At 51.0% G+C, this 56,690-nt stretch carries 55 protein-coding genes (1 of these 55 cut by a window edge); 26 read left to right on the top strand and 29 right to left on the bottom strand.

The window, feature by feature from the left end; translation table 11 throughout:
• Positions 1–145: 145 nt before the first annotated feature.
• Entirely contained in the window at positions 146–994 is an 849-nt protein-coding gene (locus ACXYMU_RS13410) for a hypothetical protein (RefSeq protein ID WP_458986917.1), read from the bottom strand.
• A gap of 131 nt (positions 995–1,125) precedes the next feature.
• On the opposite strand from ACXYMU_RS13410, the gene ACXYMU_RS13405 reads away from it, so the two are divergent.
• The 3 genes from ACXYMU_RS13405 (at position 1,126) to ACXYMU_RS13395 (ending at position 3,108) form a co-directional block, all read left to right on the top strand.
• The gene (locus ACXYMU_RS13405) at positions 1,126–1,521 is read left to right on the top strand and encodes a VOC family protein (RefSeq protein ID WP_458986916.1); all 396 of its coding nucleotides are present in this window, start codon (positions 1,126–1,128) and stop codon (positions 1,519–1,521) included.
• Between the two features lie 341 nt (positions 1,522–1,862).
• A complete protein-coding gene (locus ACXYMU_RS13400) occupies positions 1,863–2,519 on the top strand; it encodes a hypothetical protein (RefSeq protein WP_458986915.1) in 657 nt (218 codons plus the stop codon).
• Positions 2,520–2,613: 94 nt separating this feature from the next.
• Positions 2,614–3,108 (top strand): DUF4265 domain-containing protein, encoded by a 495-nt coding sequence (locus ACXYMU_RS13395; RefSeq protein WP_458986914.1) that lies wholly within the window; start codon positions 2,614–2,616, stop codon positions 3,106–3,108.
• Between the two features lie 74 nt (positions 3,109–3,182).
• Here ACXYMU_RS13395 and ACXYMU_RS13390 read toward each other — a convergent pair whose 3' ends face one another.
• The 9 genes from ACXYMU_RS13390 to cdd form a co-directional block, all read right to left on the bottom strand.
• Entirely contained in the window at positions 3,183–3,473 is a 291-nt protein-coding gene (locus ACXYMU_RS13390; protein ID WP_458986913.1) for a hypothetical protein, read from the bottom strand.
• Positions 3,474–3,522: 49 nt separating this feature from the next.
• Positions 3,523–4,767, bottom strand: coding sequence for a hypothetical protein (locus ACXYMU_RS13385; RefSeq protein ID WP_458986912.1), 1,245 nt, complete (start codon positions 4,765–4,767; stop codon positions 3,523–3,525).
• A 48-nt stretch (positions 4,768–4,815) separates the two neighbouring features.
• The gene (locus ACXYMU_RS13380; protein ID WP_458986911.1) at positions 4,816–5,124 is read right to left on the bottom strand and encodes a winged helix-turn-helix domain-containing protein; all 309 of its coding nucleotides are present in this window, start codon (positions 5,122–5,124) and stop codon (positions 4,816–4,818) included.
• Between the two features lie 7 nt (positions 5,125–5,131).
• Positions 5,132–5,752, bottom strand: a complete 621-nt coding sequence (locus tag ACXYMU_RS13375) for a hypothetical protein (RefSeq protein ID WP_458986910.1) — start codon at positions 5,750–5,752, stop codon at positions 5,132–5,134.
• 254 nt (positions 5,753–6,006) lie between these two features.
• Positions 6,007–6,318: a putative quinol monooxygenase gene (locus ACXYMU_RS13370; RefSeq protein ID WP_458986909.1), complete on the bottom strand. Its 312-nt coding sequence runs from the start codon at positions 6,316–6,318 to the stop codon at positions 6,007–6,009.
• 116 nt (positions 6,319–6,434) lie between these two features.
• Positions 6,435–7,430, bottom strand: a complete 996-nt coding sequence (locus ACXYMU_RS13365; RefSeq protein WP_458986908.1) for an SRPBCC family protein — start codon at positions 7,428–7,430, stop codon at positions 6,435–6,437.
• A 42-nt stretch (positions 7,431–7,472) separates the two neighbouring features.
• Positions 7,473–8,114: a hypothetical protein gene (locus ACXYMU_RS13360; protein ID WP_458986907.1), complete on the bottom strand. Its 642-nt coding sequence runs from the start codon at positions 8,112–8,114 to the stop codon at positions 7,473–7,475.
• Between the two features lie 130 nt (positions 8,115–8,244).
• Positions 8,245–8,892: an alpha/beta hydrolase gene (locus tag ACXYMU_RS13355; protein ID WP_458986906.1), complete on the bottom strand. Its 648-nt coding sequence runs from the start codon at positions 8,890–8,892 to the stop codon at positions 8,245–8,247.
• Positions 8,893–8,940: 48 nt separating this feature from the next.
• Complete coding sequence (gene cdd / locus ACXYMU_RS13350) at positions 8,941–9,423, bottom strand: cytidine deaminase (protein WP_458986905.1); 483 nt, start codon at positions 9,421–9,423, stop codon at positions 8,941–8,943.
• A 128-nt stretch (positions 9,424–9,551) separates the two neighbouring features.
• Here cdd and ACXYMU_RS13345 point away from each other — a divergent pair, with 128 nt between their 5' ends.
• Positions 9,552–10,898 carry a saccharopine dehydrogenase family protein gene (locus tag ACXYMU_RS13345; protein WP_458986904.1) on the top strand — a complete coding sequence of 449 codons (1,347 nt, stop codon included), beginning with the start codon at positions 9,552–9,554 and terminating at the stop codon, positions 10,896–10,898.
• Between the two features lie 337 nt (positions 10,899–11,235).
• On the opposite strand, the gene ACXYMU_RS13340 is transcribed toward ACXYMU_RS13345, so the two are convergent.
• The 5 genes from ACXYMU_RS13340 to ACXYMU_RS13320 all read right to left on the bottom strand — a co-directional run bounded on the left by ACXYMU_RS13340 (position 11,236) and on the right by ACXYMU_RS13320 (position 15,119).
• Positions 11,236–11,952 (bottom strand): tRNA1(Val) (adenine(37)-N6)-methyltransferase, encoded by a 717-nt coding sequence (locus ACXYMU_RS13340; RefSeq protein WP_458986903.1) that lies wholly within the window; start codon positions 11,950–11,952, stop codon positions 11,236–11,238.
• 326 nt (positions 11,953–12,278) lie between these two features.
• Positions 12,279–12,743, bottom strand: a complete 465-nt coding sequence (gene rnhA / locus ACXYMU_RS13335; RefSeq protein ID WP_458986902.1) for a ribonuclease HI — start codon at positions 12,741–12,743, stop codon at positions 12,279–12,281.
• Positions 12,744–12,855: 112 nt separating this feature from the next.
• Positions 12,856–13,416 (bottom strand): MarC family protein, encoded by a 561-nt coding sequence (locus tag ACXYMU_RS13330; protein WP_458986901.1) that lies wholly within the window; start codon positions 13,414–13,416, stop codon positions 12,856–12,858.
• A 104-nt stretch (positions 13,417–13,520) separates the two neighbouring features.
• Entirely contained in the window at positions 13,521–14,582 is a 1,062-nt protein-coding gene (locus ACXYMU_RS13325) for an aminotransferase class V-fold PLP-dependent enzyme (protein ID WP_458986900.1), read from the bottom strand.
• Positions 14,583–14,663: 81 nt separating this feature from the next.
• Complete coding sequence (locus ACXYMU_RS13320; protein ID WP_458986899.1) at positions 14,664–15,119, bottom strand: type II 3-dehydroquinate dehydratase; 456 nt, start codon at positions 15,117–15,119, stop codon at positions 14,664–14,666.
• A gap of 568 nt (positions 15,120–15,687) precedes the next feature.
• On the opposite strand from ACXYMU_RS13320, the gene xerD reads away from it, so the two are divergent.
• Positions 15,688–16,587 (top strand): site-specific tyrosine recombinase XerD, encoded by a 900-nt coding sequence (xerD, locus tag ACXYMU_RS13315; RefSeq protein ID WP_458986898.1) that lies wholly within the window; start codon positions 15,688–15,690, stop codon positions 16,585–16,587.
• A gap of 139 nt (positions 16,588–16,726) precedes the next feature.
• Here xerD and ACXYMU_RS13310 read toward each other — a convergent pair whose 3' ends face one another.
• Complete coding sequence (locus tag ACXYMU_RS13310) at positions 16,727–17,860, bottom strand: DEAD/DEAH box helicase (RefSeq protein WP_458986897.1); 1,134 nt, start codon at positions 17,858–17,860, stop codon at positions 16,727–16,729.
• 225 nt (positions 17,861–18,085) lie between these two features.
• On the opposite strand from ACXYMU_RS13310, the gene ACXYMU_RS13305 reads away from it, so the two are divergent.
• Complete coding sequence (locus ACXYMU_RS13305; protein WP_458986896.1) at positions 18,086–18,421, top strand: DUF6984 family protein; 336 nt, start codon at positions 18,086–18,088, stop codon at positions 18,419–18,421.
• A gap of 294 nt (positions 18,422–18,715) precedes the next feature.
• On the opposite strand, the gene ACXYMU_RS13300 is transcribed toward ACXYMU_RS13305, so the two are convergent.
• Entirely contained in the window at positions 18,716–19,651 is a 936-nt protein-coding gene (locus tag ACXYMU_RS13300) for a DUF302 domain-containing protein (RefSeq protein WP_458986895.1), read from the bottom strand.
• A gap of 144 nt (positions 19,652–19,795) precedes the next feature.
• On the opposite strand from ACXYMU_RS13300, the gene ACXYMU_RS13295 reads away from it, so the two are divergent.
• The 5 genes from ACXYMU_RS13295 to ACXYMU_RS13275 all read left to right on the top strand — a co-directional run bounded on the left by ACXYMU_RS13295 (position 19,796) and on the right by ACXYMU_RS13275 (position 26,428).
• Positions 19,796–20,566 carry a VIT1/CCC1 transporter family protein gene (locus ACXYMU_RS13295; RefSeq protein WP_458986894.1) on the top strand — a complete coding sequence of 257 codons (771 nt, stop codon included), beginning with the start codon at positions 19,796–19,798 and terminating at the stop codon, positions 20,564–20,566.
• A 75-nt stretch (positions 20,567–20,641) separates the two neighbouring features.
• Positions 20,642–21,673 (top strand): quinone-dependent dihydroorotate dehydrogenase, encoded by a 1,032-nt coding sequence (locus ACXYMU_RS13290; RefSeq protein WP_458986893.1) that lies wholly within the window; start codon positions 20,642–20,644, stop codon positions 21,671–21,673.
• A 305-nt stretch (positions 21,674–21,978) separates the two neighbouring features.
• Complete coding sequence (locus ACXYMU_RS13285; RefSeq protein WP_458986892.1) at positions 21,979–24,594, top strand: FtsK/SpoIIIE family DNA translocase; 2,616 nt, start codon at positions 21,979–21,981, stop codon at positions 24,592–24,594.
• A gap of 24 nt (positions 24,595–24,618) precedes the next feature.
• A complete protein-coding gene (locus ACXYMU_RS13280) occupies positions 24,619–25,263 on the top strand; it encodes a LolA family protein (protein WP_458986891.1) in 645 nt (214 codons plus the stop codon).
• A gap of 88 nt (positions 25,264–25,351) precedes the next feature.
• A complete protein-coding gene (locus tag ACXYMU_RS13275; protein WP_458986890.1) occupies positions 25,352–26,428 on the top strand; it encodes a J domain-containing protein in 1,077 nt (358 codons plus the stop codon).
• 18 nt (positions 26,429–26,446) lie between these two features.
• On the opposite strand, the gene ACXYMU_RS13270 is transcribed toward ACXYMU_RS13275, so the two are convergent.
• Entirely contained in the window at positions 26,447–26,857 is a 411-nt protein-coding gene (locus tag ACXYMU_RS13270) for a hypothetical protein (protein ID WP_458986889.1), read from the bottom strand.
• Between the two features lie 147 nt (positions 26,858–27,004).
• Between ACXYMU_RS13270 and pyrF the strand changes: the two genes are divergently transcribed.
• The 10 genes from pyrF to ACXYMU_RS13220 all read left to right on the top strand — a co-directional run bounded on the left by pyrF (position 27,005) and on the right by ACXYMU_RS13220 (position 36,859).
• Positions 27,005–27,832, top strand: a complete 828-nt coding sequence (gene pyrF / locus ACXYMU_RS13265; protein ID WP_458986888.1) for an orotidine-5'-phosphate decarboxylase — start codon at positions 27,005–27,007, stop codon at positions 27,830–27,832.
• An 87-nt stretch (positions 27,833–27,919) separates the two neighbouring features.
• Positions 27,920–28,447: a hypothetical protein gene (locus ACXYMU_RS13260; protein ID WP_458986887.1), complete on the top strand. Its 528-nt coding sequence runs from the start codon at positions 27,920–27,922 to the stop codon at positions 28,445–28,447.
• A gap of 54 nt (positions 28,448–28,501) precedes the next feature.
• On the top strand, positions 28,502–29,077 hold the full coding sequence (locus ACXYMU_RS13255; RefSeq protein WP_458986886.1) for a hypothetical protein: 576 nt from the start codon (positions 28,502–28,504) through the stop codon (positions 29,075–29,077).
• A gap of 287 nt (positions 29,078–29,364) precedes the next feature.
• A complete protein-coding gene (locus ACXYMU_RS13250) occupies positions 29,365–30,144 on the top strand; it encodes a hypothetical protein (protein WP_458986885.1) in 780 nt (259 codons plus the stop codon).
• 721 nt (positions 30,145–30,865) lie between these two features.
• A complete protein-coding gene (locus tag ACXYMU_RS13245; protein ID WP_458986884.1) occupies positions 30,866–31,324 on the top strand; it encodes a YehS family protein in 459 nt (152 codons plus the stop codon).
• A gap of 118 nt (positions 31,325–31,442) precedes the next feature.
• Positions 31,443–32,726, top strand: coding sequence for a DUF2851 family protein (locus ACXYMU_RS13240; protein WP_458986883.1), 1,284 nt, complete (start codon positions 31,443–31,445; stop codon positions 32,724–32,726).
• Entirely contained in the window at positions 32,723–34,012 is a 1,290-nt protein-coding gene (locus ACXYMU_RS13235; protein ID WP_458986882.1) for a hypothetical protein, read from the top strand. The genes ACXYMU_RS13240 and ACXYMU_RS13235 overlap by 4 nt, the downstream gene beginning before the upstream one ends.
• A 59-nt stretch (positions 34,013–34,071) precedes the next feature.
• Complete coding sequence (locus tag ACXYMU_RS13230) at positions 34,072–34,707, top strand: NeuD/PglB/VioB family sugar acetyltransferase (protein WP_458986881.1); 636 nt, start codon at positions 34,072–34,074, stop codon at positions 34,705–34,707.
• Positions 34,708–34,887: 180 nt separating this feature from the next.
• Positions 34,888–35,850, top strand: coding sequence for an oxygen-dependent tRNA uridine(34) hydroxylase TrhO (gene trhO / locus ACXYMU_RS13225; RefSeq protein WP_458986880.1), 963 nt, complete (start codon positions 34,888–34,890; stop codon positions 35,848–35,850).
• 151 nt (positions 35,851–36,001) lie between these two features.
• Entirely contained in the window at positions 36,002–36,859 is an 858-nt protein-coding gene (locus ACXYMU_RS13220; RefSeq protein ID WP_458986879.1) for a nucleoside phosphorylase, read from the top strand.
• A 94-nt stretch (positions 36,860–36,953) separates the two neighbouring features.
• On the opposite strand, the gene ACXYMU_RS13215 is transcribed toward ACXYMU_RS13220, so the two are convergent.
• A complete protein-coding gene (locus ACXYMU_RS13215) occupies positions 36,954–37,253 on the bottom strand; it encodes a hypothetical protein (RefSeq protein ID WP_458986878.1) in 300 nt (99 codons plus the stop codon).
• An 86-nt stretch (positions 37,254–37,339) separates the two neighbouring features.
• Positions 37,340–38,350, bottom strand: coding sequence for an acyl-CoA reductase (locus ACXYMU_RS13210; protein WP_458986877.1), 1,011 nt, complete (start codon positions 38,348–38,350; stop codon positions 37,340–37,342).
• 112 nt (positions 38,351–38,462) lie between these two features.
• Here ACXYMU_RS13210 and ACXYMU_RS13205 point away from each other — a divergent pair, with 112 nt between their 5' ends.
• The gene (locus ACXYMU_RS13205) at positions 38,463–38,813 is read left to right on the top strand and encodes a 4Fe-4S dicluster domain-containing protein (protein WP_458986876.1); all 351 of its coding nucleotides are present in this window, start codon (positions 38,463–38,465) and stop codon (positions 38,811–38,813) included.
• 48 nt (positions 38,814–38,861) lie between these two features.
• Here ACXYMU_RS13205 and ACXYMU_RS13200 read toward each other — a convergent pair whose 3' ends face one another.
• Entirely contained in the window at positions 38,862–39,473 is a 612-nt protein-coding gene (locus tag ACXYMU_RS13200; RefSeq protein WP_458986875.1) for a hypothetical protein, read from the bottom strand.
• Positions 39,474–39,735: 262 nt separating this feature from the next.
• Here ACXYMU_RS13200 and ACXYMU_RS13195 point away from each other — a divergent pair, with 262 nt between their 5' ends.
• A complete protein-coding gene (locus ACXYMU_RS13195; RefSeq protein ID WP_458986874.1) occupies positions 39,736–42,372 on the top strand; it encodes a valine--tRNA ligase in 2,637 nt (878 codons plus the stop codon).
• A 76-nt stretch (positions 42,373–42,448) separates the two neighbouring features.
• On the opposite strand, the gene ACXYMU_RS13190 is transcribed toward ACXYMU_RS13195, so the two are convergent.
• The 5 genes from ACXYMU_RS13190 to ACXYMU_RS13170 form a co-directional block, all read right to left on the bottom strand.
• A complete protein-coding gene (locus ACXYMU_RS13190) occupies positions 42,449–43,045 on the bottom strand; it encodes a hypothetical protein (RefSeq protein ID WP_458986873.1) in 597 nt (198 codons plus the stop codon).
• Positions 43,046–43,092: 47 nt separating this feature from the next.
• Positions 43,093–43,791, bottom strand: a complete 699-nt coding sequence (locus ACXYMU_RS13185; protein WP_458986872.1) for an SIMPL domain-containing protein — start codon at positions 43,789–43,791, stop codon at positions 43,093–43,095.
• 30 nt (positions 43,792–43,821) lie between these two features.
• On the bottom strand, positions 43,822–44,337 hold the full coding sequence (locus tag ACXYMU_RS13180; RefSeq protein ID WP_458986871.1) for a hypothetical protein: 516 nt from the start codon (positions 44,335–44,337) through the stop codon (positions 43,822–43,824).
• Between the two features lie 161 nt (positions 44,338–44,498).
• Positions 44,499–45,854: a dihydrolipoamide acetyltransferase family protein gene (locus tag ACXYMU_RS13175; RefSeq protein WP_458986870.1), complete on the bottom strand. Its 1,356-nt coding sequence runs from the start codon at positions 45,852–45,854 to the stop codon at positions 44,499–44,501.
• 149 nt (positions 45,855–46,003) lie between these two features.
• Positions 46,004–47,263 carry a competence/damage-inducible protein A gene (locus tag ACXYMU_RS13170; RefSeq protein WP_458986869.1) on the bottom strand — a complete coding sequence of 420 codons (1,260 nt, stop codon included), beginning with the start codon at positions 47,261–47,263 and terminating at the stop codon, positions 46,004–46,006.
• A gap of 66 nt (positions 47,264–47,329) precedes the next feature.
• Between ACXYMU_RS13170 and ACXYMU_RS13165 the strand changes: the two genes are divergently transcribed.
• The 3 genes from ACXYMU_RS13165 to ACXYMU_RS13155 all read left to right on the top strand — a co-directional run bounded on the left by ACXYMU_RS13165 (position 47,330) and on the right by ACXYMU_RS13155 (position 52,882).
• Complete coding sequence (locus tag ACXYMU_RS13165; RefSeq protein ID WP_458986868.1) at positions 47,330–48,061, top strand: DUF4197 domain-containing protein; 732 nt, start codon at positions 47,330–47,332, stop codon at positions 48,059–48,061.
• A gap of 148 nt (positions 48,062–48,209) precedes the next feature.
• The gene (locus ACXYMU_RS13160; RefSeq protein ID WP_458986867.1) at positions 48,210–49,490 is read left to right on the top strand and encodes an erythromycin esterase family protein; all 1,281 of its coding nucleotides are present in this window, start codon (positions 48,210–48,212) and stop codon (positions 49,488–49,490) included.
• 458 nt (positions 49,491–49,948) lie between these two features.
• Positions 49,949–52,882, top strand: coding sequence for a ligand-binding sensor domain-containing protein (locus ACXYMU_RS13155; protein ID WP_458986866.1), 2,934 nt, complete (start codon positions 49,949–49,951; stop codon positions 52,880–52,882).
• Between the two features lie 226 nt (positions 52,883–53,108).
• On the opposite strand, the gene ACXYMU_RS13150 is transcribed toward ACXYMU_RS13155, so the two are convergent.
• The 3 genes from ACXYMU_RS13150 to ACXYMU_RS13140 all read right to left on the bottom strand — a co-directional run.
• Complete coding sequence (locus ACXYMU_RS13150) at positions 53,109–55,472, bottom strand: glycoside hydrolase family 3 N-terminal domain-containing protein (RefSeq protein WP_458986865.1); 2,364 nt, start codon at positions 55,470–55,472, stop codon at positions 53,109–53,111.
• Positions 55,473–55,514: 42 nt separating this feature from the next.
• Positions 55,515–56,387 (bottom strand): glycoside hydrolase family 16 protein, encoded by an 873-nt coding sequence (locus ACXYMU_RS13145; protein WP_458986864.1) that lies wholly within the window; start codon positions 56,385–56,387, stop codon positions 55,515–55,517.
• A gap of 105 nt (positions 56,388–56,492) precedes the next feature.
• On the bottom strand, positions 56,493–56,690 hold the 3' portion of the coding sequence (locus ACXYMU_RS13140; protein ID WP_458986863.1) for a PKD domain-containing protein. Its footprint extends 1,239 nt past the window's final position; only the last 198 of its 1,437 coding nucleotides appear in the window; the start codon falls outside the window, past its right edge; its stop codon occupies positions 56,493–56,495.

Raw genomic sequence — 56,690 nt, 5'->3', positions numbered from 1 at the left:
CCTCTTTTTGTTGATGGGGGTAATGGATGACACAAATTTCTATCCCATGCAGCATGTTTAGAGCAATACCCCTCTCCGTAAGGGTGGGTTAAGAACTAATCGGTAATACCCGAAGTCAAGAAGGGGGTGTAATTACGTGCATTAACTACAGGCTATAGCGATACAAATTCCCGCCTTCGCTCGTGATCATCAGCGTTTCGTTGTCCTCGAATGCCACACCCTCTGTTTGGCCGGCATCTTTCAGGCGCAGTTCTTTGTACTTGCCCTCATAAAAGCTGGCTGGCGACGAAAAGTCTGTGAAAAGGTGAAGCTTGCCTTCGCTAAGCAGTGCCACTTTGAGCTCGTCCGGGCTAATGTCAGCCCCGGTAATCTGTGCGCTTATGTCGCGGGTACCAATCAATTTGGCAGTATAGGTGCCCGCTTCGGCCGGAACCTGGTATACCTTTGCCGTTTTCTGCCTGCCTCGGTCTTTGGAGATTAGGTAGATATTGCCCCGGCTGTAAAAGATAGCCTCTACATCAAAGTTGCGGTCCTTTTTGGAAGGCGGGAACATCTTTTGGTCCTCGTACGTGAAGCTGATTGTCGCTACCTGTTGTGGTTTGTCGAGGTTTAGTTTGTAGATGCTGAGTTCCCGGCGGTTGTTATGGTTGTTGCCGGTCTCAGCGATGTATATGTTCCCTTGGTCGTCGCGGGCCAGGTCCTCCCAATCTACATTCCGGAGGTCTAGTTTGATGGTTTCCTTAAGTTCGCCTTTTGCATCTATCACATAGAGGTATGGCTTGTTACCAGCATCGTTATGGGTAAGGTATAACCCATTTTTGGGAAGGGCAATCAGGCCGGAACTCTCCTGCACAGCCCCCGGCAATTTGGCCAGTTTCTCGAAAGCGGCACGAGGGGCTGCTTCGGTATTGGTGGTAGGAGCGGAGGGCATATCGCGGGTGAAATAGAACAGCAGGCCAATGAGGGCCACGAAAACAGCTGTTACTTTTATCATAAGCTTCATTTATTGGTAATTTATAAGCGTAATAAGCTTAACGGCAAGCGCCTCTCCGGCGTTAGCTATATCATGATAAAAATATCAGGACACGTGCACTCAAGCAGCTGTCCTGATGGCATGTACTGCAAATGGAAGTTAAAAAGATAAAGGAAACCTGCCTTTACGTATCTGATCTAGAGGCCACCAAAGCGTTTTATACCCAAAAACTAGGTTTTCCGCTGATAGGGGAAGTGAAGGGCCGGCATGTGTTTTTCAGGGCCGGAGCTTCGGTGTTGCTCTGCTTTCTGGCAGAGGTGTCGAAAGAGAGCACCACACTGCCGCCGCATTTCGGCTCCGGGCAACTGCACCTGGCCTTTGAGGTAGCGAAGGACCGCTATACGCCGTGGAAGGAAAAAATTAAGGAGAGAAACATCCCGATAGAGCAGGAACACGATTGGGGCGGGGGCTACTTTTCTTTCTATTTCCGCGACCCCGACCAACACCTATTGGAGATTGTAATGGAAGGGATGTGGGAGAGGGGGTGAGCCGGGCGCTGTCGAAAGCTGGTGTATGGGTATCCGTAGATTTATTGAACTACTGTCTGAGTTGCCAGAAGCACTCCGTTTACTGACTACAGGAATGTCTTAGCAGAAGAGCCAACCATACCATTTTTCCTGTTCCAGCCTGCAATTGAGAAGATAAATATTCTCAGCGGCATTATGCGACTAAATAAATATTCCTATCTTAATATGAATGCAAAAGCGACTTGGTATACTATGCAAACACTGCAACGGAGTTGGCGAAGTTCGCCAAGTTGCTTCCACACATAGTGCAGCTAGTGGGAGTAGGTACTCCTGCTATACAGATGTTAGGCAATATTATAAAAATGATGAGTAAAATAACAAAGGTCTATATATTAGTCATATCAGGAATATTAATGGCTTGCTCTAACATTAGCACAAAAACTAAGGAAGAAAAATTCTGGGATTGGTTTTCAAAAAATGAACAGACTTACTATCAGCTAGAGCAGAACCAAGAAACTGAATTTGATAGACTTTCTCAAGAACTCAAGCAAATCGATGAAAATTTAGTGTTTGAATTTAGTCCAATTCATGAGGACGGAACAAAGGAGTTCACCATATCAGCAGAGGGGATTGTTGAATCCTTTCCGATTGTTACAAAATTAGTTGGGATAGCTCCAAAGATTGAGAAATGGAAAATAAATGCGTTCAGACAAAGGATACCTGGCGACGACATAGTTATTAAGCTAGGTGATTCTCTCAAACTTGGCTATGAGGATATTTATTTCCGCTATGGGTACGACAAGGGAAAAATAGGTTTAGAATTAAACATCAGAAATTATAAAGATGAACCACAATTGAATCAGGCCATTTATATTCTTTTGGACGGACTAATCGGCGAATATGATATGGAGACAAAAATCAGCTGGATTGAAAGGAAAAATCTTATTGAAAGTGAAGCAGATTCGCTTTACAAAATTGTTGAGCTACGGCAAATCGTTGATAAAGAAATGCCAAAGTAAAAAAATAACATTGCCTAACGGTCTCGTGTAAAAGTCATGCTTCGACCGACGGCCTCGCCCGTCTTTTACACGAGACCGTTAGGCATAATTTCAGATGAACGAAGAAGGATTAGTAAAAATACATATTGATTTGCCGAACCACTGGGGAATCGGAGGCGAGTCACTTTGGGCTGAGCCACTGGGGAATAACTTATATAAAATCGAGAATGTCCCCTTTTATGCTTATGGTCTCAACTTCCAAGATGTTGTTCGCGCAACACCTGATTCCGAAGATTACATACCTGAAATTAGAGAACTTATAACGCCAAGTGGTCACAGGACTTTTCGGGTCTTTTTCAAGGAACATATAGACAGAGACCAACAAGAAGCTATTTTGGACTCTATAGGAAGTCTTAGTGTTACTTACGAACGGGCTAACAATATTTATGTAGCTCTTGATATGAAACCTGAAGGAGATTACCAAGCTGTGTTTGACCAACTTGAAGAATACTTGGAACAAGAAATTTTAGGCTTTGAAACTTGTGAGGCAAGAATAGAAGGAAGCTTCGACGACTCGCCTGAAGAAGAGGAAGAAGAAAATAAAACTTGAGCCTAACAAGGTTTATACCCAATGCTTCGGCTGATAGCCTCGCCTTCCGCTATACCAGCACGTTAAACCTGCACCTAACTGCCAGCGAATGGGGTTCCGAAAACACCGACGGCGAGTTCTGCCCATACCAGGAGCAGGGCGAGCAGCAGCATAGCACATAGGATCAACCGGAGGGCAGGCTTGTGTATCATTCTCAGCACCAACTCACACACTAATCCGGTGCCTAACAGCAGGATACCTGCAATTATAAAGTCCGACGTGCTCCAGTTTACCGCTGGTGTAAACTGCATGGCGATGAATGGGAGGAGTAACAGAAACGCTGCGACGAGCACAATGCCCAAGAGTCTTTTGTTTTGAGTTGCCATAAGGTATGTTTTAAAGTAAATGGATGAAGTTAAGTATGATGACGTCTTTCTACTTGAAGCCAAAGAGAAGCGGGAAGAGGAAAACGACCACCGCAGCCCAGAGAAGGTAAATGGGCAGGTACAGCACAATGGCTCTTCCCACCTCAGACAAGGCGGCTTTCTTAGTTGCTGTTTTCAGGAGCATCACAGTCACGAGCAGCAGATGCACCAATATAAGCACATTGCCCCCAAGCACAGCCACCCTGTTAGGGGTAATGCCCCACTCCGAGATCCGGAAAGAGATTGCTGAAAGCGCAATACCGTTTACCGCAATTGTCACAGCAGAAAGCAGCAGCAGTACCCAAACACTTGCTGTATGCCTGTCTTTGCTGGAGGTTTCGGCAACGGAAAAGAAAATCAGGGCCATAACCCCGATTAAAAGCAGGTTGAAGAGGAGCAGGAAATCTCTGTCGTGGTAAGGGTCTTTGCCTGAAAAGAGGATGGCCCCCAGGTATACGACCAGCATAACTAAAACCAGCGGACTGAACAGTTTTGCGATAACCGGCGATACTTTGCTAACCAGTTGCGGATTGATTTGGGTAAGGTAAGTCGCTACAATAGGCACTGCGGGCAACCCAAAAGCGGCTACATACTCAAAGTAAAACTCCTCTATTTTAAATCCGATCAGCTCGAATAACCCGATGGTAATGCCCGACAGGAGTACACCGGCGAGGCCCAGCATGGCGGACATGACAGCCAAGTCGCCGTTAAAGCGCAGGAAGGCGAGGCGCTTTGTATGGTCGCCCAGGTCATTCCCTGCATACGACACCCCAAATATACCCCAGAGCAACAAGGGCAGATGGATACATGCCAATAGCAGGGTGTCGCTGGTGCTGTTGTCGGGCAGGAAATTAATGTATACCAGACATACCGCCAGCCCTCCGCTCAGCCAATAGACTTTGTTTCGTTCCAGCACGTTTTTCCAGGTGAAGTAGGCCGCTAAGATGGGGAACACGATAAAGCCAGCATTTCGTGGGTAATAGAATTCCGGGTTGATATAGAAGATTGCCGGTAACTTGGCAAGGATGCCCGCAATCAAACAGGCCACCAGCACAAACACAAACTCTTTCCTGGAGCCCCATGAAATTTCCTCAGACTCATAGTTCAGCCGCTCATACCAGAAATCTGCCAGTGCCGTTCCGCGGAGCTGCGGGTAGATGCCGCTGAATTCCTGCCTGAACGCTGCTTTGTTTTGCCGGTACAGCCGCTCAAGCTGTCCCGGATTGTTGATGCTGGATAAGATTTGCGCTTTCATGACATTGTTTTAAAGTACTTTGAGTTTCAAAGTGTATGTATAAAAAAATTAATCGTTTTGCCTGTTACTCAAAATGAGCTGCTCCAATGCATCCAGGTGGTTCTTAAAAGCCTCTCGACCGGTATCAGTGGCCTGGTAGGTGGTATTGGGCTTGCGGCCGACAAATTGTTTTTCAACCTGCAGGTAAGCTGCTTCCTCCAGGGCGCGCAAGTGGCTGGCCAGGTTCCCGTCAGTCAGTTGCAGGGTTTCTTTCAGGGTGTTAAAACCAACCTTATCCTCCACCATTAACACCGACATAATACCCAGCCGCACCCGGCTCTCGAACGCCTTGTTTATATTTTCGAGGTAGTCTTTCACCGGGCTGTTAGCGTTCGTATTTAAAGTATACCAGCGCGCCGTACACGATGTGCAACATGCCAAACCCCACTGTCCAGGCGAGCAGGCCATGGCCGACAAAAAAGCTGGCCAGCAAGCCTAATATAATCTCCAGGATGCCCAGATACCGTATATCACCGAAGGTGTACTTGCTCCCGTTGAGCAGTGCTAACCCGTAAAAAACCAGCATGGCCGGGGCTATCAGTTGTAAAAGGTCGTGGTATAGCAATGTGCTACAGAAAACTCCTCCGGTGGCCAAAGGAATAGCCAGGTTCCATAGCAGCCGCTTCGATTGGCTGTCCCAGGTGCGGAGGTTCTTTCTGCGGGCGTTGCGAGCGGTAAAGTACGTAGCGGTGCAAAAAGCCAGCAGCAGCACCGCCGCCGCTACAGCCAGCAAGAAAAGCACGTCTTCCTTTGTCAGGCTAGCCGGATAGGCATTGTAGTTGATGTTGTGTTGGCTAAAGTACCACTTCACGACAGCCGCCCCGGCAAGCGCCGACAGACCCGCAAAAACACCGGACAACCCACTGAGTGAAATAAAGCGCGACGAGCGATCCATAATGTTGCGGATCTCGCGCAGGTCGGCTAACTGGTCTTGCTGATGGTTCATGATAAAGTACTTTGAGTTTCAAAGTTAATAGACATTTACGCAATGTCAAGTCGCGAGGGTATAAAAAGTTGAGAAAACTAAAGTGATAGGTTGTTGAATCCTAAAGATTTAGTAACCAATGGAAACGGTATGTTGCTTTTGAAGTAGTGACACAAGCGTGTTAACCTTGGAAACAGCTGATGAAGGATGCAGAAATAGCGTTAGGCAGGGGCTTTGGCATGGGAGCGGCGGCTACTGTTCGTAAGGCAGCGGGCTTACTCTATTCCTGTTCCGCCCAGTATCTCGAGTTCTTGTCCTTTTTCCGGCATACCGTCGAGGATCGGCATCGCCTGAGAAATCAGTTCTCTTACTCCTTCCACCTTCAAGGAATTGTCGTGGTCTTCTTTGCTGTCCCAGATTTCAGTTACCCATACCGCGTTTTTATCGGTCGTGTCTCTGCTCACCACATATAACTGGCAGCCCTTTGCCGTCGAAACCAGCTTTGATGCCTGAATCAAAATGTCAGCAAGCTGATCAGCGTTGCCATCTTTCGCTTTCAGTTTTCCGTGCAATCCATACTTGTTCATAGGCGTTGTTTGTGCGATTTACTGACTACTATAGTTTTCTGGCTGTTGAGGGGGATTATATAACGGACTTGTGCAGCCGAAGCCCGATGCGTAGCAAGGGTTAAAGCTGCACCTTGTTACCTGCTTTTGTTTTCTTCCGAGTTTACTTTAATATGGTTCAGTACTCTCTCATGGATTTGATGAATAATGAAGTCACTCCAAGGTCGCCAGTAGAAGCCAGGTTTAATATTATGGTAGTACCAAGTTGTACCTTCTAACTTTGTTTGTCCATTAGGTAAAGCTGTTAATTTGAACTGCCCCTGTTTAGACACAAAATAATCGTGCAAGTGAGGTGCGTCAATATCCCAGAAGCTAATCTCCTTCATTGGCTCTGGCTGTTCTACTACATCAAATTTAAGTAGTCTTGGCTCATCCCAAACCGTTACAGGCTCAACAAAACTTCCTGTTGTGAAATTGCAATGCCGAACTGCGCCAACACCACTTCCTTCTATTCTGGCATTAATAGGATAAGCTATACCTGTCTTAAAGATAAATTCAGTTGGTTCATCAAGTTCTGGGAATTCCACCACATTCTTCCAAACAATCTCTGGAGAAGCATTAATAACAATAGAAGTAATAACAGAAGAGAGATGAGGTTCTTGTTCCTTTTCAATGAAGGCCATTGTTGGAATTGAAGCCATAACTATCAAAATTACCGTTGCTGAGCTATTGGGAGTTCTTGAGATAATTTCATGACCAAAAAAGCTACCCATCCAGGTTAATAGTACGGCTATGGGTGCCGCCATTGCAATACAAATTAAACCTTCTAACGCAAAGGCTATTAGTCCTAAGCTGAAGACTATGAGAGTGAGAAATGCTATGTTTCTTGACTCCTTATAAGTTACACTTCTGTTATATCCGAACAGTATAGTTGAGACTAACCCTATAAGCAGAGGAGTCAGGACGAAAAGAGCAATTCCATACTCTCCTATACCATAAATTCCCCAAACAGTCAGTGGCCCTGCAATCAAAATTGTAAGGGTTACTGAAAGCCACCTTCTTTTCTTTATGTCTGATGGAAATATACTATTGGGGAAATTCATAAATGTAATTGCAGGTAACGTCTTGTACATAAGGCGAGCAAGGTATAGCCGAAGCTTGACTTTTGTACCTTGTTAGGCTTTCGTGATTTTATTGTTTCGAAACTCTATTTCCATAGCCCGCCAATAGAAGTCTCGGAACTGCTCATCATCATATTTTACTCTCATAGCTGCCAAAACACTTGAGAGATCAAGCATGCCCCATTCCCAAAGCATTGTGTCAAAGTTGTATTTGAACATTTGCTCCTTTACTTCCGCTCTTATTGCCTTAACCTCATCTTCTGTTATTCCTTTCTTTGCTAACAGGTTAATCAGATTTCTGTGAGTTTCGTCTGTATATTCTGTATCTAAATAAGGTTCTAATATCCACATCCAGTTATTTGTTGGCTGAATAATGGGTATTTGGTTTTTGGCTACAAAATCTTCCAATTCAGTAAGGTGTTCCCTGGAGATAAAGATCGCTTCATTTTCTTTTTTAATGAAAGGCGGGTAAGAATCTAAACAAACTGCATCTATTAGATTTGCTGAAATCAACTTATCTGGATAAGCAGAAGAAGGCTTAAAGGGATATTCAGTAATTTGAATAGACGAATCATTGATTTTGGACTCCCCAATTCCGCAAAGCATATTTTTTAATTCATAAGCACTTGACCCAAAGAATGCTCCCTTGATCTCTTTTTTACTTGCTTTCCTGAATATGCTTTTAAAGAAGTTCATTTTATTTTCATGAAGCCTAACTATTGGATATACCGAAGTCTATTCGGCTTATCTGCACTATGTGTGGTGTTCGAATTTACTATCTAAATATAGTAAAATGTAAATAAAGTACAAGGTGTGCTTCTGAAATTTATAGCTGCTGATGCACCGTAAGTAAAGTCTCCGCATGGATGCTGTGGCCGCCTTCGAAGGTATAAACCTGTGGCTTTATGCCTAACTGTGCCATTAGTGCTTGTTTCTGTTCAAGCTTCTCGGGGGTGATAAACTGGTCTTGGGTGCCGTAAACCATAGCTACGGGCAGATGCGCAAAGGCGGCTTTGCCAGCCGTGAAGTCAATGTCTTCGGGGAAGGCTGCGGCCCAGAGCACCAGGCGGTGCGCAGGGACATTGCCGTTTGCCAGCCAACGCGACACGGTGGCCCCGCCTTGCGAGAAGCCCAGCACAGTGATTCTAACGTTTTCGGGGAGTTGTTTCAGTTGCTCGGCCAGGAGCAGGTCGAGGTAGCTGGCCTGGTCGTCTATTTCAGAAAGGCGATCTTCTTTAGTCATCCAGGTGGCACCAACGCGGCCAGAGAACCCATCCAGGTAAAACCGCGACAGCGCCTCGGGGGCAACTACCAGGGTACGGCCATCATCCAGGCCATTGAAATGGCGCAGAAAATAGCGGCCCAACTGCCCATACCCGTGGCTAACAATCCAGAGGTCCTGAATGGCATCAGAGGGCGTGCCAAGGGTATAATAGCGGGCAGTGCGGGGTACGGTAAGCTTGTGTTCTTCCACTAGTAGTCTTTATGTAAAAGTATACCAAACCCGTAACACATAATGCGCTTACAAGTGGTCTGAGGTGAACTGGAAGGGCAGCAGATCGGCCACATTTTTAAAGCGGTAAAACTTGCCGTCTGCGGCCTGGAGCAACACCGGAATCGGCTCTTTTTGCTTGTGCTCGTATTCGGCCATTACCTGTCGGCAGGCACCGCAAGGCATGGCAGGCAGAAACTGCTTTTCGTCGCGGCGGCGGGCGGTTACTGCCAGCAGCTTAATTCGCTTGTTTGGGTGGTTGGCACTCAGAGCGAAAAGCGCAGTACGTTCAGCACACAGGCCCGAGGGGTAAGCCGCGTTCTCCTGGTTGCTGCCTTTAAACATGCTGCCGTCTTCCAGAACCAGCGCGGCGCCCACCAGAAAGTTAGAGTACGGCGCATAGGCATCGTTCGCGGCTTCCTGGGCCAGTTGCATTGCCTGGCGCTCCTGCGCTGTAAGTTCGGTTGGCGCTAGCACGTCCACACTGATATGTATGTCTAAAGTACTTGCCATCGGGTCAAGTTAAAATCTAAAACTAGAAAAGGGCTTTAAATGTAAGCTAATATTCCGACATAACAATATAGAATGCTTGCCTTCCTGCCAGTAATGGTTAAATTAAGGCTGAACTTGCTGCCATTGCTATGAAAAATATCCTGCTACTCGGTGCCGGACGCTCGGCCTCTTCCCTCATCCAATACCTACTGCACCATGCTGCCTCCGAAGAGTGGCACCTCCGGATTGGCGATATCGCGGTGGCGCACCTGCAACCCCTGACCGAAGCGCTGACCTATGCCGACATCCTGGTGTTTGATGTGCACAACGCGCAGCAGCGGGCAGAGGAGGTGGGGCAGGCCGACCTGGTAATTTCGATGTTGCCAGCGGCCTTTCATGCGGAAGTGGCACGGGAATGCCTGCGGCAGGGCAAGCACCTGATTACGGCCAGCTATGTGTCGCCTGCCATCCGGGCGCTGCATGAAGAGGCGCAGCAAAAGGGCCTGACCTTTATCATGGAGTCCGGCCTCGATCCGGGCATTGATCACATGTCGGCGATGGTGGTGATCGAGCGCATCAAGGCGGCTGGTGGTCACATCACTTCGTTCAAGTCTTACACCGGCGGACTGGTGGCCCCGGAGTCCGACACCAACCCCTGGCGGTATAAATTTACCTGGAACCCGCGCAACGTGGTGCTGGCCGGGCAGGGCACAGCCAAGTATATTAGGAACGGTAGCTATACCTATATTCCATACCACCAACTGTTCAGGCGCACCGATAAACTGGAGGTAGCGGGGTATGGCGCCTTCGAAGGCTACGCCAACCGCGATTCGCTGAGTTACCGCGAACTTTACGGCCTCCGCGACATCCCGACGATGCTGCGTGGCACCCTGCGCCGGCCCGGTTACTGCGCTGCCTGGGACGTGTTCGTGCAACTCGGCCTCACCGACGACAGCTATACCCTCGAAGGCTCGCGACACATGACGCACCGCAGCTTTATAGAGGCCTTTTTACCCCCCGCCGCCAAATCAACCCAAAGTATACCAGAACGCCTGAGCGCCTACCTGCACCTCCCGGTTGATGGTGAAGTAATGGGAAAACTGACGTGGCTTGGGCTGTTCGAGGAAACCCCGGTAGCCCTGACCGATGCCACGCCCGCCCAAGTACTGGAGCAGATCCTGAAAGCCAAGTGGGCCCTGGCCCCCGGCGACAAGGATATGATTGTGATGCAACATTTGTTTGACTATGAACTAGGCGGAGAGAAGCACACGGTAACATCTACACTCGTAGCAACCGGCGACGACGAGGTGCACACAGCCATGGCGAAAACCGTCGGCCTGCCTGTCGGCATACTAGCCCGGATGCTGCTGCAAGGTAAGATAAAGCAGCATGGCGTGGTTGTGCCGGTATACCCCGACCTCTACGAACCGGTGCTGGAAGAACTGAAGCAGTATGGGATTGACTTTGTGGAGAGTGACAGTAGGCTGGAGGAGTAGATTTATTTGAGAGCTTTGTAGGAAGTATAATTTATACAGAACGAAAAACCCACCCCTGCCCCTCCCAAGAGGGGAGTTTCAATACTGTGAAAATATCCCCTCTTGGTATAAGGAGGGGTATTTTATTCGAACTTTGCTTTCGCTTGCGTCTCGCGAGAGTGAGGTATATTTGGGCCTCTGCCCCAGTCGAGTTGCAAATTCGACATCGTTTTCAGACACAAGTTTGAAAACTTAGGTCAGCAAAATAAGGGATGGGAATTCCCCTCCTGGGAGGGGTAGGGGTGGGTTTATTTTTGCCAATCTTATCCTCTCAAATAGTAGGGAGACTTAAAGGAAACTACAAATGTAGGTAAAAAGGCTGCAGCAACTCCACAAACTCCGGGGTATAAGTAACCTTATCCTCCAACCGGATAAAGAACTGCTTTGTAACCGGAGCCTTAGTTGGCGTTTTGGCAAAAGTTTGGATATGCCGGATACATTTACCGCCGATGGATGCATAAACCGCTACCGTATCCGTGAGGTATAGGCCAAATTTGGCTGCGGCTTTCTCAAAATAGAGGGCTTCGGCAGGAGGGAGCAAAAGGTATAAATGGCCTTGCGGTGCGAGGTGCCGCTGAGTAAAGTGCAGGATGTCCTCAAAAAACAGGTCGTCGGTATGCTTGGCCGTGTTCTTGGCAGCCGTTTCTGATTTTAGGGAAGCCAGGAAAAACGGTGGATTTGAGAAAATAACATCATACCCCGGTTGCGGCTGTGCAGCATATTGCTGCAGTGACTGCGGATGAAGCGTTAACCTGTCTGCCCAAGGGCTTGCCGCAAAGTTTTCTGTGGCCTGCACCTGCGCCTCTGGGTTTATCTCCACGGCATCAATCGTCGCCTCGGTGCGTTGCGCTACCTGTAATGATAATAGCCCGGTGCCAGCGCCAATATCCAAAATTCGCTTCGCCCCTGCCATTGGCATGTAAGCCCCGAACACACAGGAATCCGTGCACACCTTCATAGCGCACTTGTCCTGCTCCACCCGGAACTGCTTGAACTGGAAATAGGTATTGGCCATGGGGATTGGATGTATGGAATCTGGATATTTTAGTTCGGAAGGAGAGACCCACCCCTAACCCCTCCCAAGAGGGGAATTTTTCACATTATTGAAATTCCCCTCCTCGGAGCAGGGTCGTTTTATTTTAAACATGCTTACGCTCGCATCTTGCGCGTGTAGGGTATAGTTGGGCCTTCGGCCCAGTCGAGTTGCAAACTCGACATGATTTTCAGACACAAGTTTGAAAACTTGCGCCAGTAAAAGAAATTCCCCTCCTCGGAGGGGCAGGGGTGGGTTAATTTATAGAGATTCACTCTTTCACTCATTCAAAACTCACGCATTCAAAATTAAGAAGGTTGCGATACGCCGGACTCAAAGCTCTCGTCAATCAGTAGTTTAGACGACATGGCACTGGCTACGGCCAGTTCGTCACAGCGTTCGTTTTCGGGGTGGCCGGCATGGCCCTTCACCCATATAAACTTCACCTTGTGCTTGGGGTAAATTCGCAGGAAACGTGCCCATAGGTCAGCGTTGGCTTTGCCTTTATACCCTTTTTTCTGCCAGCCAAACACCCAGCCCTTCTCCACCGAATCGATCACATATTTAGAGTCGGAGTAGATGGTCACGGGCATGCCGGGCTTTGTGATCGCCTCCAAGCCTTTGATCACAGCCAGCAACTCCATGCGGTTATTCGTGGTCTTGCGAAAACCCTCGCTCATTTCCTTCACATGCTGTTTCCAGCGCAGAATAACGCCATACCCCCCCGGGCCGGGGTTGCCGCGCGAAGAGCCGTCTGTATAGAGTTCGATCATAGGTTAATGTTGAATAATTGAATGACTGAATTTTGAATGCATGCTGGTGTGAATTTCAAAAATATGGTTAGGCTTTTTTCCATTCACTAATTCAAAATTCAATCATCCAAAATTACAAGTTGGTCTTAAAGAGTTTAATCGCAATCGCGAGCAGGATGATACCGAAAATCTTGCGGAGAACATTGGCTCCTTCCTTGCCGAGCTTGCGCTCAATCCAGGCCGAGGACTTCAGAACCATGTAGACGAACACCAGATTCAGGACGATTCCCACCAGCACGTTTGGCAGTGAGTAGGCGGCGCGCAGCGAAAGCAGCGTGGTCATGGTGCCAGCCCCCACGATTAGCGGGAAAGCCAGTGGCACGATGGAGCCGCTTTTGGATTCTGGGTCGGAGTGAAAGAAATCCTTGCCCAGTATCATCTCTAAACCAATCAGGAAAATAATGATGGCACCCGCCATAGCAAACGACTGAAAATCGATGCCGAAAAGGCTGAGAATAGACTGCCCTAGAAACAGGAAGGCGATCATCAGCACACCCGAAATAACCGTGGCTTTTTCGGATTCGATCTTGCCTTCGCGCTGGCGCAGGCTGATGATGATGGGAATGGAGCCGATGATGTCGATCACGGCAAACAGCGTGAGCGTAACCGAAGCTATTTCCTTTGCACTGAACATGAGTTTTCTCTTAAAGATGCCTGAAGCTGAAGGGGCGCGGGTAACCACGTCGCTAAATACCGTGGCTGCTTCCTGTGCCCGTTCAGGCCGCAAAGGTAGCAGACTTATGCGTAATAGTGCAGGAAAAAGCGTTTCAGTTCCTCGTACTCCTCATCCAGAATAGCGGGGAAGTTGGCAATGCGGAACGTGTTGCGCGCCCAGGGGCCATAGCCATTGCCAAGGCGCATGTTGTGGTGCAGGGCGCGCTTCTTCAACTCGTCTATCAGCTTTTCGCTGCCCTGCAGGGCCAGCACTGTTTTAGAGCGTACGTCCTCGTTCTCTATCAAAAGCCTGAAATCAGTGAACTGGCTGAAGAAGGCATAGAGGTCTTGCGAGCGGGTGGTCAGTTCCTGGTCGATGGTCTTGATGAACGGGCGGTCTTCGAGCAGGCGCTTCATCAGGTATAAGTTCAGCACGTTAGGCGTGTGCGTGGTCTGGTAGTTCAGCATTTTCTCGTACATCGGCACCAGGCTGTTGTAGTGCCCGCGCTCGCCCATTTGCTTTGCCCGGAAAATGGCACGCGGTGAGCAGGCCATCACGGCCAAACCAGCCGGCAGGCCAAAGCACTTCTGCACCGAGGCATACCAGATATCCGCCTTGATCATTTTCAGGTTGAGGCCCGCCATCGAGGAAGTCGCGTCCACGGCAATCAGCGTGTCGCGGTATTTGTTGTGCAGGTTCAGAATGCACGTGGGGCTAACTTGGGTGCCATTGGACGTTTCGTTATGCGTGATGCAGATTAGCTCGGTATCAGAACTGATCTCCAGGTCCGATACTGGCATCGGGCTGTTCACGTCAAAGGAAAACCCTTCGGATTTTGGGCGCAGCTTCTGGGCATACTGAAACCATTTCTCGCCAAACGAGCCATTGTAAATGTGGTAACTTTTATGCTTGGTGAGGCTTTGCGTCAGAATCTCCCAGCACTCCGTGGCCGAGGACGTAAAGAAGATATAGTAATCCTGGGGGATGTTGAGGCGGCGCTTGATCAGGCTCACCAACTCGCGCGACATCTGCACAAACTGCTCCCCTCTATGCGGCGTGCTCAGCATGCCCTCGTCATACGCATCTACAAGGTAGTTGCGCACCTCAGGGTATACTTTGGAGGGGCCAGGATAGAAGTTGAGCATAGCGGTGGTAGCGTTATTCCTCTAGCGCAGGGCTACAGGCAGGTTAAAAATAGAACGGTATGTATAGAACGGTGTTTCGGGCTAATTCTTTGCGCCAAAGCCAATTTGTTTCGGTTTCAGGCGCTCAAAGTACTGCAGGGCAAGCCGGTAACTCTCCAGGCCAAAGCCACTGATGCTGCCGGTGCAGAACGGGGCCATCATGCTTTTGTGGCGAATGGCATCACGGGCGAACACATTGGAAATATGCACCTCTATCACCGGGGTTTCAATGGCTTTGATGGCATCTGAAATAGCCAGCGAGGTATGGGTATAAGCACCGGCATTAAATATTATGCCCTTGTAGTTGCCAAAGCCCACCTCATGCAGTTTGTCGATCAGCACCCCCTCGGTGTTCGACTGAAAATACGTCAGCTCCAGGGCCGGAAAAGCTTCTTTCAACTCATCGAAGTAGTCTTCGAAGGAGCGTGTGCCATAAACAGCCTTCTCGCGTATGCCTAACAAGTTTAGGTTTGGTCCGTTGAGGATGAGGATTTTCATAGGGTAGGGATTTAGCGTGCTTGCAAATTTCCGAGATACAAAGGTACGGATTAAGTATCTTTGCCCTATAATATTTGTGGTTGATTGTTTAGAAGAATTTAGACCTTGGTAGTAACATCCAAAATACACGGTTTTAGTTGTATAGCATCTAAGTAAGCTACTTCAGGGATAAAGTATTTGGGAGTAAGTTTCGTAAAAACTCAACCCACCCCTAACCCCTCCAAGGAGGTAGGGCCGTTAAGTTCTACATTATATTAAGTCATGGCGCGAGCGTCCTCGCTCGTGTCCTACTATTTTCTGGCCCTCTGGGCCAGTTGAGTCGGAGACTCAACATTCACTTTAAGACACGAATCTGGAGATTCGCGCCAGAATCAGGTAGAACTTAACGGCCCTGCTCCGAGGAGGGGAATTTTTCTACAGTATTGAAACTCCCCTCTTGGGAGGGGCAGGGGTGGGTTTTCTACATCAGTGGATTACACCTCATACTTTATACCCAATCAACAGTAAACGACTTGAAGCATTCAACTCGTAATTCGGAACTCATAATTCGTAATTCGTAATTAAAAAAGTGAACTGGCCGCTCTGTATCAAGCAATTTGAAGAATACCTGAAATTGGAAAAGTCCTTGTCGCGCCATTCTGTGGAGGCATACCGGCGTGATATCCGCAAGCTGGTCGAGTTCCTGGACTTAAAAAGCCTGAAGGTTGCGCCGAAGCATATAACGCCAACCATTCTTCGCGATTTCCTGGAGTGGATCGGGGAACTGGGCATGACGGCGCACTCGCAGGCCCGCACGCTGTCCGGTATCCGGGCTTTCTACAAGTTCCTCATCATGGAGGACATGCTGCAGACCGACCCGACCGATACCATCGAAGCCCCCAAACTGAGCCGCAAACTGCCCGATACGCTGCACTTCCACGAGATTGAGCAGATGCTGGCCGTTATCGACCTATCCACACCCGAGGGCACGCGCAACCGCGCCATGGTCGAGACGCTATATGCCTCGGGGCTGCGCGTATCCGAATTGCTGGACCTGAAGATCAGTTACCTGTATGAGGACATGGGTTTTCTAAAAGTGGCGGGTAAAGGCGATAAGGAGCGCTTGGTGCCGATTGGGCGCGATGCCCTGAAGCACATCAAACTCTATCGGGAGGGCGTTCGCTGTCACCTTACCATCAAGAAAGGGCATGAGGATATCCTGTTCCTGAACCGGCGCGGGGCTAAAATGTCGCGGGTCATGGTGTTTACTATCATCAAGGACCTGGCCGCCAAAGCCAATATCCAGAAAACAGTGAGCCCGCATACCTTCCGTCACTCCTTCGCTACACACCTTATTGAGGGCGGTGCCGATTTACGCGCCGTGCAGGAAATGCTGGGCCACGAGTCCATCACCACCACCGAAATCTATACCCACCTAGACCGGGATTACCTGAAGCAAGTGATAAAGGATTATCACCCGAGGAGTTAGGGGCAGGGTTTTATTGTAACATCTCCCCATATGTCATCTCGACCGTAGGGAGAGATCTGAGCTATTAATTTGCACTTCAGATCTCTCCCTACGGTCGAGATGACATTATTATTTTATCGTGGTATACTCGTTATACCCCCTAAAGGTCAATATCATCAGTTTCGAGCATCTCCACGCGTTTGCCCATCTTTTTCTGGATGATCTTGAAGTGGTGGCGGTCGTCGGGGCAGATGAGGGAGATGGCATCGCCCACGGCCTCGGCACGGCCCGTGCGGCCGATGCGGTGCTCGTAGTCTTTGGGGGAGCGCGGCAGGTCGTAGTTGATGACGTAAGGGAGTAGCTGAATGTCGATGCCCCGCGACACGAGGTCAGTGGCCACCAGTACGGGTAACTTACCGGACTTGAATTTACTCAGCGCCTCGGTGCGGGCACCCTGGCTTTTCTTGCTGTGCATGGCCGCGGCCACAATGCCATTTTTGTTCAGCTTGTCTACCAGGTTATCGGCGGTGCGGGTAGCCGACACAAAGATCAGCACCTGCTGCATGTGCTGCTGCTTAATGAGGTAACGCAGGAAGGGGCCTTTGCGCTCGGGAGCCACATGATAGGCCACTTGCTTGATCTGCTCGAGCGGCTGTTCTTCTTCCACAATCCGAATCTCTACAGGGTTGTGCAGTAGTTTCTCCACCACGGCTGCCACCTCGCTGCCCATGGTTGCCGAAAACAGGATATTCTGCCGCCTAGCTGTCAACAGGGCTAATATCTTGTTCATTTCCTCTTCAAAGCCCAAGTGCAGCATCTTATCGGCCTCATCCAGTACCAATGTCTCCACCTCCGACAGATGCACGGCCTTCGACGAGATCAGGTCGAGAAGTCTGCCGGGCGTTGCCACCAGTACCTCTGTGCCTGAAAGCGCCATCATCTGTGGGTTCACCGACACGCCCCCATACACCGCCAGGGTTTTTACCCGGTTCGGCAGGTGGGTGCTTAGTGCCTTGAAAACCTCGGCGGCCTGCACGGCAAGCTCGCGGGTAGGCACCAGCACGAGTGTGTTCACATACCTATTGCGGGATGCACCCTTGTTTTGTAGCCGCTCCAGGATGGGTAGCACAAAGCCTGCTGTCTTACCGGAACCCGTTCGGGCTACGCCCAAAACATCCTTGCCCTGCAGTATGGCAGGTATGGCTTGCTCCTGAATCGGATAAGGCTGGGTATAGTTTTGTTCGGCAACGGCCTTTAGAAGTGGGGCAGACAAGCCCAGAGATGAAAACGACATAGAGTAAGTTTGATGAGGCAGCCACATATCTGTGGCCACGTTGCAAAGATACAACAATTAAGGCCAAGAAGGGGGAGGGAGCACAATGAGGTGTTGTTGGGCTTATTTTTTACTTGCTATATAGTATATTCGGTAGTCAGGTTACAGTTTTGCGCACAACGGTTGTTGGCTAAACGTAACAGAATACATATATCTACAAGTTATGGGAAATAGGTAATTATAGAAATGGAAACAAGGGAGTTAAAAGAAAACGAACGGAATCTTGTAAGGCACCTTGTAAGAATTTCAAAGAAGGAAGGCTCCTATGATATTCCCGACTTGGTTGAAGAATTGAAAGATGGTAAAATGGGGACTATTCGCTTTTTTAGTGGTAAGCCTGAAAGAAAGTATGCAGCAGACTTAGTACAGGTTGAGTATAAAGACGAAGATAACGTCCCAGTTATAATCACCTTGACCTTAGACAATCACCAAGAACTTTATGAATTAGAATTTTGGAAGGTAGATTTTGAGCAACTTAATCGCTACCCCAAACCTGACGAAGTAGTAGTAATAAATAGTTGAAGAACAACTGCCCATAACCCTGCACAGGCTTTATGCTCGGCTACGCCTCACCATAGCCTGTACTAACCGGTATGGGAGGAAGTGGCGCAAGGAAGTTCGCAAGGATGTAATAGGTATATAAAGCAAAGACGTATAAACCGGTACAGCCTTAACCCCCGCTACGCCTCATCCATCAGTTGCATAAGTAATTACAGGTGTTCAGACCCACCAAAATCATAATAGCCTTACTCCAGAAGTTTAACTCCCGAAGTAAGGCTATTGCAAAGAAATCGTGCGTCTGTGCTCACTTCCAGTTTATTCTGTAGCCGCTTTAGCCAGGTTGCTTAGTGCGGTGGCAATTTTGTCTAGTAAATCCTGTTGCCCTGAAATGCCATGGCGCTCCGCCAGGTAGTGTGGGTCGTTGTAGATCAGCTTCACGTTACCGCTTGGGTCTTCATACACCAGTATTTTTTGGGGCAGGTCGATGCCGATGGTTTGCTGCGCCTGCAGGAGCGGTGTACCGAGGGCCGGGTTGCCGAACACAATGAGCTTGGTAGGCGGAAGCGTCAGGCCCACTGATTGCGCATTTTGCTGATGATCGAGCTCAGCTATAATTTTAACCTGGTCGAGCCCCGAAATGGCGGCGCGCAGCTTGTCGTAGGTGTCTGCAAAGGAGTTGGCGCTCTCAACCTCCACAATTCCCTCATGCAGTGCCACGGTTTGCTTGTCTGTAGCGGCTACCTCTTGTCCGGTGGCCTGTTTTACAAGCCCGGTCAGTGCCTGTTCTATTTTAGGGAGCGTGGAAACCGAACTGATACCATAGCGCGAGGCCAGGTAAGCCGTGGCGTTGAAGGCCGTGTATACATCCCCCAAATCGTTTTTGTATACCAGCATGTGCTGTGGCAGGTCCAGCCCGGCCTGTTGGTTTGCCTGCATCAGCGGCGTACCCAGTTTCGGGTTGCCGAAGAGCACCACACGGGTCGGGTTCAACTCCATACCTGCCGTGGCGGCATTCTCCTGGTGGTTAACCTGGGCCACAATGCCAATTGCCTTATTGGCCTCCAGCGCAGATATGATGTTGCCGTAAATCGAGTCGAGGTTGCCTTTCGGGTTCTCGGCATACATTAGCCCAGTGGCAGTTGGGCGGTGTTTAATGGGCGTGGAACCTGCGTCTGGCTTACACTGCGTCAGGAGGGTTGCCGCGCTGAGTCCTGCCAGGAGAACAGCGCTTAAAAGTTTCGTTTCTCTCATAGTGTTTGTTAGGTTGCGAATCTTTAGAGATACTAAACTGCCCTCAGAAGGTTATAGCATTGTAAGCTAGACTATCCGGGTTCTTCCTCACTGTGACCCGCTTCGTTGCATCGGCTCGTATAAGTGAGAAAAGCAGCAAGGGGTATGGCCAAGACACAGGGCAACAGCAGGTTGCCAATTATCAGCAAGGCTTTCCTGCCGGAGTTTGTGTACGGCAGCATCGATGGCACCATCACCACCTTTGCCGTGGTGGCGGGTGCCACAGGTGCGGACCTCGATATCCCGGTGGTGATTATACTGGGCTTTGCCAACCTGATTGCGGACGGCTTCTCGATGTCTGTGGGCAACTTCTTCTCCACCAAAGCCAGCATCGCCAACTTCGACAAGCACCAGGCGATAGAGGATTGGGAAATCAGCAACGACGAGGCTACCGAGGTAGAGGAAATCCGGGAGATATACCGGAACAAGGGATTTAAAGGCGAGTTGCTGGAGCAGGTGGTGGCCGTGATCACATCGGACCGGGAGGTATGGATCGACACCATGATGAAGGAGGAGCTGAACATGACCCGCGACAACAAATCACCTTTCCATACGGCTGGCATTACCTTCTTCTCGTTTCTACTGATCGGATTTATACCCTTGGCCGCCTATGTTTACGCGCTAGTGTTTAACACCGACAGAACCAACCTTTTCTTTTACGCCTGTCTGCTCACAGGGCTGGGTCTCACCATCATCGGCACCCTAAAGAGCACGGTAACCGGCAAAAACGTGTTTGCAGGCATCGCCGAAACGCTGTTTATGGGGGGGCATTGCGGCCACACTGGCGTACTTTGCCGGGGATTTTCTGGAGGACCTGCTGCGGATGCATTCCTGGATTTAGATATACGTATGGCACCCGCGCGAACAAATCGCTAAAAAAGCCAATCGGGCCTTACATCCTACGCGCAGCATCTTATCTTTGTGGGTATTGTATAACCAAAGCCCAAGCCTGTGTACAAAAGCCTGCTGCGTCCGCTCCTTTTCAAGCTCGACCCCGAGAAAGTCCATTACCTGACAACCGATCTGCTGCGTGCCTCCCTGAAGGTGCCTTATGCCAAAAACATGAGCCAGCGCATGTTCCGGGTAGAAGATTCGCGGCTGGAGCGTGAACTGTTCGGCCTGAAGTTCCCGAACCCAGTAGGATTGGCCGCTGGTTTTGATAAGGATGCGATGCTGGTAGATGAGATGGGCGAACTGGGCTTCGGCTTCGTGGAAATCGGTACCCTGACGCCCAAGCCGCAGGATGGCAACGACAAACCGCGCCTTTTCCGCTTGCCGGAGGATCAGGCCATCATCAACCGCATGGGCTTTAACAACAAAGGCGTAGATGCTGCCGTGGAACGCCTGCGCAACCGCAAGAGCAAGGTAATTGTGGGCGGAAACATCGGCAAAAACAAGGTAACACCCAACGAGGAGGCACTCAACGACTACCTCTATTGCTTTAAGGCGCTTTATGATGTGGTGGATTATTTTGTGGTGAACGTGAGTTCGCCCAACACCCCGGACCTGCGCGCCCTGCAGGACAAAGAACCGCTGAAGCGACTACTGCTGGCCGTGCAGGAGCAGAACAGTAAAATGCCGAAGGCCAAACCGCTGTTGCTAAAGATCGCCCCGGACCTGAACATGGCTCAACTCAACGACATCATCGAGATTGCCATCGAGACCAAACTCAGTGGCCTTATCGCCACCAACACTACTGTGTCCAGAGAGGGACTACAGACTTCCGCCGCCCGCGTTTCCGATATCGGGATGGGTGGTTTGAGCGGCAAGCCCCTGACGCAGCACTCTACCCAGATTATCCGGCACCTGCGCACCTTCCTGCCGCCCGAAATCCGCATCATTGGGGTAGGAGGTATCATGACGGCAGAGGATGCCGTGGAGAAATTAGAGGCGGGTGCCGACCTAGTGCAGCTTTATACCGGTTTTATTTACGAAGGCCCCGCCCTGATTAGCAAAATCAACAAAAAGCTGCTGAATGGGTAAGTGCTGAATGGTAAAATTGTTAATGGTTGTCTATAGGCACATCAGGTGGTGCAGGTCCTATCCGGTTAACCAATAAGGCAATAGCTGCTATACCCATAACCAAACGCAATTGCCTCGCCTTGTAAAGCTCCTGCACAGAATGCAGTGACCCCGGATCTTGGCGTCATTTAGACCTGTCGCTATGCTCATATATATAACTATTCAAGTATTTGGCCTTTCAGCAATTTAACCCTCCAACAAATCAACCATTCCCGCCGATTCTACCCAAAAAAATGTAAATTTGAATCTGAACTTTAGCAAAGGGTATGGCCAAGAACACTTACAGAGACGACACGCTGCACGCAGCGCGGAAGAACGAGGTGCGGGGTAAGAACGAGCCACGCAAAACGAATGCACCGAAGGGGGAGAAGCCAAAAAAGGCGAAGCGGAACTGGTCTTTTAAATTGCCGAAGATGCCCTCCTTCCGGATCGGGTTTCTGCATGACAGGCGCTTTAAACTGGGCATCGGCTTCACGCTGCTGCTGATTTCCTTTTTCCTGACCATCGCATTTGTATCCTATCTCTTTACCGGCAATGCCGACCAGAGCGTGGTGGAGACCGTGAACGGCACCGGCCTGAAGGAGTCGGGACGGGAGGCGGAGAACTGGTTAGGCTTGTTTGGAGCCTGGGTATCACACCTGTTTATATATGACTGGGCAGGCCTGGGTGCCTTTTTCCTGATCCCGGTCTTGTTTTTAGCCGGACTGCGCATTGTGTTCAAGCGGGTAACGGTTTCCATGTCCTACATCATCGGGTTGTGCAGCTTCTCGATGCTCTGGACCAGCCTTACACTGGGCTACGTGGTGTTTTCCGCTAGTGCCATCGACCGCCTGGGCTTCCTGGGTGGGGGCATTGGCATCGAAACAGCCATTTGGCTCAACAGCCTGATCGGCTGGGGTTCCTGGCTGCTGCTGGGTTTTTTGCTGCTCATCTTCCTGGTAGGCTTCTTTAACATCACCAGCTTGAACTGGGGAAGCAAACCCGTGCTGGCCCTGGACCCGGACGATACCGATACGGTCCCAGCTAACCGCTATGCCGATTCGTTGGGCGATGTGATGGGCTCTGCCGCCCGGGGCATCAACCACAACGCTGACCCGACTGCCTCGCTGGAAGTAGAAGCGTTAGATGAGGAAGAAATTTACGCTGACGAAGACGATGATGAGATAAACCGGGCGCTGGAGATGGAGTTGAACTCGATCCCGCCGAAGCCGGAAGTACCACCTGTACCCACGAAACCTGCCGTTCCGACACTGGAACTAGACATCGAGTTGGATGATGAGGTAGAATTAGAGGATACGTTTGGAGAGGAGCCAGAAGAGGATATGGAGCTTCAGATAGCCGAAACGCCCGAAGAAGCGGAGGTGATTTCCGGTGAGAACTACGACCCGACGCTCGACCTGGCCCGCTACCAATACCCCCACATCGACCTGCTAACCGATTACGGCACCAACAAGATACAGGTAAGCAAGGAGGAACTGGAAGCGAACAAGGTGAAGATTGTGGAGACGCTGGGGCATTACAACATCAGCATCGCCAGTATTAAGGCCACCATCGGGCCGACCGTTACGCTGTATGAAATTGTGCCGGATGCCGGTGTGCGTATCTCTAAGATCAAGAATCTGGAAGACGACATCGCCCTAAGCTTAGCCGCTTTGGGTATCCGTATCATCGCCCCGATTCCAGGCAAGGGTACTATCGGTATCGAGGTGCCGAACACCAAAAAAGAGATGGTGTCCATCAAGTCTATCCTGGCGACCGAGAAGTTCATGAAGAGTGACATGGACCTGCCAATTGCCTTTGGTAAGACCATCACCAACGAAGTATTTATTACGGACCTGGCCAAAATGCCGCACTTGCTGATGGCGGGTGCCACGGGTCAGGGTAAGTCGGTTGGCCTCAACGCCATCCTGACCTCGCTGCTGTATAAGCGCCATCCATCGCAGCTTAAGTTCGTGCTCGTCGATCCGAAGAAAGTGGAATTATCCCTGTTCAATAAGATTGAACGCCACTTCCTGGCCAAGCTGCCGGACAGCGAGGAAGCCATCATCACCGACACCAAAAAGGTGGTGAACACGCTGAACTCGCTCTGTATGGAGATGGACATGCGCTACGACCTGTTGAAAGACGCCGGTTGCCGCAACCTGAAGGAGTATAACCGCAAGTTCGTGGAGCGCAAGCTGAACCCGAAGAAGGGGCACCGCTTCATGCCGTTCATCGTGCTGGTGATTGACGAGTTGGCTGACTTGATGATGACCGCAGGCAAGGAGGTGGAAACACCGATCGCTCGCCTAGCGCAGCTGGCCCGCGCCATCGGTATACACCTGGTAGTGGCCACGCAGCGTCCGTCGGTAAACGTGATCACGGGTATTATCAAAGCCAACTTCCCGGCGCGTATCTCCTTTAAGGTAACCTCTAAAATCGACTCCCGCACCATTCTGGATGCCGGCGGCGCCGACCAGCTGATAGGCCAGGGAGATATGCTGTTCTCCATCGGCTCGGATATGATTCGTATCCAGTGCGCGTTTGTGGACACGCCCGAGGTGGACCGCATCTGTGAGTTTATCGGAAACCAGCAGGGCTATGATGATGCTTACCTGTTGCCGGAGTTTGTGGGCGATGAGAGCGGCAACGAGAAAGCCGATTTCGACCCGAGTAACCGCGATGCCTTGTTCGAGGAAGCTGCCCGTATTATAGTGCAGCACCAGCAGGGGAGCACCTCGCTGCTACAGCGCCGCCTGAAGCTAGGATATAACCGCGCCGGTCGTTTGATCGACCAATTGGAGTCGGCGGGAATTGTGGGAGCCTTTGAAGGGAGCAAAGCCCGCGAAGTTTTAATTCCGGACGAATACAGTTTGGAACAGTTATTGAATACCCTCGGGTAAACACACATACAATTACCGATTAACATGAAAAAGATACTCTCTCTCCTACTGCTGGCCGTTATGTTCATTCACGTGGCGCAGGCACAGCAAGACCCGAAGGCCGGTACGATTCTGAATGGCATGAGCCAGAAGTATAAATCGATGAAGGCTTTTAAGGCTGACTTTGCCCAGACCCTCGAGAACCCGTCTGCAAAAGTGAAGGAGACCATGAACGGCAATATTCTGGTAAGCGGCGAGAAATACCGCTTGGGTGTAAGTGGCCAGGAGATCATAAGTGATGGCAAGAACATGTATACCTTCCTGAAAGATGCCAACGAAGTGACCATTACCGAAAGCGATGCTGAGGCTGAAGCAATGGCCCCAAGCAGGATTTTCGAGATGTATAAGAAAGGGTATAAATACTCTTTCGCTGGCACCGAAACCATTGAAGGCAGCAAGTTTGATGTAATCGAGCTGGCTCCGGAAGACCGCAAAAACCCGATTTACAAGGTGCGTTTATACATCAACCAGAAAGACAAGACCTTGAAGAGCTGGCAGATGTTCCGTAACAACGGAAACCGCTATACCTATACCATCAAGAATTTCCAGGCAAACCCAACACTGGCCACCGATGCTTTTACCTTTAATAAGGCCAAGTACAAAGGCGTGACCGTGGTGGACCTGCGCTAAACAAATACATTCTTCCGCAACAAGAAAGGCTGCCCGGTAAAGGCAGCCTTTCTTGTTGCCACACTCTCAGACTAAACATCACACCTCCATGACAGAGCAGGACGCTATCATACTAAAGCAACTTCCGCATATAAATAAGCCGGGCAACGGGCAATTGTCGAAGTTGCAGCGGCAATTTAACCAGAAGGTACAGCAGGTAGATGCTTTAAAGCAGCAGCTGGCAGAGATGCGGGCACGTTTGGAGTTGGCACAGAACCGGGTAACGCATGAGTTGCGGCCTTTGGTGATGCAGGTGGTGCAAAAGCGGGTAGAACTGGTGAAACTGCTGGACAGGGCGTATCAATTGGAGGAGTTCCGTAAGCGGGAGAAGGACAAAATAGCCGGTCTGATTGTGTCGATCGCATTTAGCCTGATGGAGGGGTATGAGGTAGAGGAGCTTATTCCGTTGCACAACAAATACGCCGCCATACCCTATGCAGAATTATTACAGCAAAAGCTGGATGAAGCGCGTGCCCGGCAGCAAGAGCCACTGAACTTTGAGACGCTGGACATGGCTCTGGAGGACGAACTGGACCTGGAACATCTGGAGGCGCACCTGGAGCAGCAGCAATCGGCCCGGGAGAACGCGAAGGCGGCTGGCAAGGCAAACCGCGGGAAAAGCACGGCCAAGCTGGCAAAGGAAGAACGTAAGAAACTGGCTTTGCTGCACACCAGCAAAGCCAGTCGCCGGGTGTATACCGACCTCGCCAAGCTACTGCACCCTGATAAAGAACTGGATGAAGCCGCCCGGATCTGGAAGACCGAGGCCATGAAACGCATTACGCATGCCTATAAGCAGGATGATTTCTTTGAGTTATTGCGCTTGCAACTGCAGTATAAAACGGGACCAGACAAAGAATTAGACCAGGTGCCCGATGCACAGCTGAAATACTTTCTGAAGTTGCTATCGCTACAGGCAAAAGAATTGGAAGAAGAGCAGGAGCAGTTTCTGAATGGCCCCGACAGTGCTTTCTATCAGCAGTATTGCAGCTCGCCCAAGCAGATGGAGCATGGCCTGGGCACCGCCCGAAACGAGTTGAAGCGTGATGTAAAGCAATTAAAGCACGAACTGAAAATATTGGCAGAGCCTGCCTACCTGCGTGCTTACTTAAAGCAGGTGGTATAAATTCCGGAGAGGAGTTAGTTATCTCGACACGCGGATGATTTTGGTGATATAATTGTTTTCGCCAGCCCAGAAGTTAAGGGTAAACGTACCGGGAGTCTCTGTTTTAAAGGTATAAGTGGTCTGCAGCGTGTTAAACGCCTGGGCACACATAATGTCTGTTCTATAATGTGGGTATACCGTTATGGTCAGGGCCTGGCCTTGCGTGGTTGTCCCAAAGCTCCCGAACTCACCGCAATAGTTGTGCACCTCAAAAAACACCTGCAAGGCCACGGTTTCGTTTACTTTGATGTTCAGTTGCTGTTCTGATACCTCAACTTTCAGGACCGGGGCGGGCTGTTCGCCGGTGCGCAGGCTGATTTCGTTGGCTTCTTTATTACATCCGAAAAAGGTGATGGCAAACAAGACAATCAATAGAGTGAGGCTTTGCATAGGTGCTAAGTTATTAAAACATATGGGTATGAATAGTTGACCCACTGTAGAACGCTTTAGTTGCATGCATACGTGCATATAACTGGGTTTATCTTTCGTGCTCTGTGGCAAATGTATATTTTTGTATAAACCTAATATGCCAAGTCCATGACCAGAGAGCAGCTTTTCGAGCAGATCCTTCAGAAAAAATCCTACCTGTGTGTGGGCCTCGATACCGACCCGCTTAAGATACCTCAGCACCTGCTGGACCTCGAGGACCCGGTGTTTGAATTCAACCGCCAGATCATAGAAGCCACTGCCGACCTGTGCGTGGCCTATAAGCCTAACATTGCTTTTTACGAGGCGCAGGGGCCACAAGGCTGGGTAAGTTTGCAGCGCACCATCAACGCCATTCCTGCCAATATTTTCACGATTGCCGATGCCAAGCGCGGTGATATCGGGAACACCTCGGAACTGTATGCCCGGGCTTTTTTTGATCAGCTGAACTTCGACTCGGTAACGGTGGCACCCTATATGGGCGCAGACTCCGTAAAGCCTTTTCTGACAATGGATGGCAAATGGGTAATCTTGCTGGCCCTGACCTCCAACGCCGGCAGCCAGGACTTCCAGATGCTGCGCCTGGCCGATGGCAAAGAAGAATACCTGTTTGAGCAGGTGTTACGTACCAGCCAGGAGTGGGGAAATGCCGATAACATGATGTATGTGGTAGGGGCCACGCAAGCCGATTTTGTGCAACGCGTTCGACAGGTAGCGCCAGATAATTTTCTGTTGGTACCGGGGGTAGGCGCACAGGGCGGCAGCCTCCAGGAAATTTCCCGTATGGGCATGAACCGCCAGTGCGGATTGCTGATTAACTCCTCGCGCGCCATTATCTACGCCTCCTCCGGCCCAGATTTTGCCGATCGCGCCCGCGAAGCAGCCCTTACTGTGCAACGCGAAATGGAAGGACTATTAGATGAGTTGTTGATTGGCTAGTATAGGTTTAGTATTCATACATAGTGCAGATAGTAGGAGTAGGTACTCCTGCTATCCAGTAGTTGTAGCACATTAAATGTATAGAAAATGCCTACATTGATTCAGGTTATCTCGGGGACTTTGGTTTTAGCTTTCCCTATTGTGTTCTTTCAGCTATACCTGTGGTCGCTAAAAAAGAAGGCTAACCAAATTATTACATTACATACTACGGAGTCTTCTGAGCTATTCCAGAACCTTAAGGTATGGGTGAAGAACTTCGACATTCTTGAAAAGACCAATAAGTTTAACCTTGATTCCCATCAAACTACTTATGATTATAATGAATGTGACCTGATTGTGAATGCAGATAACCTTGTGGTGATTGGAAAAGCTAAGCTAATGGGTAAAAGTATTTACTTAACTCCTACTGTACTTCCCTTCAACAGAGGTAGCATTGGGAAGGTAGCCCAAGGAAGAATAGTTGATTTTAACAGCTTATCAGATAATGGCTCTGATTTAGAAATTGGTTTTACTGATCCAGCTTATAAAAAGCCAATGACATTGGTGCTTAAAAGAGTAAATGCTGAAATGAAAAATAAGATAATAACACGCTACAACAAAAGCTATAGTGCATAAACGCACCATAGCCCAGACGTTGGGTGGTAAAATATAAAATAAAAAAATATAACTATGGGACTCGTTGTAAGGTCATTAGAAGACTTGCCTGAAACATCAGACAGAGAATATTACATCTATCTATTAGACTTTGGTTGGGACGAACCTCTGGGTCAAGCGCTTAAAGATAATTTCGACAAAATTGCTACTTCCGTCTCTAAACACAAAGGTGTTGTTATAAGACCTTCTATTGAAGGAATCCATTTTAATGATGAAGTACTTTCTTGGCACAGTATCAATGGACAAGATGTAGAAAGGGAAAACTTGCTTCCAGCAATTCTAGTTACCAATAGACCCCCAACTGAATTTAAAAAATTAGCAGAAAGTCATACCTCAACGACTAATACTGATTTAAAATTAATTCTTATCCCTTTAAAGAAGTTTTGTAACACGACAACGGATGTTGTTAATGCTCTTATAAAAATTACGAATGATATAAAAAGTGGAAAGGATTTGAATGATTTTAAAGTAGCAAAAGAGCTTAAACCAGGGATTGGCAAAGCTATAGTAGAAGGAGTATTATTAGAACCAAACTTTTACGGAGTGGGCTTTAGCTTTAATAAAATGATAAAGGCCTTGCGTGGAAAATAAAAATTCTACTGCTAACATTGTGTAAACGTCAGCAGCGGCCGATGGCCTCGCCGTCGTTTACACAAGTACGTTGAAATTTAAAACCTAACGATAATCTTGATGGTCAGCGTATTTGCTGGACGCCCTTTGAATGGCCGATTTCTGTTAAAAAGAAGTTAGCATACATCCGTCACAAAAGACCTAAGTTGCTGCAGAGGAGGTGTTCTAGCTTTCTAACCAATCATATCTAAATCTTGATTATAGCAGTAAAGAGGTATACCTGCCAGAGGTGTATTAAAACTGCTGCAATGGGAGACATTGACCCTACACATACCCCGCTGCCTGACCATCAGGTCGCGAAACCCAGACCTGCCTTTTCTGCGCAGCTAAGCTTTTGGGTGGGCATCATTGGCTCGCTTGTCACGATTGTCTTAACGATCTGGAACACCCATACCAAGTCGTTGATAGATAAGCGGGAGAGCGAGTTGCAAGCGCTGGAAATGAAGCTCAAAGAGCGGACGACCGGTGTGGAGGAGTCGAAGGAGCGCGTTGACCGTTACAAATGGGTGCTCAGCCTTTTCCCTGCCCTGAATGGAAAAGACGAAAACGAGCGGAACTTCACACTTAATTTAGCCCGGCTTGCCCTGACAAAAGACGAGGCCGAACAACTGTTTGCAGGCCTGCAGGCATCCTCCGACACCGCCTTACGCTCCATTGGCCAAACCGGCATTGCCGCCATTCAAAACGAGCCGATCACAATGCTGGTATCGCAGATGAACGCTAACACCGCCCAGGTGCGTAAAAGCGCTGTGGCAACGTTGGTCCGCGACTACGGGGCATCTCCGCAAGCCATCACAAACACCCTCCGCATGTACGACGCACGCAATATCAACTCCCTCTCGCCAAGCGCCATCATTAACGGGCTGGTATATCTGAGCACCACCGAGCCCGCCGCCTGGGATAAACAGCAGCTTCAAACGGGCAGGCAGGTGGCAGCCACTATCGAAGCCAGAAAACCCGGCAGCCAGACAAGAGCCGTACTGATGTCGTTTAACAGTTTTTTGCAAAAGGTAGAGGCGAGTTTGTGATGGCTGATGGTGGAGAAGTATGCAATGATTTAGGTATTCATAATTGTGATAATTTTTATATAAACCCACCCCTGCCCCTCCCTAGAGGGGAATTTCAATACTGTGAAAAATTCCCCTCCTCGGAGGGGTAGGGGTGGGTAAATTGGGGCGCTGTGTTCAACCAACTCTTACTTAACAGCTACTTGAGACTGTACATTACATCATTGCCTTCGCTCGCGTCTCGCGCGTGTAAGCAAGATTTGGGCCTCTGGCCCAGTCGAATTACAAACTCGACTTCATTTTAGACACCCCGAAAGCATTCGGGGCGCCAGTAAAGTAGAGAATGAAACGACCCTGCTCCCCGGAGGGGTGGCTAAGTCAAAGCGTTGTTTTCAACCAACTCTTTTTAGCAGCAACTTATACCAGGTATAACCTTTTATAGTGCCCCGAAAAACCTCGGAGTGACTTACAATAGTGTCGAGTCGTTGACTTCACTCGGCCAGAGGCCCCAACAATAGCCCGTCACGACCGAGGGTGCACGCGCCATAGCTAAAGGTTTAGCTATAGCGTGTCGCTTGTATATTTGGCAGGGGGGCGAGAAAACGATAGGACGAATAAAGGACAGGCAACAAGAATTAGAGGCAACTTGAGTACCTTTGCCTGGAGCGCTGTATGGCGATGTGGTTGCTACCTGTAATCCATTATTGCGCTGATCAAAAGAAAACGCCTATACTACTTGGAAATGAATAATAACGATACACTACGCCGCATCCGCTACACCTTTGAGTATAGCGATGCACAGATGATAGAACTCTTTGGCATGGGAGGCCTGGAGGTGACGCGGGCTGAGGTAAGCGACTGGCTGAAGAAAGAAGACGACCCGGAATACAAGGAACTGGAGGACGAAAAGCTGGCCACCTTCCTGAACGGCTTCATTATTGAGAAGCGGGGCAAAAAAGACGGCCCGCAGCCAGCGCCGGAAAAAAAGCTGAACAATAACATCATCCTGCGCAAGTTAAAGATTGCTCTCAACCTCAAAGACGAGGATATTCTGGAGATTCTGGAACTGGTGCGCTTCCGGTTAGGCAAGGCAGAACTAAGCGCTTTTTTCCGGAAGCCTGACCACCACCATTACCGCGTATGCCAAGACCAGATCCTGCGAAACTTCCTGCATGGCATGCAGCTCAAGTACCATGATTAGAAGCGCTTTTACGCTTACAATATAAACAGCAACGCCTGCTCCATACCCGGAACAGGCGTTGCTGTTTTCAGTTGGATTTATTCGATACTTTGACCATCTTGATGTATAATCCGGCAGCATGAAAGAAGACTTCCTGCACTACATCTGGCAGCACCAGTATTTCCAGAAACAAGCATTAACGACCACAGCAGGAGAACCGATACAGGTGCTGCGCACTGGTTTCCTGAACACCCATGCCGGACCGGATTTTGAGGAAGCGCTGCTGAGGATTGGAGATGTCGAGTGGTCGGGGAGCGTGGAAGTGCACCTGCGCGCCTCCGACTGGCACCGCCACCAGCACCAGCATGACCGGAAGTACGACCAGGTAGTGCTGCATGTGGTATGGGAAGCCGACGTGCCCGTGCACCGGATGGATGGCACTTTGGTACCGGTGCTCTCGCTGCAAGGCCGCGTGGACCTGGCGCTGATCCATACCTATGGGCAACTGCAACAATCGCAGCACGCGATTCCGTGTGCCGCTTTCTGGCCTGACGTGCCAGAGGTTACGAAATCGCTGATGCTGGAGCGAGCCTTGGTGGAACGGTTGGAAGCGAAAGGGGAGGAGGTGCTAGCTATCTTTCGGCAGTATGGCAACGACTGGGAGCAGACGGCCTACCATACCCTGCTTCGGGGCTTTGGCTTTAAATCAAACCAGCAGGCATTTGAGCAGTTAGCGGCCGTACTGCCGTGGTCGGTGGTGCGCCGGCACCAGCACAATCCCCTGCAACTAGAGGCCCTGCTATTCGGGCAAGCAGGCTTTCTGGCCGAAACGGGGGATAACTACAGTGCACAACTCCAAAAAGAGTATGGCTTCCTGCGCCACAAATACGCGCTGCAGCCTATGCCCAAACACCTCTGGAAATTCCTGCGCATGCGCCCCGCCAACTTCCCTACCGTCAGGTTGGCGCAACTGGCTGCTTTGCTGCACCAGCAGCAGGCCTTTTTCTCGAAACTCCTCGCTACGGAAAAGGTGAAATCCTATGAGGCTCTCTTCCAAGCATCGGTGTCGGTTTATTGGCAGGGGCACTACCATTTCGGCAAGCAATTGAAGGCACGGCAGCAGGGCATGGGGAAGGGCAGCGTGCACAATTTGATCATCAACGTGGCGGTGCCGTTACTCTCGGCCTATGCCACTTATACCAGTGAGCGGCAATACCTCGAGAAAGCCCTGACGCTGCTGGAGCAACTCAAAGAAGCTTGCAATACCTATACCCGCCTTTACGAGGACTTGGGCTGGGCCATCAGATCAGCCGCCGACAGCCAGGCCACCCTGAGCCTTTACGTGCGCTACTGCAACCCTGTAAATTGTATGCGCTGCGCCATTGGCAATAAAATCATGAAACAAAGTACCTTTGTGGCGTGAGTATCCTGATTTATGTGCTGAATTTCCTGCTGCTCGGGGCGCTGGTGTGGTGGATGCAGCGGCAAACCTGGGCAAAAGCCCTGTACCCTTACTTTTATCCGGCGTTGGGCTTTAAGCTGCTCTGCGGTGTGCTGCTGGGCTTGTTGTATACGCATTATTATGCCGGTGGCGATACCACCAGTTACCACCGGGCATCCTTGACTCTCACCCGCTACGCAAGCACTAACCCCCAGGGGTATGCGCAACTCTTGTTTTTCAATACGTTTGAGAGCGAGGCGTTCCGGGCTACCATCCCTTTCAGCCGGTTCCCCAATTTCAGCAACTCCTTTTACTTCATCAAGCTGTTGAGCGTCCTGAATTTCCTAACCGGGAGTTCCTATTACCTCAACAGCCTCTACCTATCGCTTTTCAGTTTCTGGGGTGCCGCTTCGGTTGCCGCTGCGCTCAAACGGTTTATACCAGACCCGGCAGGCAAAGCAGGCATCGTAGCCTTCCTTTTTATGCCTTCGGTAGTGTTCTGGAGCGCAGGACTGTCAAAAGATACGCTCATGTTTGGCTGCATGTGTCTATTGGTTGCCTTTGCGCTTGCCACTGCGCAGGGTAAAGCGCTCAAAGGGCATCAGGTGCTTTTGGTGGCAGTGGCAGGGTACGTGTTTTTTAAGATCAAGCTGTTCTTCGCCGTGATCATGCTGCCTTTATTGTTGTGGTATGTGTTACTCAAGCGCACCTCGTTGTCGGGTGGATTGTGGGCACAACCGAGGACACATGTAACGATGTATGGGCTGGCGTTTGTAGTGGTATCCCTCGGTTTATACCTGTTCCATGCTTACCTGCCTTTCGAATATGCCTTGTACCTGACATCGGAGAATTACTATGCTATTTTAGCGCGTTCTCTGCATGGGCCGCACGTGCAACTGGAGGGGCTGGAACCCACGGTATCAAGTATGCTGCGCCATTACCCGGAAGCTACCCTCAGCACAATTTACAGGCCTTTTTTTAGTGAGGCCTGGGAACCGCTTTATGTATTAGTGGGGATTGAAAACCTGCTGTTGCTGCTGTTATCGGGTATGTCAGTAGCGGCGTTGTTCAGCGAGGCCAAGCCGAAATTTAGCCTCCATCACGGGCTGTTTTTATTGTTCGTGCTGTTGCTGGGCGGCGTGGTGGGGCTCTCAACACCTAACTTCGGCTCTCTAAGCCGTTACCGAATCGTGTTTCTGCCTTTTTTGGTATACCTGCTGCTGCAGAACCGGAATGCGCAGGCCTGGCTGCAACGTTTAGGGTTGTAACCGCTTCTTTTAAACTCGCCTACAAATTTGTACCTTTGCGCCTTATTTAAGCTGTAGCCATGCAAAACCCAGTAATCATTTTAGGTGCCCAGAATTTGGGTACTGCCGCTTTAGATGCCTTTAACAGCAACAGTGTCATCGTATACTGTTTCCTGGACGATAACAGTAAATTGCAGCAGGAGGAAATCAACAATGTGTCGGTGATGAGCGGCACAGAAGACAGTGAGTTCCTGAAGCTGATCGGGAAGAAGTGCGATGTGTTTGTGGCCGTGGAGGATTCTGTAGCACGCAAAGGCCTCATCAAAATGCTGAAGGACGAGTACAAGGTAGTGCCGGTAAACGCGATCCACAAATTCAGCGCTGTTTCGGAGCACGCGTGGCTGGGCCATGGTAACCTGATTGCCGCCGGCGCTGTGGTGAATAATAATGCCAAAATAGGCAACTACTGCGTGGTGCAGAGCCGGGCTTTGGTAGATGCCAACGTCGAGCTGAAAGACTTTGTGCAGGTAGGGGCAGGGGCCGTCATCAACTCAGAGGTGGTGGTGGAAGAAGGAGCCTTTATCGGTTCAGGTGCTGTGATCGTGTCGGGTGTGAAGATCGGGAAGAATGCCCGCATCGGAGCTGGCTCCGTGGTAGTAGCCGATGTGGCCGCGAAAGCCACAGTGTTCGGAAACCCGGCTGCGCCTATCAAATAAACTTTTCTGCCGGCATCTGCTGTTTCAAAACTGAAATCAAATTGTTAAATGGTTGGACTGTTTAATTGTTAAAAAGGATCAGTAGTTTAACAGTATAGCCATCCAACAATTTAACCATAGCCCTGCAGGGGCAGTCAATTAAACAATCAATTTTAACACTTAGCTGGAATCTAAGCCGTTATGAATAAACCGTATAGCATTTTGCTTTATTACTGCTACGCACCGATAGCAGACCCCGAAGCTTACCGGGAGGAACACCATTTGCTGTGCCTGGAGCTGAACATGCTCGGCCGCATCATCGTCTCGAATGAGGGCCTGAACGGCACTGTATCGGGTTTGAAGGAAGACTGCGAAAAGTACATGGAGGTGATGAAGGCAGATCCGCGCTTCGCCAAGACAGACTTTAAGGTAGATGCTTCGGAGGCGCATGCCTTCACGAAACTGCACGTGCGCACCAAGTCCGAGATTGTGCACTCCGGGTTGCTGCACGTCGATCCGAATGTTCGCACCGGGGTGCATTTGTCGCCGAAGGAGTTTAAGGACATGAAAGACCGCGAGGACGTGGTGGTGCTGGATGTGCGCTCTGACTATGAGCACAGTGTAGGCCGTTTCAAAAACGCCGTGACGCTGGACATCGAGAACTTCCGCGAGTTCCCGGACAAAGTGGGTGAGCTGAAAGAGAAGTACAAGGACAAGAAAATCCTGACGTACTGCACAGGCGGTATCAAGTGCGAGAAAGCCAGCGCTTTCCTGCTGGAACAGGGTTTCGACAATGTGTACCAGTTGCATGGCGGTATCATTAAATATGGCATAGAAGCTGGCGGCGAGGATTTTGAGGGCAAGTGCTATGTGTTCGATAACCGCGTGGCCGTGGACGTGAACCGCGTCAACCCAACCGTGGTGTCGGAGTGCTATGTGTGCCACACCAAGAGCGACCGTATGGTAAACTGCGCAAACCCTGTATGCAACCTGCACGTGCCCATCTGCGAGAGCTGCGGCACCGCACTGGACGGTGCCTGCTCACCGGCTTGCCAGGAGCACCCGGAGAAACGCCCCTACGATGGCACCGGTTACTACCAGAAGGAAATGAACGGGTATAACCCGCTGAAAGGACTAAACCGCCGCAAGGCAGCGAACGCTTAATACCTGTTTTCAGCAATAAATTTTATGAAAAGCGTGCACCCGTCGTGCACGCTTTTTCCTTTTTTATACCTTTGGAGGATAGCAGGCCAGTCACTGACAGGTGTTGATGACCAGCCTAAGAAAGTTTCTCCAGCACCATAAACGCAATAAAATGGCTGTAATACCAGAATCAGAGCTAATTATTAACCCAGACGGATCGATCTACCACCTCAACCTGCTGCCAGAGCATATCTCCGATACAATCCTCACGGTAGGCGACCCCGACCGGGTGCCTATGGTCAGTAAGTATTTCGATGAGATAGAGGTTGCTGTATCAAGGAGAGAGTTTGTTACCCATACCGGTTACTATAAAGGCAAGCGCCTTACGGTTATTTCCACGGGGATGGGCACCGACAACATCGACATCCTGATGAATGAATTGGATGCTTTGGTAAACATCGACCTGAAAACACGGGAGCCGAACCCGGAAAAGATAAAACTTAAGATCATACGTATCGGCACGTCCGGTGCGCTGCAGGCCACCGTTCCGTTGGGCAGCCATTTAGCCTCGCACACCGCTGTCGGCCTGGATTCGCTGATGGAGTTTTACCCGCTTGAGCAGCACGCCAACGAACTGGCCATTGGGCAGGCGCTGCAACAGGCACTGGGGCTTAGCTTTACGCCCTATTGCGTAAACGCCTCCCAGGAACTGATCAAGCAAGTGGCCTATGATATGATTCCGGGAAACACCCTGACCTGCCCAGGGTTTTACGCCCCACAAGGGCGTGTGCTGCGGGCGGGCCTGCGCAACGATAACCTGCTCCGAACATACCATAGCTTTCAGTTGGAGGGGTATAAGTTCACTAACTTCGAGATGGAAACCGCCGGCTACTACAGCCTCGGGCGCTTGCTGGGCCACGAAGTGCTTTCGCTGAACGCGATGGTCGCCAACCGCGTAAACCATACGTTTGCGGATAATGCCAACGAGGTGATCGACGACCTGATTCTGAAGGTGCTGGCACGGGTCTAGTATAAGTCTACTCACTAGAGGCTATAAGAGCGGCAGGCCCTGACAATTGATGTTGCCGGGGCCTGCCGCTTTTTGCTGTGAAGGGTTTTGCTGGTTAAAAAAACTCGACGCCTAGAATGGCCATGATTGGAATGTAACGACCTGCTTTCAGTATCATGAATAAATCGTCCATGGCCCAAACGGTCGTGTCTACTCTTTTCTTCTGCCCATCGGCTGTCTGAAAAGTAATTTCAACTTTTCCCTGGTATGCGTTACCAAGCGAAGTCGCTCTGCTGATGTCCCACTGGCGTTTTTGGCGCGCAGCCAGGTCTTTCAGCACTTCTTCCTGGGCAAATTCAAAAGAAGCTAATTGCTCTTTCTCTACTAACGGGATCGGGTTCTCTGTTGTGATCATATACTTTGTTGAAATGTTGTGGAGTGATTAAACACTTAACTAATATACGAATTTTTTATTAATCTGTATGTTAGGCCATTGAATTATTAAAGTTTGAGTAAAAACTGCATCGTATCCACACCGTCGGCATAATCCCAGACCATCGGGGACTGCGCCTGGCCAAATGCAACGCTTCCCTCTAACCAGCCGTGCGCCGATACCACTACCTGCGTTTTGTCTTTCAGGTCCCGCAGCTTCCCACGTAGGTCTGTCAGCGACGTAAAGGTTTCGTAGAACAGGACCGAGATAGGAGAAACCAAGCCCTGCGCCTCCTGCACAAGCATAAAGCCGTTGTCGAAATGAGGCACGGCGTTTACCAGCAAAATAGACTTGTTATAATCGTAGTTGTTCTGGTACTTGTGGTGGTCGAGCAGGCTTTGGCGGTGCTCGTTGGCTTCGAAGAACTTATCGAACTTATACCCCATCGGCACAAATACCTTTGATACGTTGCGGCAACCCAAGCCATAGTAGCGGAATATATCGTCGCCCAGTGCCCGCAGCTCCTCTGTTTCTTCGTGGCCCGTCAGGACGCCGATGCTGCTGCGGTTTTTGCGGATAATGTGCGGTCGGCTGGCAAAATAATACTCAAAGTACCGGGCTGTGTTGTCAGAGCCTGTCGCAATGATGGCATCCGATTCCTTCAGCAGGTCTACAAACTCCATCTGGTTGGCGAAAGCGGGCTCTATACCCACCAGCATGTCGGCCAGGCGCTTCATCAGGGGCTCGTCGTTGGAGCTGAGTTTGGCCAGCAGGTAATGCCCGCTGATCAAAACCGCCAGAAAATCATGGAAGCCCACCAACGGAATATTTCCGGCCATCACCACGCCAACCTTTTTAGGTGTAACCTGTTTGAGGTGATAGGGGTACAGCCACTCACGCAGATACTGCTCGTCGAGCATCTGGATGATGCCATTCAAGGCACAGGACACGTTTTCTTCGGTAAACCAGGTGTTGCGCGACATGGCACTCTGGGCCCATGCCTGACGGTCTTCCAGGGTTAGGTTTTGAAGTTGCTTTCCGAGCGAAATAAAGGCTTCTATCCTGTTTTCTAATGTCATGGCGAGTGCAAACTTTGAAAATTTATTTGATAGGAATACTTAATGTTCCTAATTTTGTTGTTTAATTGAAATCGATTTACAAAAGTAAAGAAAATATACAGGAGATACGACTATGGCAATAATGATAACCGATGAGTGCATCAACTGCGGTGCATGCGAGCCAGAATGCCCAAACACAGCCATCTACGAAGGTGGTATGGAGTGGACATGGGGCGGCGGTACTGAGCTGAGCGAAGTGGAGATCGATGGCGGGGAAGTAATCCCGGGCGATGCGCCGCAGCAGCCTATTTCAGACGAGTTCTATTACATCGTTTCAGATAAGTGTACGGAGTGTATGGGTTTTCATGAGGAGCCACAGTGCGCCGCGGTTTGCCCGGTAGACTGTTGTGTGGATGACCCTGACTACCGTGAAACTGAAGAGGAATTGTTGGCGAAGAAAGACTGGCTGCACCAAGCCAGCTAATTACTAGCCACAAAAAGCTGAAAAGCCTGCCTCTCGGGGCAGGCTTTTTTATTTCCAGGTCAGGCGTGTTGTTTCGGCCGTTTCCTTCTTGCCGCTGGCATACTGGACGGTAACCTTAAATGTGCGCTCTGCCTCTTCCTGTGGCTTGTTCGAAAGCACCAGGCTTTGGCTGGAGGTGGTAAAAAAGTCATTTCCGCTTATGCCGTTGATGTCGGATATCGCCTGCGCCAGCGGGATGAGTGACTCGTCAGGGCCAAAAAACGCGATGCCCGCTGCATCCAGTGGCTCTCCGGCAGCCACTCCGTTGTAAGGTGCGTTGCTGGTAATGGTGATGGCCGTGATCTTGTCGTGCAGGGCTTTTAAGTCGGGGTACTCATCGCAACTGAGGGCAAGGGCGGTTGGTTGCAGAGAGAACGCCGTCTGCTGCTGCGCCAGCAGGTAATCAAACGAAAGCGACAGCACCAGCGTGTCCTCGGTATAAACCTCTTCTGGCGCAAGGAAGGTATCCGCGTGCACACTATTCCGGGACAGGAAGCCTTCGTGGCGCAGGCTGGCGTGCCTTAGCTGGAGCAGGTAAGGGCCGCTCGGGTTTTCAGGGCAGCATGCGAGGGGTATAAGCCCCGTCAGGAGCAGCAACAGCAGGATTGCTTTCTTTTTCATGGTGGTGCGTCGGTTTACAAAGGCTCAGGGCCCTTGATATGAAGTTAGCTAAATCCTGGATTAAAAACGCAGCAGTAGCAGGATAGATTATCAAAGTTGGCAGCGTATTTTCAGCACCGCAACTGCCTGCTAGAATCCTGGCGGGTTTCGGCAAATAGGCTGTGGCGAGAGGTGCCCGGACAAGATGCGCGGCGCAGTGCGGATTGGTCGCAAAAAATACCTAATTTTACCATCCCAAATTTTTCAGGAAAACCTTTGCACGATGTCAATTTCAACAAAATATAACCCCAAGGAAATAGAGCAGAAGTGGTACGACAGCTGGATGCAGCACGGCTTCTTCCACTCAGAGCCCAACCCGAATAAAGAGCCTTACTCCATCGTGATCCCGCCGCCCAACGTAACGGGCGTGCTGCACATGGGCCACATGCTCAACAACACCATTCAGGACATCCTCATCCGCCGCGCGCGCATGCAGGGCAAGGAGGCTTGCTGGGTGCCCGGCACCGACCACGCCTCCATCGCCACAGAGGCGAAGGTGGTGGCCATGCTGAAAGAGCGCGGCATCAGCAAAAAGGACCTGACGCGTGAGGAGTTCCTGACCTATGCCTGGGAGTGGAAAGAGAAGTATGGCGGCATCATCCTGGAGCAGCTCAAAAAGCTGGGCGCTTCCTGCGACTGGGACCGTACCCGCTTCACAATGGAGGATGACCTGTCGGAGGCCGTGATTAAGGTGTTTGTGGACCTGTACCGCAAGGGCCTGATTTACCGTGGCGTGCGCATGGTGAACTGGGACCCACTTGGGGGAACAGCCCTCTCGGACGAGGAAGTGCTGCCGAAGGAAACGATGGCCAAGATGTACCACCTGCAGTACGAGGTGGTGACAGGCAGCGCCACCACGGAACCGACATATATCACGGTGGCCACCTCGCGCCCGGAAACGATCATGGCGGACGTGGCCGTGGCCGTAAATCCCAACGACAGCCGCTATACCCACCTGCACGGCAAGTCGGTGCGCATCCCGCTGCTGGGCAAGGAGATTCCGGTGATCCTGGACGAATACGTGGCCATTGATTTCGGAACGGGTGCCCTGAAAGTGACGCCGGCCCACGACCTGAACGACTACGAACTGGGCCAGAAGCACAAACTGCCAACCATCGACATCCTCAACAACGACGGTACCCTGAACGAGCAGGCGCAGTTGTATGTGGGCCAGGACCGCTTCGCCGCCCGCCGCAACGTGGTGAAGGACTTGCAGGAGGCCGGCTTGCTGGTGAAGATAGAGGAGTATGCCAGCGTGCTGCAAACCTCCGAGCGCACAGGCGCCGTGATCGAGCCGCGCCTCTCGATGCAGTGGTTCTGCAAGATGGACAGCATGGCTAAGCCTGCCTTGGATGCGGTAATGAACGATGAGATCCGCCTGCACCCACCGAAGTTCAAGAACATGTACCGCTCCTGGATGGAGGGCATCCGCGACTGGTGTATCTCACGCCAGCTGTGGTGGGGCCAACGCATCCCGGCCTTTTACCTGCCGGACGGCTCTTTTGTGGTAGCCGCCACGCCGGAAGAGGCGCTGGAGCAGGCCTGCAGCCAGTCCGGCAACGCAAACCTGCAGCTCACTGACCTGCGCCAGGACGAGGACGTGCTGGATACCTGGTTCTCTTCGTGGCTGTGGCCAATCTCTGTGTTCGACGGCTTTAAAGACCCGGACAATAAAGATATTCTATACTATTACCCGACCAACGACCTGGTGACGGCTCCAGAGATTCTCTTCTTCTGGGTGGCGCGCATGATCATGGCGGGGTATGAGTTCCGCAAGGAGATGCCGTTCAAAAACGTGTACCTGACGGGTATTGTGCGTGATGCGCAGGGTCGCAAAATGTCGAAGTCGCTGGGCAACTCCCCGGACCCGCTCGACCTGATCGAGCAGTTTGGTGCCGACGGCGTGCGTGCCGGTATGCTGTTCAGCTCCCCGGCCGGAAACGACCTGCTCTACGATGAGAAGCTGGTAGAGCAGGGCCGTAACTTCACGAACAAGATCTGGAACGCCTTCCGCCTGATAAAGGGATGGGAAGTGGACGAGAGCCTGCCGTCCCCGAACGAAACGGCCATCAAGTGGTTTGCGTCGCGCTTTAACGAGGCTTTCGTGCAGATCGAGGACCATTTCAGCAAGTTCCGCATCTCAGATGCCCTGCTGGCCGTGTATAAACTGGTATGGGATGACTTCTGCTCGAACTACCTCGAGATGATCAAGCCAGCCTACCAGCAGCCAATCGACCGCAAAACGATTGACGCCACCGTTGAGCTGTTGGAGAACGTGCTAAAAGTGCTGCACCCGTTCATGCCGTTCATCACAGAGGAGATCTGGCATGACCTGAAGGAGCGCAAAAAGAAAGAATACCTCATTGTGTCAGCATGGCCGAAGAAGGACAAGTTCGACAAGCAGATCATCGCCAGGATGGACAATGTACTGCAGGTGGTGGGCGCCGTGCGCAACATACGCAACTCCAAGAACATCCCGAACAACAAGCAGCTGGACCTGTACATGAAAGTGGCAGACAAGTCTGCGTATGACAACTTCGAGGCGATTCTGCGCAAGCTGGCTAACCTGAACGAGGTACAGTTTGTGGAAGAGGGTATGGACGGTGCGATCAGCTTTATTGTGGGTGGCGATGAGTTCTTTATCCCAATGGAGGGCAACATTGACGTGGCTGCCGAGCGCGAGCGCCTTTCCAAGGAGCTGGAGTACACCAAAGGCTTCCTGGCATCGGTAGATAAAAAGCTGAGCAACGAGCGCTTTGTAAGCGGTGCGCCGGAAGCAGTGATCAACGCCGAGCGCAAGAAAAAAGCAGATGCAGAAGCAAAGATCAGCGCCTTAGAGCAAAACCTGGCCGCTTTGTAACAGCTAATAATCCATCAAAAAAGGCTGCGGCTGCCCTCAATCGAGGGCAGCCGCAGCCTTTTTTGATGGATTATTATTAAAGTTGCTGTGCTTTCAGAAGAGCCTGTGCTACTTCCTTTTCATATACTGGCAGCACATCAGCCAAGCCTTCTTTGGCAGGCGAGTAGTTGATGACTACTTCTTTTTCCCCTAGTTTATACCCCAACAAGCCTTGGGTAGCCTCAGTCAGGTAATGCAGCTTGGTGGCATCGTCTGCTGTGGCAACAGTATAGCTCCGGAAAGTGAAGTCGTTGACGAGGCGCTGCTGGGTGGGGCGGCGGTTGTCGAGGTAGCGCTGCGTCACGACCGTGTCCAGGTGTAGCTGGCTTTCCACCTGGTATACCTTCCGAATGTCTCCTTCCGGCAACTGCCATACTGTTACGGTATGGTTCCCGGAGGTATAGTGTTGAGTTTTGGCTCCAGACAGATCGAGGTTGGCTACCAGCTGAAACAGCGCCAAATCGCTGGCTACGGTTTGCACAGAGGGTGTCGGGGTGCTGTTGTCGCTGATGAAGTATCCCCCGTTTTGCGTTAGGCGGGTATAATCCTGTTGCAGGTCCTGCGGCAGGTGCCATGTTGGGCTAAAAGCCAGCAGGTAGGAGAGGAGAAGCGGGAGCAAAAGGGATAGGTGCATTATTTGGCCGAGGTTTGCCCATTATTACTCAAATGCTGTGCCGAATGTTATTTTAGTTCAAACACCACTTTCACCGTGGTCCTCAGCGGAATGGTTTGCTGAAATTCCGTAAGGGACTGCCCGCTGTTACTTGCTACTACCATTTCGGCCAAAGCTACATGATTGTAGTTCTCCAATAAAGGGTCTGTATCTTCTGTGTCAGCTATCTTTACGATCCGCTTAATTTTTCTGTCGGCGGCAGCGGCCAGCACAGCCGCTTTTTCTTTGGCCACTGCCACGGCTTTCTCCATCACCTCTTGCTTCTTCAGTTCCAGCTCCGTGGAGGCGAAGCTGCTGCTAAAACCCGTAAACCCTTCTTTTATCAGTAGGGCTTGTATCGCTGCGTACTGGTTGACGGATTGAACAGTGAACACTGCGGTTTGTCTCCCCATCAGATACCAATTCTGTGTTCTGTAGTCTTGCTGCTTGCCAACAGAAAACAACGAGTAGGAGATATCTGCGGCTGGTATTTGTAGCTCCTTCAGCAGCTTCACCAGTTTGGCCTCCTGTTCTTGGTGCTGTTGGTACACTTTGTCCACGCTGGTAGAGTCAGTTGACTCCAGCACGACCATGAATTTTACCTGGTTTGCAGGCACCATCACTGTGGCTTGCCCTAGCACCACAATCCGGTTTTCAGGAGACGTGCTTTGTGCTGCCGCAGCAAAGCTTAGGCAAAAGAGCAGCAGCAGGGATACGATTGATTTCATAGGTTTTTCTAGTAACGGGGGTAGCAAAAGCTATAAGCGCGAGTTGTCCACCACAGTCCAGGTGATGCGGCCGTTGCTGACGCTGTACTTCAGGAGCATGTAGCCGCCTGTGTGGCCGTCTTCGTAGTAGGCCATGGCGTAGCGGTCGTTCAGGATGCGGCTGTCCTGTATGGCCATCGAGCCACCCAGCGTGCCTTCAGCCGGTATCAGGCGCTTCTGATTGCGGTTCAGGTCGTTCATCAGGTCTGTCTCGGGGTTGCGCAAGCCTTTTTGCTGCAGGCGCTGGATGTCAGATTCGCTCAAGGAGCCCAGCTCATCCACGAAGGCGGCACCGCCCGGCGGCACCAGTCCCATGGTGTCAGGGGCTAAAACCATATCCTCCAGCGAGTCCACAGCCATGTCTTTCTGGTCGAGCTCCTGGTCAATCTCAGCTACCTCGTTGTCGGCGATTGCCAGGCGGCCTTCGGCCTCGGTAGCCTGGACATAAAAATAAACAGCCAGGAAAAGGAAAATGCCGGCCAGTATCCAGGGGAGAAGTTTTTTCATCTTTTTAAATGCTTTTTGTTAGACTATTAGAGTAGTGAAGATATAGAATTATGGCGCTAATCAGGTTGTGGCAGCCTAAATTTTCTGGGGAGGTATAAAAAGGCATCGCCTGCCCTTTTACCGGGGCAGGCGATGCAGCAATTTGGATATGCCTAACAGACTTAGATGGCCTGGTCCACATCGAAGTTCTCGAGGTAATCCGCCACACGGCGCACGAACATGCCCCCTAATGAGCCATCCACCACGCGGTGGTCGTAGGAGTGCGACAGGAACATGAAGTGGCGGATACCGATCAGGTCGCCCTGCGGCGTCTCGATCACGGCAGGCTTCTTCGTGATGGCGCCCACCGCCATGATCGCCACCTGCGGCTGCATGATGATCGGCGTGCCCATCACGTTGCCGAAAGAGCCCACGTTGGATACGGTATACGTACCGCCAGCCAGGTCATCCGGCGTCAGCTTATTCATGCGGCCACGGTTAGCCAGGTCGTTCACCTTCTTGGTCAGCCCATTCAGGTTCAGCTGGTCAGCGTTCTTGATGTTCGGCACAATGAGGTTGCCGCTAGGCAGCGCCACAGCCATACCGATGTTGATGTCTTTGTGGCGGATGATCTGGTTGCCGTTCACCGATACGTTGATCATCGGGAAATCCTTGATCGCTTTCGCTATCGCATCGATGAAGAGCGGGGTGAAGGTCAGGTTCTCGCCCTCACGCTTCTTATATTCGTTTTTCCACTTGTTGCGCCAGTTCACGAGGTTGGTCACGTCGGCCTCCACAAAAGAGGTCACGTGCGGCGAGGTGCGCTTGCTTTCCACCATGCGGTCGGCAATCATCTTGCGCATGCGGTCCATCTCGATAATTTCGGAGCTACCGTTAACAGAAGCCGACGGTTTCACCGAGGCTGCCTGCGGCTGTGCCGCCGGGGCTGCTGCGGGTTGCTGTGCTGCTGGGGTATAATTGTTGTTGATGTGCTGCGCAGTTTCTGCTTGCTGTGGTGCGCCTGTGCGGCTAGCCACATAAGTCATCATGTCTTTTTTGGATACGCGGCCCTCGCTGCCAGTGCCAGGCACCAGTTCCAATTCCTGCATCGAGATGCCTTCTTCACGGGCGATGTTCAATACCAGTGGCGAATAGAAACGGCCTGTGGCAGGCTTATCAAGTTTGGCTATAGCGCTTTCAGTGGCTACAGCGGCAGGGGCGGTGCTGCTGTCCTGTGGGGCAGTTGCTTGTGGCTGTGATGCGGCGGCAGGGGCGTCAGTTGTGTCAGTGTCTTCGCCGTCCGTAGAGATGATCGCGATGGGAGCACCCACGGCTACCACGTCTCCTTCCTGCACCAGAATCTCCTTTAAAGTACCTCCCTGCAAGGCCGGTACTTCCGTGTCCACCTTGTCTGTGGCTACTTCCAGCACCGACTCGTCCTGCTCGATGGTGTCACCCACACTTTTAAGCCATTTCAGAACGGTACCTTCCATGATACTTTCGCCCATTTTGGGCATCACCATTTCTACAAGTGCCATATATGTTATCTGTGTTAGTCGTTGTTAGTGTATAGAATTCAGGTATATGCTAAGCAGTGGATTGCTCAATAATGCAAGAGTGAGCCGTCACTTATTTTCTTCAAAACAGGCCTCCGGATGGAAACCTGAGCAAAGTTAGGAATTTTAGCCTATTCCTCAACGGCAGTTGCTAAACTTTGGCGAACCAGATTTAAAACAGCCATGGTCGTATATTCGATATTCAATATCCTGTCTTTGTTATAATTCAGCAGCTTGGCTATTGTCTTGTCTTTATCGGCGTACGCAATCCAGATGGTGCCAACGGGCTTCTCGGGTGTGCCGCCATCCGGGCCCGCAATGCCGCTGGTGGCAACGCCTATGTCCGTGTTGAATTTATGGCGCACGTTCTCAGCCATTTCGCGCACTGTTGCCTCGCTTACAGCCCCATGCCGCTGCAGTGTTTCCGGTTTCACGCCTAGTTCCTGCACTTTTACGTTGTTGTGGTAGGCAATTACGCTGCCCTGGTAATAAGCCGAACTACCGGCGATGCTGGTGATTTTGTGCGCCAGGTGGCCACCGGTGCAGCTCTCGGCTGTAGCGATGGTCAGCTGTTTTTCCTGCAGTAATTTACCGATGGCCCGCTCAAGCGGTACCTCACCGTAGGCAAAAATATACTGCGGTATAATAAGGGACAGTTTGTCAACCTCGGCCTGCAGTGCTTGTTCCAGCACGGCGGCATTTGTCCCGGTGCCGGTCAGGCGCAGGCGCACGCCGCCCAGGTGTGGCAGGTAGGCCAGCCTGATGTGTGGCGGCAGTTGCCCTTCCCAATCTTCCAGCTTGTCGGCCAGCCACGACTCGGCTATACCCACCGTCTGCACAACTTTGTGCAGAATGTGCGGGGTATGGAAAAAGCTCCTCAACCGTGGCAGCACAATGTCTGTCATCATCCGTTTCATCTCAAAGGGCACACCGGGCATCGACACGAAAACTTTTCCCTGCTGCTCAAACCACATGCCGGGGGCAGTGCCCAGCACGTTTCGCACCGGGGTGCAGGCCTCCGGCAAGAAGGCCTGTTGCCGGTTCAACTCAGTTACTTCGCGGCCCCTGCTCTCGAAGATGGCCGTCACGTCCTGCAGCGACGGCTCATGCAGTTTGAGCGGGGTATGGAAGTAATCGGCAAGCACATGCTTGGTCAGGTCGTCTTTGGTGGGGCCAAGGCCACCGGTTAACAAAATCACATCGGCTCTCGTTTGGGCATCGTTCAGGGCCTGTACAATATGGGCGGCACTGTCGGAGATGGAGGTGATCTGGTGTACCCGTATCCCGATGCTTGTGAGTTCGGTGCCCAGCCAGGCTGAGTTCGTGTCCACGATCTGGCCGAACAGGATCTCGTCTCCGATGGTGATGATTTCAGCGATTACTGGTTTCATTTTCTTTTTGGTCTGATTTGTGCGTAAGTCTCAAAAACTACATCAAGCGAAAGATGTTCTATCAATATGAAAAAAATACTTTACACTACCGTTATTAGTCTTGCGCTGGGCGCCTCCGCCTGCACCGTGGCTGATGTACAACGCACCGTAGACGGTGTGCTGGCGGGCACTACAGGTGCGCCGCTTACCCGCGAGGAGGTTGCCTCCGGCCTGAAACAAGCCCTTGAGGTGGGCATTAAAAATGGAGCCGGTCAGGCTGCCCAAACCGATGGGTATTACGGCAACTCCCTGATCCGGATTCCCTTCCCGGAGGATGTGCAGCGCGTGGAGAATACCCTGCGACAGGTGGGCTTGGGCAAAGAGGTAGACAAATTTGTGCTGACGCTGAATCGCGGGGCTGAGGATGCTGCCAAAAGCGCCGTGCCTATCTTTTTGAGCGCTATCCGGCAGTTGACTATTGCCGATGCCTGGGCGATTTTGCGGGGCGATAAAGATGCTGCCACCCAATACCTGCGGCGCACTACTTCCGACCAGCTGTATAACGCGTTCAGCCCGATCATGGTGCAGTCGCTGGAGAAGACAAACGCTACCCGCTATTACACCGATATCATCACACAGTACAATAAAATACCGCTTACCCAGAAAGCCAACCCTGACCTGAAGGATTATGCTACCAGAAAGGCAATAGACGGGTTGTTTATGCTGGTGGCGCAGGAAGAGGCAAACATCCGGGAGAACCCATTTGCCCGTACAACCGAACTGCTGAGAAGGGTGTTCACGAAAGAAAACCAGTCATAAGCCAAAAACCTGTTGCGTCGAGAGCCCTTGTTACGTCTATATGGACATATCAAGGGCTTTTTTGTACAACATAAAGTGCAGATTAGTAGTACAATACAGCAAAATTTAAGGGCGGGTATACCCTGCGCTACCATTAGCGAGTACTACCATGGCAAACAAACTTTTTAATTATACCACCCTCACCAAAGAGAAAGATTTAGATGTGCTGATCGAGGAGATTGGGGATGCCCGCGTGGTCATGCTGGGGGAAGCCTCGCACGGAACATCGGAATACTATACCTGGCGCACCGCCATCTCCAAACGCCTCATACACGACAGGGGCTTCAATTTTATAGCCGTGGAAGGTGACTGGCCTGAGTGTTATGCCGTGAACCGCCTGGTTAAGGGCTACCATAACGCAGGCAGCAAAATTGCCGACGTGCTGCAGGTATACCAGCGCTGGCCAACCTGGATGTGGGCAAACTGGGAAGTAGCGGCCTTGATAGAGTGGATGCGCGAGTATAATCACCTAAAGCAGGTTCAGGACAAGGCCGGGTTTTATGGACTGGATGTATACAGCCTCTGGGAGTCGCTGGACCAGATTGTAAAGTACCTGGAGAACAACGATGGGCAGGCGGCCGAAGCGGCCCAGACTGCCATTAACTGCTTTGAGCCCTTTAACCGTGACCCGCAGGAGTATGCCCACGCCACAGCTTTTGTGCCGACCAACTGCGAGAAAGAAGTGATTGAAATGCTGCAGCGGGTGCAGGCGCAGCGCAACTATACCAACGACCCGGAGAATGATTTTCATACCCAGCAAAATGCCCTGGTAGCCGTGAATGCCGAGAAATACTACCGGACAATGGTGCGCGGTGGCGGTAACTCCTGGAACGTGCGCGACAGCCACATGATGGAAACGCTGGAACGCCTGCTCGACTTCCATGGCCCTGAATCGAAGGCGATTGTATGGGAGCACAACACGCACATAGGCGATGCCTCCTATACTGACATGGGCGACGACAACCTCTTCAACATCGGCCAGTTGGCCCGTGAGAAATATGGCCGCGAACAGGTGAAGCTGGTTGGCTTTGGGTCGTACCAGGGAACGGTGGTAGCCGGAAAATCGTGGGGAGCGCCAATGCAGAAAATGGATGTGCCGCCTGCCATACCGGGCAGTTGGGAGGATATGCTGCACAACATGGACACAAACGATAAAATAATTCTGTCCAAAGACCTGCGCGAGGTGCCGGAACTCAGAAAGCGCATCGGTCACCGGGCGATCGGGGTGGTATATGACGCCAAGTACGAGGCCCTGGGCAATTACGTGCCCTCCCATATAACCCAGCGCTACGATGCGTTTCTTTATTTCGACGAGACAGAGGCCGTACACCCGCTTCGCATGAAAACCAAGGGCGGCAAGGAACCGGATCTATACCCCTGGAACTATTAGGGGCTATTTGAAAACTACGTGGCCCTCGTCCTGCTAGCCTGCAGGACGAGGGCCACGTAGTTTTCAGCTTTACGCGCATGCCTGACTAGGGTGCTGTTGGCAACGCTTTGCCGAGGTGGCTAACACAATACGTACTTGGTGCCTGAATGGTCTTATATCCATTAAAAGAGATGCCCTCTACCTTCCTGGTTAGGATGACAGAACCGGGCCTAAACAGTGTCAGCAACTTTTGTGCACGGAATTTGGTTCTACCCCCAACATGCACTTCCTCCGATTAAACGTAAATTGCGGTTTATAAGAAGTTATACTTGTCTTAATAGGACTATAGGATGCCTATGCCTTTTAAGACAATTGATGGGCATTATCATAATTAGCTTTATCTTTGATACAGGCGGCTTGTTTCGGCATATTTTAAGATGCTCCTACTTTTGATCTGGCTAAAAAAGAGCAGGTTTTAAATGAGAAATTCACTTCTTTCACTGGTATTCAGTTTTCTGGTATGTGCTTCTGCGTTTGCACAAGTTAAGAACGAGGGAATCCCGTACATTACTACCTACTCGCAGAAAGGGTACAAGGCTTCCCCGCAGAACTGGGCAGTGGTGCAGGACCATAGGGGCCTGATGTATTTTGGCAACAACTTCGGGGTGCTGGAGTTTGACGGCAACCATTGGCGCACAATCAGCCTGGATAACCGCACCATCGTGCGCTCATTGGCTGTGGATAGAAAAGGCCGGGTTTACGTGGGCGGGCAGGATGACTTCGGGTATCTGCAACCGGACGTTTCAGGGCTCATGAGGTATAGGTCGCTCAAAGACAAGCTGGCCAAAAAGTACCAGAGTTTCGATGATGTCTGGAAGATTTATACCTCTGACGATGATGTCTTTTTTTGCACGGTGCTGGCAGTATACCGGTTGCGAGACGATGAAATTACCGTGTACGAAGCGCCTGTTTCCCCAAGCGGCTTCCCCTTTATCATCCAGAACAAGCTCTTGGTACCTGTGCCGGGCAAGGGTATCTACGAACTGAAGAACAACCGGTATGTACTGATTCCGGATAGCGAGTTGTTTGCCGATAAGGTAATTGTGGCCATGCTACCCTATACCGGTGCCAAATCCCTGATCATGACAGAGGAGGACGGGATTTATATTTATGACGGCTACAGTAATTTTGAGCCAACCCAGTGGCAAGTAGAGGAATTTCTGGCCAGAAATAAAATTACCACAGCCATTGCCTTAGGAGAAGAATATGCCCTCGGGACGTCCCATAATGGCCTGCTGATCATTGATAAGGAAGGGAAACCGCGCCAGCACCTGAACCGCGAGAAAGGACTGCAAAACAGCACCGTCCGGGATATATATCAGGACCATGGCGGAAACCTGTGGCTGGCACTGAACAACGGCATTGATTACGTGGAGACAAATTCTGCTTTCACGCTTTTTAACGCGAAAAACGGACTTCCGGGCACGGGGTATACTTCCCTGATGGATGGGGAGATACTTTACCTTGGTACAAACGATGGCCTGTACTATAAAACATGGTCTAATGCCGAGAATCCGCTCAACCCTTCGCCATTCAGGCTAGTCGAAAACTCTCAGGGGCAGGTGTATAACCTGCAGAAGATTAACGGGCAGCTCCTGATGTCGCACCATACCGGCCCTTATACCATCAAAAACAACAGAGCGCAGAAACTGTCGAACCACCTTGGGGCCTGGGTTTTTGTGCCTTTGTCCTCTCATCCCGGCTATGTGCTATGCGGTACCTACAACGGCCTGCTGCTCTACAAATTCATTGACGGGCAGTTGATGTTTCTGAACAGAATCAGCGGCTTTGATGAATCGTCCAGAATCGTGGAGGAAGACAAGGAGGGCAACATCTGGGTGGCGCACGGTTACAAAGGCGTGTACAAGCTGCAGCTCACCGAAAAGCTCGATAAAGTAGCTAAGCTGGATTTTTACAATCAGCAGGCAGGCTTCCCTTCAAACCTCTTTATCAACGTATTTAAGGTAGACGGGAAACTCGTGTTTACGGGAGAGCGTGGGGTGTACAAATACAATAAGGCTGCCAACAAGTTCGAGCCGCATGAGGAGCTGAATAAATTCTTCGGAAAAGAGACCCACGTCAGGAAGCTGATTGAGGACAGCGAGGGGAATATTTGGTTTTCGTCAGGGGAAGAATTGGGTGTGCTAAAGCGGCGGAGCAATGGCAGCTACGAAATGGAGAAAATGCTTTTCAATAAGCTGGAAGGCAAGCTGATCGGGGGCTTTGAACATATCATGCACTACAACCAGCAGAATGTGCTGATCGGGATAGACGAGGGCTTCGTGCATTATCACCCAACCTACCTGCAGGCCAAGAATTTCAACAAGACCTTTCAGGTTCTGCTTCGGCGGATAGTCTCTACGGCGCAGGCGCAGGACTCGCTCGTGTCGGGCGGCACCTTTGAACGGCAAGGGGTGGCTGTGATGCAGCAGTCGGAGGATGAATTGGCTGAACTGCCCTATGAACAGAATTCCCTGAAGTTTACCTACAGCGCCATCTCCTACGACGATATCGACAAGGTGCAGTACCAGTATAAGTTGGAGGGCTTCGAGCATAAATGGTCTCCGTGGACAAGCTCCCTGCAGAAAGAGTATACCAACCTGCCGGAGGGTGGCTATACCTTCCGGGTGCGGGCAAAAAACGTGTATGGCACCGAGAGCGAGGAAGCCACCTATAGCTTTGTTATCCTGCCGCCGTGGTACCGTTCTGTTTGGGCATATGTAGGTTATCTGGTGCTGGGGGTGCTGCTCTTGCTCTTACTCAAACACCTCATGGACCAGCATATCAATGCTACCAAGGCAAAACTACAGGAGGAAAAGGAGAAGGAGCTGAAGCTGAAAGAGGCAAGGCATATGGAGGAAGTGCTGAAAGCTGAGAAAGAGATCATCCGGCTCAACAACGAAAAGCTGGAGAACGAGCTGGTGCACAAGAACAAAGAGCTCACCAGTTCGGCGGTGCACGTGATGCAGAACATGCAGGCGGTGCACAAGGTGCGCGACCAACTGCAGGAAACGCTGGACCAGATCTCATGCAAAGACACGCAGAAGCAGGTTAAGAAGCTGCTGAAGTCGGTGGATGAGGAGATAAAGTTTGAAAACAATTGGGAGCAGTTCGAGCTGCATTTCGACCAAGTGCACCAGGATTTCCTGAAACGCCTGCGCAAGGATTACCCCGAGCTGACGCACCGCGATCTAAAGCTGTGCGCGTACCTGCGCCTGAACCTTACCAGCAAGGAAATTGCGTCTTTGCTTAAACTTTCGCTGAGGGGTATAGAAACGAGCCGATACCGCATCCGGAAAAAGATGAACCTCGACCAGGAGGAGAACCTGACGGAGTTTGTGCTCAACTATTGATAATGTGACCTTGGAAATACGAGGGTATTATCAAGGCTTTGAAATCACAAGTTTACATTATTAACCCTAAAAAGAAGCGGCAGGCCATTTGGCCTGCCGCTTCTTTTTAGGGTTAATGGTAGTTGTTGGGTAAGTCAGTCTGGCTTCCCGAACCAGCTGCTATTGGGGGACAGCGCTGTGTTTGCTTGGGGAGGTAGACTGATATACCCGTATTCAAAAGCATTGCTTACAGCGTCTTCGTTTCAGTGAGCTTAAACTTCTGGGCCTGATCGGCTACTTTCACGGCAAACTCACCGGCTTCAGCTACCTTTTTGCCTTCGCGGTTAATAAAGGCCAGGTCCTCAGTAGAAAGGGTAAACGTTACGGTTTTGCTTTCGCCCGGCTTCAGGCTGATCTTCTCGAAACGGCGCAGACGGCGCATGTCCGGGGTGATGCCGCTGGCATACAGGTCGGAGGTATATAATTCCACTGTTTCTTTCCCCTCGCGCTGGCCTGTGTTCTTAACGTTCACGGTTACCGTCAGCTGCTCATTTGCGCCAAACTCAGGCTTGCTCACTTTCAGGTCGCTGTACTGGAAGGTGGTATAGCTCAGGCCATGGCCAAACTCATACTGTGGGCTGTAATCCGCCTCGTAGTTATAGGCTCCTGCCACCGTTTGCTGCTCAGCGGCTGGCTTATGGATGTATGGTACCAAAGCGTTCGGAAAACGCGGGTAGTTGTATGGCAGCTTGCCTGAAGGGTTTACATCTCCGAAAAGCACATCGGCCAATGCATTGCCTCCCAGGTTGCCTGGCTGGTAAATCTGCACAATGGCCTGCGCCTTTGGCTCGATGCGGCTGATGATGCGCGGACGGCCCTCGTTCAACACGACTACAACCGGTTTGCCGGTGGCTAAAAGCTTGGTGGCTAGCTCCGTTTGCAGGTCAGAGAGGTATAGGTCGCTCAGGTTGCCGGGAGTTTCAGTGGAAGTGTTCTCGCCCACACAAAGAATCACCACGTCCACATCTTTCGCTGCCGCGATGGCTGCATCCAGTTGGTCAGTGTTTTCCTCGTAGTATTTGCCATCCATTTTGTAGCTCACGCCGGGTACGTAAGTCACGTTTTGTTTGCCAATCTCTTGCTGTACAGCTTCCAGGATAGTGTTGTACTTGCCGGCAAACTCATCTGTCTTTTCACCTTGCCAGGAGTAGGTCCAGGCACCGTTCAGGGTGCGCATGTTGTTGGCGTTCGGGCCAGTCACCAATACCTTTGCGGCTTTCTGCAGCGGCAGTACGTTGTTCTGGTTCTTTAAGAGGGTAATAGACTCAGCGGCCATCTGGTAGGCGGCATCCTCAAATTCCTTGCTGCCGAATTTCGGGTAGTTCTTCGGGTTGGTGGTTGGCTGCTCAAACAGGTTCAGGGCATACTTCACGCGCAGGATGCGGCGTACGGCATCGTTCACGCGCGCTTCCTTTACCTTGCCTTCTTTTACCAGTTCCACCAATCCATCGCAGAACGGCTCATACTGGTACGGGATCATCGACATGTCCACCCCGGCATTGATCGCCAGCATGATGGCTTCTTTCATGGTGCTGGCCACACGGTCGCGGTTGATGAGGTACTCGATATCGCCCCAGTCCGTTACCACCAAACCTTTAAAGCCCAGTTCCTCTTTCAGGAGCTTGGTCAGGAGGTCGTGGTTAGAGTGCACGGGCACCCCGTTGATGATGCCCGAGTTGATCATGATGGTATGGGCACCGGCATCAATGGCCGCCTTAAAGCCTGGCAGGTGATACTCGCGCAGGTCCACATCAGAAATAGTGGTGGGGGTGCGGTCTTTTCCGGAAGTAGGCACCTGGTAACCCAGGAAGTGCTTCAGGCAAGAGGCCACATGCTCGGGGTGCCCGATGTTGTTATGCACGCCTTCGTACCCGTCGATCATCTCAATACCCAGTTGTGTGGTCAGGTAGGGGTCTTCGCCAAAAGACTCGAACTGGCGCGGGAAACGCGGGTCCGGTGCCAGGTCCAGCACCGGCGAGAAGTTCCAGGGAATAGAGCTGGCGCGCGTCTCGTAGGCTGTGATCTCAGCGCCACGCTTCACGAGGGCACGGTTGCGGCTGGCAGCCTGGTTTATCTGCTGCGGGAACATGGTGGCCCCGGCCGTGTAAGTGGCACCGTGGATCTGGTCCACGCCGTAGATAACGGGTATACCAAGTCGCGTGTCTTTCATGGCCACCTGCTGGATCTCGCTGATGATGCTGTACCACTTCTGCGGCGTCAGGGCGCGGTTGTTGGCCGTGTTCAGCACCGAGCCGATCTTATAGTCCACCAATGCTTTCTTCAGCGCGTCTTTGTCAAGGGCCAGCGGCTCAAAGCTCGTGTAGCGGTTGTCGCCCTTGCCTACCACATCCAGCGTGATCTGGGCCATCTGCCCTACCTTTTCCTCCAGCGTCATCTTCTGCAGGAGGGCCTCCACTTTCTTGTTCACATCGGCCTCGTTGTAAGGGGCATGCGCTTTAGAGGAGGCTGTGGGTTTCGTTTTCTGCGCCTGCGCATTAGACAGGCACGCAAGGGCAAGACAGGCTGCCCAGGCTATATTTTTAAATTTCATTCGGCTGCAATTGTTTTAAAGTTATAAACCGGTTGGAAACTGTTATTGCTCAATCATTTTGTATACCCGCACATAGTCGATATCCATGCTTTGCGGGTACACGTTCGGGTCCACGCCCTGGGCGCCTCCCCAGTTGCCGCCAACCGCAATGTTGAGTAGCAGGTGGAAACGCTTGTTGAAAGGCCAGGAGGCATACCCCTTGCCGTCGTTGATGAACTCAAATACCGGTTCGTCATCGATGTAGCCTCTCACGGCATAAGGGGTCCAGTCTACGCGGTAGCGGTGGAACTCGGTGCTGGCCGTTTCAATAACTTTGCTGTTTCCTTTCTGGGTGCCCTTGCCGTGGTTGTAGGCATCGGTATGCACGGTGATGTGCACTTTGTTCTGGTCATAGCCCACGTGCTCCATGATGTCTATCTCGCCAGACTTAGGCCACACGCCGTATTCCCAATCGGTTGGCAGCATCCAGATAGCGGGCCAGGTGCCTTTTCCGGTTGGCAACTTCGCCTTGATCTCAAAACGGCCATACAAGAAATCACCCTTTCCTTTGCTTACTAACCTGGCTGAGGTATACTCGCTGCCATTCATGTTCTCTTTGCGCGCCGTGATGGTGAGCTTGCCGTCGGCCATGCTCGCGTTGCTTTGGCTGTTGGTGTAATACTGGAGCTCGTTGTTGCCCCAGCCGCTACCCCCGACATCATACCCCCACTTGTTTGGGTCGGGTGCACCGGTGGCGTTGAATTCATCTGCCCAAACGGGCGTTGTCTCGAACTGCCAGTTCTTGTCGGTAGGCGCTTGCGGCCTGGTAACAATGGGCATGGGCGTCTCTTTTTTATCGGAGCAGGAGTTGCACACAAACAAAGGCGAGAGGGCCACCAATGAAATATAAATGTTTTTGATACTGAGGAAAAGCATAAAGAATTTGTTTTGAGCAAGCGGCAGGAGAAGCCCCTTGCAGGTAATGGGTGTGTGCTTAGAAAAAAGCCAGGGTTTTCAGGCCCTGGCTTTTCCAAACAGCTACTACTTTACTAATTCAATGTCGTCCAGGAAGAAGATACCCGGAATGTGGTTTCCTTCGCCGCCGACCTGAATCACGATGCGGTCCAGGTCTTTTCTGCTGATCACATCTGCCGCGCCGAAGTCGAAGGTAAGCTCTACCCACTTGTCCAGCTGGCTTACTTGCTGCTTCACTTCTACCTGGTTCGTCCATGGCTGCGC

Source organism: Pontibacter sp. CAU 1760 (assembly GCF_054482735.1).
This window is presented reverse-complemented; position numbering and strand designations above follow the sequence as displayed.

Excerpts from the sequence above, each read along its gene's own strand:
- ACXYMU_RS13410 (WP_458986917.1), bottom strand. The coding sequence starts at position 994 with ATGATAAAAGTAACAGCTGTTTTCGTGGCCCTCATTGGCCTGCTGTTC.
- ACXYMU_RS13405 (WP_458986916.1), top strand. The coding sequence starts at position 1,126 with ATGGAAGTTAAAAAGATAAAGGAAACCTGCCTTTACGTATCTGATCTA.
- ACXYMU_RS13400 (WP_458986915.1), top strand. The coding sequence starts at position 1,863 with ATGATGAGTAAAATAACAAAGGTCTATATATTAGTCATATCAGGAATA.
- ACXYMU_RS13395 (WP_458986914.1), top strand. The coding sequence starts at position 2,614 with ATGAACGAAGAAGGATTAGTAAAAATACATATTGATTTGCCGAACCAC.
- ACXYMU_RS13390 (WP_458986913.1), bottom strand. The coding sequence starts at position 3,473 with ATGGCAACTCAAAACAAAAGACTCTTGGGCATTGTGCTCGTCGCAGCG.
- ACXYMU_RS13385 (WP_458986912.1), bottom strand. The coding sequence starts at position 4,767 with ATGAAAGCGCAAATCTTATCCAGCATCAACAATCCGGGACAGCTTGAG.
- ACXYMU_RS13375 (WP_458986910.1), bottom strand. The coding sequence starts at position 5,752 with ATGAACCATCAGCAAGACCAGTTAGCCGACCTGCGCGAGATCCGCAAC.
- ACXYMU_RS13370 (WP_458986909.1), bottom strand. The coding sequence starts at position 6,318 with ATGAACAAGTATGGATTGCACGGAAAACTGAAAGCGAAAGATGGCAAC.
- ACXYMU_RS13365 (WP_458986908.1), bottom strand. The coding sequence starts at position 7,430 with ATGTACAAGACGTTACCTGCAATTACATTTATGAATTTCCCCAATAGT.
- ACXYMU_RS13360 (WP_458986907.1), bottom strand. The coding sequence starts at position 8,114 with ATGAACTTCTTTAAAAGCATATTCAGGAAAGCAAGTAAAAAAGAGATC.
- cdd (WP_458986905.1), bottom strand. The coding sequence starts at position 9,423 with ATGGCAAGTACTTTAGACATACATATCAGTGTGGACGTGCTAGCGCCA.
- ACXYMU_RS13345 (WP_458986904.1), top strand. The coding sequence starts at position 9,552 with ATGAAAAATATCCTGCTACTCGGTGCCGGACGCTCGGCCTCTTCCCTC.
- ACXYMU_RS13340 (WP_458986903.1), bottom strand. The coding sequence starts at position 11,952 with ATGGCCAATACCTATTTCCAGTTCAAGCAGTTCCGGGTGGAGCAGGAC.
- rnhA (WP_458986902.1), bottom strand. The coding sequence starts at position 12,743 with ATGATCGAACTCTATACAGACGGCTCTTCGCGCGGCAACCCCGGCCCG.
- ACXYMU_RS13330 (WP_458986901.1), bottom strand. The coding sequence starts at position 13,416 with ATGTTCAGTGCAAAGGAAATAGCTTCGGTTACGCTCACGCTGTTTGCC.
- ACXYMU_RS13325 (WP_458986900.1), bottom strand. The coding sequence starts at position 14,582 with ATGCTCAACTTCTATCCTGGCCCCTCCAAAGTATACCCTGAGGTGCGC.
- ACXYMU_RS13320 (WP_458986899.1), bottom strand. The coding sequence starts at position 15,119 with ATGAAAATCCTCATCCTCAACGGACCAAACCTAAACTTGTTAGGCATA.
- ACXYMU_RS13310 (WP_458986897.1), bottom strand. The coding sequence starts at position 17,860 with ATGTCGTTTTCATCTCTGGGCTTGTCTGCCCCACTTCTAAAGGCCGTT.
- ACXYMU_RS13305 (WP_458986896.1), top strand. The coding sequence starts at position 18,086 with ATGGAAACAAGGGAGTTAAAAGAAAACGAACGGAATCTTGTAAGGCAC.
- ACXYMU_RS13300 (WP_458986895.1), bottom strand. The coding sequence starts at position 19,651 with ATGAGAGAAACGAAACTTTTAAGCGCTGTTCTCCTGGCAGGACTCAGC.
- ACXYMU_RS13295 (WP_458986894.1), top strand. The coding sequence starts at position 19,796 with ATGGCCAAGACACAGGGCAACAGCAGGTTGCCAATTATCAGCAAGGCT.
- ACXYMU_RS13285 (WP_458986892.1), top strand. The coding sequence starts at position 21,979 with ATGGCCAAGAACACTTACAGAGACGACACGCTGCACGCAGCGCGGAAG.
- ACXYMU_RS13280 (WP_458986891.1), top strand. The coding sequence starts at position 24,619 with ATGAAAAAGATACTCTCTCTCCTACTGCTGGCCGTTATGTTCATTCAC.
- ACXYMU_RS13275 (WP_458986890.1), top strand. The coding sequence starts at position 25,352 with ATGACAGAGCAGGACGCTATCATACTAAAGCAACTTCCGCATATAAAT.
- ACXYMU_RS13270 (WP_458986889.1), bottom strand. The coding sequence starts at position 26,857 with ATGCAAAGCCTCACTCTATTGATTGTCTTGTTTGCCATCACCTTTTTC.
- pyrF (WP_458986888.1), top strand. The coding sequence starts at position 27,005 with ATGACCAGAGAGCAGCTTTTCGAGCAGATCCTTCAGAAAAAATCCTAC.
- ACXYMU_RS13260 (WP_458986887.1), top strand. The coding sequence starts at position 27,920 with ATGCCTACATTGATTCAGGTTATCTCGGGGACTTTGGTTTTAGCTTTC.
- ACXYMU_RS13255 (WP_458986886.1), top strand. The coding sequence starts at position 28,502 with ATGGGACTCGTTGTAAGGTCATTAGAAGACTTGCCTGAAACATCAGAC.
- ACXYMU_RS13250 (WP_458986885.1), top strand. The coding sequence starts at position 29,365 with ATGGGAGACATTGACCCTACACATACCCCGCTGCCTGACCATCAGGTC.
- ACXYMU_RS13245 (WP_458986884.1), top strand. The coding sequence starts at position 30,866 with ATGAATAATAACGATACACTACGCCGCATCCGCTACACCTTTGAGTAT.
- ACXYMU_RS13240 (WP_458986883.1), top strand. The coding sequence starts at position 31,443 with ATGAAAGAAGACTTCCTGCACTACATCTGGCAGCACCAGTATTTCCAG.
- ACXYMU_RS13230 (WP_458986881.1), top strand. The coding sequence starts at position 34,072 with ATGCAAAACCCAGTAATCATTTTAGGTGCCCAGAATTTGGGTACTGCC.
- trhO (WP_458986880.1), top strand. The coding sequence starts at position 34,888 with ATGAATAAACCGTATAGCATTTTGCTTTATTACTGCTACGCACCGATA.
- ACXYMU_RS13220 (WP_458986879.1), top strand. The coding sequence starts at position 36,002 with ATGGCTGTAATACCAGAATCAGAGCTAATTATTAACCCAGACGGATCG.
- ACXYMU_RS13215 (WP_458986878.1), bottom strand. The coding sequence starts at position 37,253 with ATGATCACAACAGAGAACCCGATCCCGTTAGTAGAGAAAGAGCAATTA.
- ACXYMU_RS13210 (WP_458986877.1), bottom strand. The coding sequence starts at position 38,350 with ATGACATTAGAAAACAGGATAGAAGCCTTTATTTCGCTCGGAAAGCAA.
- ACXYMU_RS13205 (WP_458986876.1), top strand. The coding sequence starts at position 38,463 with ATGGCAATAATGATAACCGATGAGTGCATCAACTGCGGTGCATGCGAG.
- ACXYMU_RS13200 (WP_458986875.1), bottom strand. The coding sequence starts at position 39,473 with ATGAAAAAGAAAGCAATCCTGCTGTTGCTGCTCCTGACGGGGCTTATA.
- ACXYMU_RS13195 (WP_458986874.1), top strand. The coding sequence starts at position 39,736 with ATGTCAATTTCAACAAAATATAACCCCAAGGAAATAGAGCAGAAGTGG.
- ACXYMU_RS13190 (WP_458986873.1), bottom strand. The coding sequence starts at position 43,045 with ATGCACCTATCCCTTTTGCTCCCGCTTCTCCTCTCCTACCTGCTGGCT.
- ACXYMU_RS13185 (WP_458986872.1), bottom strand. The coding sequence starts at position 43,791 with ATGAAATCAATCGTATCCCTGCTGCTGCTCTTTTGCCTAAGCTTTGCT.
- ACXYMU_RS13180 (WP_458986871.1), bottom strand. The coding sequence starts at position 44,337 with ATGAAAAAACTTCTCCCCTGGATACTGGCCGGCATTTTCCTTTTCCTG.
- ACXYMU_RS13175 (WP_458986870.1), bottom strand. The coding sequence starts at position 45,854 with ATGGCACTTGTAGAAATGGTGATGCCCAAAATGGGCGAAAGTATCATG.
- ACXYMU_RS13170 (WP_458986869.1), bottom strand. The coding sequence starts at position 47,263 with ATGAAACCAGTAATCGCTGAAATCATCACCATCGGAGACGAGATCCTG.
- ACXYMU_RS13165 (WP_458986868.1), top strand. The coding sequence starts at position 47,330 with ATGAAAAAAATACTTTACACTACCGTTATTAGTCTTGCGCTGGGCGCC.
- ACXYMU_RS13160 (WP_458986867.1), top strand. The coding sequence starts at position 48,210 with ATGGCAAACAAACTTTTTAATTATACCACCCTCACCAAAGAGAAAGAT.
- ACXYMU_RS13155 (WP_458986866.1), top strand. The coding sequence starts at position 49,949 with ATGAGAAATTCACTTCTTTCACTGGTATTCAGTTTTCTGGTATGTGCT.
- ACXYMU_RS13150 (WP_458986865.1), bottom strand. The coding sequence starts at position 55,472 with ATGAAATTTAAAAATATAGCCTGGGCAGCCTGTCTTGCCCTTGCGTGC.
- ACXYMU_RS13145 (WP_458986864.1), bottom strand. The coding sequence starts at position 56,387 with ATGCTTTTCCTCAGTATCAAAAACATTTATATTTCATTGGTGGCCCTC.